Origin of the sequence: Azohydromonas australica DSM 1124 (genome assembly GCF_000430725.1) — a bacterium.
In the GTDB taxonomy this organism is placed as follows: Bacteria; Pseudomonadota; Gammaproteobacteria; order Burkholderiales; family Burkholderiaceae_C; genus Azohydromonas; species Azohydromonas australica.
This window is the reverse complement of sequence record NZ_AUMO01000023.1, coordinates 196,448-254,118: the sequence shown is the minus strand read 5'-3', so window position 1 is coordinate 254,118 and position 57,671 is coordinate 196,448. Positions and strand designations below refer to the sequence as shown.

At 71.0% G+C, this 57,671-nt stretch carries 41 protein-coding genes and 1 pseudogene (2 of these 42 running past the window's edge); 21 read left to right on the top strand and 21 right to left on the bottom strand.

Features of this window, described 5'->3' with window-relative positions:
- From H537_RS40820 to H537_RS0102780, 4 genes are all read right to left on the bottom strand, one after another.
- Positions 1-703 carry the 5' portion of a nucleoside hydrolase gene (locus tag H537_RS40820; RefSeq protein WP_043458040.1) on the bottom strand. 266 nt of this gene lie to the left of the window's left edge, so the window shows 703 of its 969 coding nt (coding positions 1-703); its start codon is at positions 701-703; its stop codon lies beyond the left edge, outside the window.
- Between the two features lie 23 nt (positions 704-726).
- On the bottom strand, positions 727-1,737 hold the full coding sequence (locus H537_RS0102790) for an LLM class flavin-dependent oxidoreductase (protein WP_028996674.1): 1,011 nt from the start codon (positions 1,735-1,737) through the stop codon (positions 727-729).
- Positions 1,738-1,853: 116 nt separating this feature from the next.
- Positions 1,854-4,646, bottom strand: coding sequence for a PAS domain S-box protein (locus H537_RS48815; RefSeq protein WP_051241637.1), 2,793 nt, complete (start codon positions 4,644-4,646; stop codon positions 1,854-1,856).
- A gap of 58 nt (positions 4,647-4,704) precedes the next feature.
- Positions 4,705-5,559: a class I SAM-dependent methyltransferase gene (locus H537_RS0102780; protein ID WP_051241636.1), complete on the bottom strand. Its 855-nt coding sequence runs from the start codon at positions 5,557-5,559 to the stop codon at positions 4,705-4,707.
- A gap of 106 nt (positions 5,560-5,665) precedes the next feature.
- On the opposite strand from H537_RS0102780, the gene H537_RS0102775 reads away from it, so the two are divergent.
- Positions 5,666-7,693: a BTAD domain-containing putative transcriptional regulator gene (locus H537_RS0102775; protein WP_043458039.1), complete on the top strand. Its 2,028-nt coding sequence runs from the start codon at positions 5,666-5,668 to the stop codon at positions 7,691-7,693.
- Positions 7,694-8,420: 727 nt separating this feature from the next.
- On the opposite strand, the gene H537_RS0102770 is transcribed toward H537_RS0102775, so the two are convergent.
- From H537_RS0102770 to H537_RS0102755, 3 genes are all read right to left on the bottom strand, one after another.
- Positions 8,421-9,110: a substrate-binding domain-containing protein gene (locus H537_RS0102770; protein ID WP_028996671.1), complete on the bottom strand. Its 690-nt coding sequence runs from the start codon at positions 9,108-9,110 to the stop codon at positions 8,421-8,423.
- A 2,533-nt stretch (positions 9,111-11,643) separates the two neighbouring features.
- Positions 11,644-12,651, bottom strand: a complete 1,008-nt coding sequence (locus H537_RS40810) for a ParB/RepB/Spo0J family partition protein (RefSeq protein ID WP_051241634.1) — start codon at positions 12,649-12,651, stop codon at positions 11,644-11,646.
- Between the two features lie 19 nt (positions 12,652-12,670).
- On the bottom strand, positions 12,671-13,849 hold the full coding sequence (locus tag H537_RS0102755; protein WP_043458038.1) for an AAA family ATPase: 1,179 nt from the start codon (positions 13,847-13,849) through the stop codon (positions 12,671-12,673).
- 865 nt (positions 13,850-14,714) lie between these two features.
- On the opposite strand from H537_RS0102755, the gene H537_RS48810 reads away from it, so the two are divergent.
- Positions 14,715-16,157 carry a replication initiation protein gene (locus H537_RS48810; protein WP_156901355.1) on the top strand — a complete coding sequence of 481 codons (1,443 nt, stop codon included), beginning with the start codon at positions 14,715-14,717 and terminating at the stop codon, positions 16,155-16,157.
- 10 nt (positions 16,158-16,167) lie between these two features.
- Here H537_RS48810 and H537_RS40800 read toward each other — a convergent pair whose 3' ends face one another.
- Positions 16,168-16,830: a TetR/AcrR family transcriptional regulator gene (locus tag H537_RS40800; RefSeq protein WP_043458037.1), complete on the bottom strand. Its 663-nt coding sequence runs from the start codon at positions 16,828-16,830 to the stop codon at positions 16,168-16,170.
- Between the two features lie 174 nt (positions 16,831-17,004).
- Here H537_RS40800 and H537_RS0102740 point away from each other — a divergent pair, with 174 nt between their 5' ends.
- The 4 genes from H537_RS0102740 to H537_RS0102725 all read left to right on the top strand — a co-directional run bounded on the left by H537_RS0102740 (position 17,005) and on the right by H537_RS0102725 (position 22,376).
- Positions 17,005-18,804, top strand: a complete 1,800-nt coding sequence (locus tag H537_RS0102740; RefSeq protein ID WP_028996668.1) for a feruloyl-CoA synthase — start codon at positions 17,005-17,007, stop codon at positions 18,802-18,804.
- 84 nt (positions 18,805-18,888) lie between these two features.
- Positions 18,889-20,139 (top strand): thiolase family protein, encoded by a 1,251-nt coding sequence (locus tag H537_RS0102735; RefSeq protein WP_028996667.1) that lies wholly within the window; start codon positions 18,889-18,891, stop codon positions 20,137-20,139.
- An 11-nt stretch (positions 20,140-20,150) separates the two neighbouring features.
- Positions 20,151-20,567 carry an acyl-CoA thioesterase gene (locus H537_RS0102730; protein ID WP_028996666.1) on the top strand — a complete coding sequence of 139 codons (417 nt, stop codon included), beginning with the start codon at positions 20,151-20,153 and terminating at the stop codon, positions 20,565-20,567.
- A gap of 60 nt (positions 20,568-20,627) precedes the next feature.
- On the top strand, positions 20,628-22,376 hold the full coding sequence (locus H537_RS0102725) for an acyl-CoA dehydrogenase family protein (RefSeq protein ID WP_028996665.1): 1,749 nt from the start codon (positions 20,628-20,630) through the stop codon (positions 22,374-22,376).
- 32 nt (positions 22,377-22,408) lie between these two features.
- Here the strand turns inward: H537_RS0102725 and H537_RS0102720 are convergent, their stop codons facing one another.
- Complete coding sequence (locus H537_RS0102720; protein ID WP_028996664.1) at positions 22,409-23,035, bottom strand: FMN-binding negative transcriptional regulator; 627 nt, start codon at positions 23,033-23,035, stop codon at positions 22,409-22,411.
- A 117-nt stretch (positions 23,036-23,152) separates the two neighbouring features.
- On the opposite strand from H537_RS0102720, the gene pdxR reads away from it, so the two are divergent.
- Complete coding sequence (gene pdxR / locus H537_RS0102715) at positions 23,153-24,637, top strand: MocR-like pyridoxine biosynthesis transcription factor PdxR (protein WP_028996663.1); 1,485 nt, start codon at positions 23,153-23,155, stop codon at positions 24,635-24,637.
- A gap of 32 nt (positions 24,638-24,669) precedes the next feature.
- Here the strand turns inward: pdxR and H537_RS0102710 are convergent, their stop codons facing one another.
- Complete coding sequence (locus tag H537_RS0102710; RefSeq protein ID WP_028996662.1) at positions 24,670-25,068, bottom strand: YkvA family protein; 399 nt, start codon at positions 25,066-25,068, stop codon at positions 24,670-24,672.
- 255 nt (positions 25,069-25,323) lie between these two features.
- On the opposite strand from H537_RS0102710, the gene H537_RS0102705 reads away from it, so the two are divergent.
- The gene (locus tag H537_RS0102705; protein ID WP_043458036.1) at positions 25,324-27,309 is read left to right on the top strand and encodes an Ig-like domain-containing protein; all 1,986 of its coding nucleotides are present in this window, start codon (positions 25,324-25,326) and stop codon (positions 27,307-27,309) included.
- A gap of 17 nt (positions 27,310-27,326) precedes the next feature.
- Here the strand turns inward: H537_RS0102705 and H537_RS0102700 are convergent.
- Positions 27,327-27,578: pseudogene (locus tag H537_RS0102700) on the bottom strand (GntP family permease); the annotation flags it as partial.
- A gap of 338 nt (positions 27,579-27,916) precedes the next feature.
- Here H537_RS0102700 and H537_RS54860 point away from each other — a divergent pair.
- Both H537_RS54860 and H537_RS0102685 read left to right on the top strand, forming a co-directional pair.
- Positions 27,917-33,022, top strand: coding sequence for a N,N-dimethylformamidase beta subunit family domain-containing protein (locus tag H537_RS54860; RefSeq protein WP_051241633.1), 5,106 nt, complete (start codon positions 27,917-27,919; stop codon positions 33,020-33,022).
- A gap of 208 nt (positions 33,023-33,230) precedes the next feature.
- Positions 33,231-34,955 carry an AMP-binding protein gene (locus H537_RS0102685; RefSeq protein WP_043458035.1) on the top strand — a complete coding sequence of 575 codons (1,725 nt, stop codon included), beginning with the start codon at positions 33,231-33,233 and terminating at the stop codon, positions 34,953-34,955.
- A 1-nt stretch (position 34,956) separates the two neighbouring features.
- On the opposite strand, the gene H537_RS40785 is transcribed toward H537_RS0102685, so the two are convergent.
- From H537_RS40785 to H537_RS0102670, 3 genes are all read right to left on the bottom strand, one after another.
- The gene (locus H537_RS40785) at positions 34,957-36,708 is read right to left on the bottom strand and encodes a PHA/PHB synthase family protein (RefSeq protein WP_084150332.1); all 1,752 of its coding nucleotides are present in this window, start codon (positions 36,706-36,708) and stop codon (positions 34,957-34,959) included.
- Between the two features lie 215 nt (positions 36,709-36,923).
- Positions 36,924-38,282, bottom strand: coding sequence for an FAD-dependent oxidoreductase (locus tag H537_RS40780; protein ID WP_043458096.1), 1,359 nt, complete (start codon positions 38,280-38,282; stop codon positions 36,924-36,926).
- A gap of 29 nt (positions 38,283-38,311) precedes the next feature.
- Entirely contained in the window at positions 38,312-38,599 is a 288-nt protein-coding gene (locus H537_RS0102670) for a c-type cytochrome (RefSeq protein WP_028996658.1), read from the bottom strand.
- Between the two features lie 332 nt (positions 38,600-38,931).
- Between H537_RS0102670 and H537_RS0102665 the strand changes: the two genes are divergently transcribed.
- The 5 genes from H537_RS0102665 to H537_RS0102645 all read left to right on the top strand — a co-directional run bounded on the left by H537_RS0102665 (position 38,932) and on the right by H537_RS0102645 (position 44,850).
- The gene (locus H537_RS0102665; protein ID WP_028996657.1) at positions 38,932-39,729 is read left to right on the top strand and encodes an enoyl-CoA hydratase-related protein; all 798 of its coding nucleotides are present in this window, start codon (positions 38,932-38,934) and stop codon (positions 39,727-39,729) included.
- Between the two features lie 22 nt (positions 39,730-39,751).
- Complete coding sequence (gene paaI / locus H537_RS0102660) at positions 39,752-40,186, top strand: hydroxyphenylacetyl-CoA thioesterase PaaI (protein WP_028996656.1); 435 nt, start codon at positions 39,752-39,754, stop codon at positions 40,184-40,186.
- A 29-nt stretch (positions 40,187-40,215) separates the two neighbouring features.
- The gene (paaK, locus tag H537_RS0102655; RefSeq protein ID WP_028996655.1) at positions 40,216-41,532 is read left to right on the top strand and encodes a phenylacetate--CoA ligase PaaK; all 1,317 of its coding nucleotides are present in this window, start codon (positions 40,216-40,218) and stop codon (positions 41,530-41,532) included.
- Positions 41,533-41,614: 82 nt separating this feature from the next.
- A complete protein-coding gene (locus H537_RS0102650) occupies positions 41,615-42,238 on the top strand; it encodes a TetR/AcrR family transcriptional regulator (protein ID WP_028996654.1) in 624 nt (207 codons plus the stop codon).
- A gap of 140 nt (positions 42,239-42,378) precedes the next feature.
- Positions 42,379-44,850 carry an Ig-like domain-containing protein gene (locus H537_RS0102645; protein ID WP_084150330.1) on the top strand — a complete coding sequence of 824 codons (2,472 nt, stop codon included), beginning with the start codon at positions 42,379-42,381 and terminating at the stop codon, positions 44,848-44,850.
- A gap of 434 nt (positions 44,851-45,284) precedes the next feature.
- On the opposite strand, the gene H537_RS0102640 is transcribed toward H537_RS0102645, so the two are convergent.
- A complete protein-coding gene (locus H537_RS0102640; protein ID WP_238446584.1) occupies positions 45,285-46,496 on the bottom strand; it encodes a nucleotide disphospho-sugar-binding domain-containing protein in 1,212 nt (403 codons plus the stop codon).
- An 80-nt stretch (positions 46,497-46,576) separates the two neighbouring features.
- Positions 46,577-47,179, bottom strand: a complete 603-nt coding sequence (locus tag H537_RS0102635; protein WP_028996651.1) for a phenylacetic acid degradation protein PaaY — start codon at positions 47,177-47,179, stop codon at positions 46,577-46,579.
- Positions 47,180-47,422: 243 nt separating this feature from the next.
- Here H537_RS0102635 and pcaF point away from each other — a divergent pair, with 243 nt between their 5' ends.
- Positions 47,423-48,637, top strand: coding sequence for a 3-oxoadipyl-CoA thiolase (gene pcaF, locus H537_RS0102630; protein ID WP_028996650.1), 1,215 nt, complete (start codon positions 47,423-47,425; stop codon positions 48,635-48,637).
- Between the two features lie 35 nt (positions 48,638-48,672).
- A complete protein-coding gene (locus tag H537_RS0102625; protein ID WP_028996649.1) occupies positions 48,673-49,110 on the top strand; it encodes an acyl-CoA thioesterase in 438 nt (145 codons plus the stop codon).
- A gap of 60 nt (positions 49,111-49,170) precedes the next feature.
- On the opposite strand, the gene H537_RS0102620 is transcribed toward H537_RS0102625, so the two are convergent.
- On the bottom strand, positions 49,171-50,352 hold the full coding sequence (locus H537_RS0102620) for a hypothetical protein (RefSeq protein WP_156901353.1): 1,182 nt from the start codon (positions 50,350-50,352) through the stop codon (positions 49,171-49,173).
- 308 nt (positions 50,353-50,660) lie between these two features.
- The gene (locus H537_RS52280; protein ID WP_156901351.1) at positions 50,661-50,930 is read right to left on the bottom strand and encodes a hypothetical protein; all 270 of its coding nucleotides are present in this window, start codon (positions 50,928-50,930) and stop codon (positions 50,661-50,663) included.
- 221 nt (positions 50,931-51,151) lie between these two features.
- Here H537_RS52280 and H537_RS40775 point away from each other — a divergent pair, with 221 nt between their 5' ends.
- The 4 genes from H537_RS40775 to H537_RS0102595 all read left to right on the top strand — a co-directional run bounded on the left by H537_RS40775 (position 51,152) and on the right by H537_RS0102595 (position 55,920).
- Positions 51,152-51,391 (top strand): hypothetical protein, encoded by a 240-nt coding sequence (locus tag H537_RS40775; RefSeq protein WP_043458032.1) that lies wholly within the window; start codon positions 51,152-51,154, stop codon positions 51,389-51,391.
- A 15-nt stretch (positions 51,392-51,406) separates the two neighbouring features.
- Entirely contained in the window at positions 51,407-52,681 is a 1,275-nt protein-coding gene (locus tag H537_RS40770; RefSeq protein ID WP_051241628.1) for a DUF2325 domain-containing protein, read from the top strand.
- Between the two features lie 168 nt (positions 52,682-52,849).
- Positions 52,850-54,733 (top strand): gamma-glutamyltransferase, encoded by a 1,884-nt coding sequence (gene ggt, locus H537_RS40765; protein WP_051241626.1) that lies wholly within the window; start codon positions 52,850-52,852, stop codon positions 54,731-54,733.
- Positions 54,734-54,912: 179 nt separating this feature from the next.
- Positions 54,913-55,920 carry a lysylphosphatidylglycerol synthase domain-containing protein gene (locus H537_RS0102595; protein ID WP_028996647.1) on the top strand — a complete coding sequence of 336 codons (1,008 nt, stop codon included), beginning with the start codon at positions 54,913-54,915 and terminating at the stop codon, positions 55,918-55,920.
- 54 nt (positions 55,921-55,974) lie between these two features.
- Here H537_RS0102595 and H537_RS0102590 read toward each other — a convergent pair whose 3' ends face one another.
- From H537_RS0102590 to H537_RS0102580, 3 genes are all read right to left on the bottom strand, one after another.
- Positions 55,975-56,601: a PEP-CTERM sorting domain-containing protein gene (locus H537_RS0102590; protein WP_028996646.1), complete on the bottom strand. Its 627-nt coding sequence runs from the start codon at positions 56,599-56,601 to the stop codon at positions 55,975-55,977.
- 130 nt (positions 56,602-56,731) lie between these two features.
- Positions 56,732-57,046 (bottom strand): EscU/YscU/HrcU family type III secretion system export apparatus switch protein, encoded by a 315-nt coding sequence (locus H537_RS0102585; protein ID WP_051241625.1) that lies wholly within the window; start codon positions 57,044-57,046, stop codon positions 56,732-56,734.
- A gap of 1 nt (position 57,047) precedes the next feature.
- Positions 57,048-57,671, bottom strand: partial view of a hypothetical protein gene (locus H537_RS0102580; protein WP_028996644.1) — the 3' portion only. It continues 198 nt past the right edge of the window; the window shows 624 of its 822 coding nt (coding positions 199-822); the start codon falls outside the window, past its right edge; it ends in the stop codon at positions 57,048-57,050.

Below are 57,671 nucleotides of genomic sequence, written 5' to 3'. Positions count from 1 at the left end.
GGTAGAAGGCCTGGTACACGCGCGAGATCTCCCAGATCAAGGCGCCCAGCTCGCCGGACTCCTGCGCCAGCGTGCGCAGGTACGGCGTGCCCATCACCGTCTGGTGCGTGACGTCGAGGCCGACGACGGTCACGGGCCAGCGGGCGGCAAACACCTCGTCCGCCGCCACCGGATCGCAGTAGATGTTGGCTTCGGCGAACGGCGACACGTTGCCGCCGTGGCCGTGGTGGCCGAAGGCACCGCCCATCACCACCACCTCGCGGGCCAGCGACGCGATGTCCGGCGCACTGCGCAGCGCCAGCGCCAGGTTGGTCAGCGGGCCCACGGCCAGCAGGCTCACCTCGCCCGGATGGCGCCGCAGCGTGTCCACGATGAACTCGTGCGCGCTTTGCCCGGAGACGTCGCGCCCGATCTGCGCCGGCAGCTCGATGTCGCCCAGTGCGTTGTGCCCGTGCACCTGCACAGGCGGCGCGTGCACCGTGCCGTCCAGCGCCGCACCCGCGCCCCGGTGCACTCCGGCCGCCAGCCCCAGGCGCTCGGCCAGGAACAGCGCGTTGCGGGTGGTGGTGTCGATGTGGCCGTTGCCGAAGACGGTGCACACGCCCAGCAGCTCCACCTCGGCGCAACGCGCCAGCAGCATCAGCGCCATGGCGTCGTCCACGCCGGGATCGGTGTCGAAGATGACTTTCTTCAGGGTGTCCATGCCCGGGAGCGTAAACGGCGCCGTCAGGCGTTCACCCCGGGTGCGGCACCCTGCCCCAGCCCGGCCACGATCTCGTAGGAACGCAGGCGCGCCGCGTGGTCGTGGATCTGCGAGGTGATCATCAGCTCGTCCGCACCCGTGCGCTCGATGAATGCCTCCAGCGCACGGCGCACCGTCTGCGGCGAGCCGATGGCCGAGCAGACCAGCGAGCGTTCCACGAACACGCGCTCGGCCATGGGCAGGCGGTCCATGAAACCCTCCACCGGCGGCGGCAGCTTGCCCGGGCGCCCGGCGTACAGGCTGGCGAACGCCTGCTGCGCCGAACTCGCCAGAAGCTGCCCTTGCGCGTCGCTGTCGGCGGCGAAGACGTTGAAGCCCAGCATCAGGTGCGGCCGCTGCAGGTGCACGGAGGGGCGGAACTCACGCCGGTACAGGTCCACGGCGGCGTCCAGCATCGCGGGCGCGAAGTGCGAGGCGAAGGCATAAGGCAGGCCCAGGTGCGCGGCGAGCTGCGCGCCGAACAGGCTGGAGCCCAGCACCCACACCGGCACGCGCAGCCCCTCGCCCGGAATGGCGCGCACCTTCTGTCCCGGGCGCGGCGGGCCGAAATAGGCCAGCAGCTCGGCCACGTCCTGCGGGAAGCGGTCCGCGGCTTCCGGCCCGCGCTCCTGGCGCAGCGCGCGAGCGGTGGCCGGGTCCGAGCCCGGGGCCCGGCCCAGGCCCAGCTCGATGCGGCCCGGATACAGCGTCTCCAGGGTGCCGAACTGCTCGGCGATCACCAGCGGCGAATGGTTGGGCAGCATCACGCCGCCGGCGCCGACGCGGATGCGGCTGGTGGCACCCGCCACGTGGCCGATGAGCACCGCCGTGGCGGCGCTGGCGATGCCGGGCATGCCGTGGTGCTCGGCCAGCCAGTAGCGGTTGAAGCCCCAGCGCTCGCAGTGCCGCGCCAGGTCCACGGTGTGGCGGAAGGACTGGGCGGCATCGCCACCCTCCACGATGGGACAGAGATCGAGAACGGAAAGGGGAAGCATGGCGCCATGGTGCCGGTCGCAGTGGCGGCGCGCCGCGGACCACCGCATGCCGCCCTGCAGGGAGCGGGGCGTTGCGCCGTCCCCCTCCCCCCGCAGCCGGGACGCAGGGCCCTCGCCTAGCGCCGGAGTTCCAGCGCGCGGGCCAGGTCCTCCTCCCGCACGGGCTTGGTCAGGTGCCCGTCAATGCCCGCGGCCCGGGTACGGGCCTGGTCGCGCTCAGCACCCCAGCCGGTCACGGCCACCAGCACCGTCTTGGCCAGCGCGGGAATGGCGCGCAGGCGCGCCGCCACCTCATAGCCGTTGAGGCCCGGCATGCCGATGTCCAGGAACACCAGCTCCGGCAAGTGCGCCTGCGCCGCCGCGATGGCCTGCAGCCCGTCGTGCACCACGTGCACCTCGTGGCCGTCCATGCGCAGCAGCAGCCCCAGCGTCTCCGCGGCATCCACGTTGTCGTCCACCACCAGCACGCGGCGGCAGGCCGTGCCGTCCGTGCCGCCGCCCCGCGACCCGCCCTCACCGGCCGGCTCGGCAGCAGGCGGCCTGCCGATTGGCAGATCGACCACGAAGGTGCTGCCCCGGCCGGGTCCGGCACTCTCGGCGCTGATGTGCCCGCCATGCATCTCCACCAGCCGCCGTGCCAGCGACAGTCCGATGCCCAGGCCGCCCTGTGAGCGCTCCAGCGTGCTGCCGATCTGCGTGAACAGGTCGAACACCTGCTCCAGCATGTCCGCCGGGATGCCCACGCCGTTGTCGCTGACCGACAGGCTCAGCCGCTCGCCCGGTCGGCGCTCGGCGCGCAGCGCGATGCGCCCGCCCTCGGCCGTGTACTTGGCGGCGTTGTTGAGCAGGTTGCTCAGCACCTGGGCCAGCCGCGTGGCGTCCGCATGCAGCAGCACCGGCTCCTGCGGCAGTTCCACACTCAGCGCATGGCGGGCCGACTCGATCAGCGGCCGGCTGGTTTCCAGCGCCAGCTCCACCACCGCGTTGAGCGAGACCGTGGCCTTCTTCAGCGCCACCTTTCCCCGGCTCACGCGCGAGACGTCCAGCAGGTCGTCCACCAGGCGCACCATGTGCATGAGCTGGCGCTCCATGAGCTCGCGCGCCCGCACCCCCACGGGACTGGCCGGCTCGGCGTGGCGCAGGATCGCCAGGCCGTTGGAGATGGGCGCCAGCGGGTTGCGCAGCTCGTGCGCCAGCGTGGCCAGGAACTCGTCCTTGCGCGTGTCCGCCTCGCGCAGCGCCTGCTCCACGCGCTTGCGCTGGGTGACGTCGCTGAACAGCAGCGCCACCTTGTGCTCCCGCGGCTCGCCCACGCGGAAGGCGAAGACGTCGAACCAGCGCCCCATCGACGCCGCCTGCTCCTCGAAGCGCAGCGGCTCGCCGGTGCGGGCCACGCGCGCGTAGGTTTCCACCCAGGACGGTTCGAGGTCCGGCACCAGCTCGCGCGCCATGCGGCCGAGCGCGCCCACCATGCCGGTGTGGCGCTCGAAGGCCGGGTTGATCTCCAGGAAGCGGTAGTCGTGGGCCCGGCCGGCGGCGTCGAAGGCCATCTGCAGGATGCAGAAGCCCTCGTCGATGGACTCGAACAGCGTGCGGTAGCGCGCCTCGCTCGCGCGCAGGCTCTCCTCGGCCAGCTTGCGGTCATGGATGTCCACCGAGGAGCCGTACCACTGCGTCACGCGCCCGGTGGCCGGGTCGTGATGGGGCTCTGCGCGCACCAGGAACCAGCGGTAGTCGCCCGAAGCCGCGCGGATGCGGTGCTCGACGTTGAACGCGGTGCCCGTGGCACGGGCCTGGTTGAAGCGCTCCATCGTGACTTGCCGGTCGTCCGGGTGCAGGACGCTGACGGCCACCTCGGCAGCCGTGCCCGGGTAGCCCGCCATGCCCGTGTAGGTGTACCAGTGGCGGTTGAAGAACTCGGTGCGCCCCTCGGCATCGGTGATCCAGACGATCTGCGGCACCGCGTCGGCCATCAGGCGAAAGCGCTTCTCGCTCAGCAGCAGCGCCGTTTCCGCAGCCTTGCGCTGCGTGATCTCCAGGAACAGCACCGAGAACTGGCCGTTGCCGATGGCGTGCGCCCGCGCCTCGTACCAGCGGTCGTTGAGCACGGGCACGTGCAGCTCGAACTCGGCGCTCTCGCCCGTGTCCACGACCCGGGCGTAGGTCTCGATCACCTCGTCCTGCACGCCCGGGACGGCCTCGCGCACCGTGCGGCCCAGCGCCTGGTTCACCGGGATGCCGGTCAGCCGCTCGAAGGCCGGGTTCGCCTCCACGAAGCGGAAATCGACCATGCGGCCCGCGTCGTCACGCACGGCCTCGCCGATGAAGAAGCCCTCGCCCATGCGCTCGAACAAGCCGCGCCAGCGCGCCTCGCTCTCGCGCAGCGCCTGCTCGGCGCGGCCGCGCTCGATGAGCTCGCGCGTGCGCTCGGCCACTTCGTTCATCAGCTCGACCTCGTGCGGCGTCCACTGCCGCTCGGGGCGCTGGTTGAGGTAGACGATGGTGCGCAGCCGGCCGGCCTTGAACAGCGGCACCACCAGGATCGCCCGCGTGTCCACCTCGTGCGAGGTCCGGATCGTCGCCGCGTCGCTGGTGAGCGGGTGATGGCGCACGTTGGCGATGATCACCGGCTCGCCCGCGCGCAGCCGGTCGATCACCGGCTGGCCGAAGGCGCTGGCCGGGAAACGGCCCATGAGCGGCGGCACGCTGCCGTCGGTCCAGCACACGTCGTAGTCGATGAGGTCCAGCTGCTCGTCGACGTGGCCGTAGCCCACCCGGTTGACCCGGAAGTGGCGGCCGAGCATCGCGCTGACCTCCTGGAGGATGGCGCGCGTGTCGCCGCAGCCGCGCAGCACGTCGGTGAGCGTCAGCAGGAAACGTTGGCGCTGGGCGGCGTCGGATTCGGTCATCGGGCGGGACGGGGTTTCGCTGGGGCCGAGTGTCCCAGCTTGCCGCATGCCCGCCCGCTCAGCGCCGCGTGACCACGATCTCCAGGTACTCGCTGGGCACCGCCAGCGTTCCGTCCTGCGCGCGGTTGAAGCTGCCCGTGAGGTCGAGCAGGTCGTTGAGCAGCGCCGTCTGCCCCGCGTCGTCCAGGGCGGCGAAGGCCTTGAGCACCGGGCCGTAGTAGGTGCGGAAGACCTGCAGCATGTGCCCGGGCGAGCGGTAGCGGAACACGAAGTGGCGCGACGCCGCCTCGATCCGGACCGCGTCTGTGCGGAACAGCTCGTCGATGCGCTCGCGCGTGCCCCACAGCGCAGGCGACGTGACCCCGGCCGGCGGCGGCACGTGGCGGCCCACGGTCTTGAACAGCTGGCCGATGAAGCCTTGCGGCGTCCAGTTGGCCATGCCGATGCGCCCGCCCGAGCGGCACACCCGCAGCATCTCGGCGGCCACGCGGGGCGCGTCGGGGGCGAACATCGCGCCGAAGGTCGAGACGATCGCGTCGAAGCTGCCGTCGTCGAAGGGCAGCGCCTCGGCGTCGGCCTCGCGGAACTCGATGTCCAGCCGCTCGGCCGCGGCGCGCTCGCGGCCGCGCTCCAGCAGCGCCGGCACGTAGTCGGTGGACGTCACCTCGCACCAGCGCCGCGCCGCGGCCAGCGAGGCGTTGCCGTTGCCGGCGGCGACGTCGAGCACGCGCTCGCCCGAGTGCAGGTCCAGCGCTTCGCACAGGGTCTCGCCCACGATCTGCAGCGTGGTGCCGACCACGGCGTAGTCGCCGGAGGACCAGGCGGCGCGCTGGCGCATCTTGACGGCGGACAGGTCCACGGCCGGTGCGGCGATGGCGGACGAGGGCTGGACAGAGGCAGACAATGCGTTCATGGCGGGGACTCCGGTGGCTTGAGGCGGTGGGCGGCGGACTTGCCGCTGCCCCCGGAAGCCACTGTCCGGCCCGGCCGTGGAAGGTCGCGTGGGAACGGGCGTGGAAATGAGCGTGGAATTCGACCCCGCAGCGGTCCCGCCGCTGCGCCTGCGGCTGCTCGGCGCACTGGAGATCCGCCGCGACGGCGCGGCGGTGCCGCTGCCGCCGTCCCGCAAGGTACGCGCCCTGGTGGCCTACCTGGCCATGGCCCGCCGCCCCGTGGCCCGCACGCAGCTGTGCGAGCTGCTGTGGGACATCCCGAACGACCCGCGCAGCGAGCTGCGCTGGTGCCTGAGCAAGGCGCGCCCGGTGCTGGACCAACCCGGCCGTCCACGGGTGCTGGCCGATGCCGAGGCGGTGCGGCTGGACCTCGACGGCGCGCGGGTCGATGCGCTGGAAGTCGATGCCGCCGTGCAAGGCGGCATCGCGACCCTGGCGCCGGAGCGGCTGCGTGCCCTGGCCGCCCTGTTCGAGGGCGAATTCCTGCAGGACCTCGACATCGGGCGCAGCGCGCCCTGGAGCGCCTGGCTGCTGGGCCAGCGCCGGCGCTTCCACGCCGTGCGCGCAGCGATCCTGGAACACCTGGCGCGCGCGCTCGATCCCGCCGGCGACGAGGTCCTCGCCTGCCTGGAGCAGTGGCTGCGGCTGGCGCCCTTCGACCGCCGCGCGCACGAGAGCCTGTTCGACGCGCTGGCCCGGCGCGGACGCCTGCGCGAGGGCGAGGAGCACCTGGCCGCCACCGCGCGGATGTTCGAGGCCGAGGGCCAGGACTGGAGCGCGCTGGGCCGCGCCTGGCGCGCCGCCAAGGAGCGCCAGGCCACGCTGCCCGCCCGGGTGGCGGAGCCGGTGCCCACGGTGGCGGCGCTGGAGGTGCTGGAGCCGGTGAAGCCGCTGGAGGCCGCCGCGCCGCGGCGCGCCTCCATCGCGGTCATGCCGTTCATGGACCAGTCGCGCGCCACCGCCACGCGCGGCGGCCTGGCCGACGGCCTGGTGTATGACGTCATCACGCGCCTGGCCAAGCTGCGCAGCATGTTCGTCATCGCGCAGGGCACCGTGTTCGCGCTGGACCAGCGGCACGTTGGCGCCGAGGAGGCCGGGCGCACGCTGGACGTGGACTACATGGTCAGCGGCTCGCTGCGGCGTGAAGGGCCGCGCGTCGCGGTGAGCGTGCAGCTGGTGGAGACGCGCACCGCGCGCATCGTGTGGGCAGAGTCCTTCGGCAGCCGCTGCGACGAGGCGCTGGGCGTGCTGGACGACATCGGCAACCGCATCGTGTCCTCGGTCGCCAGCCAGGTCGAGGTGGCCGAGCGCAACCGGGCCATCCTCAAGCCGCCCAGCTCGCTCGACGCCTGGGAGGCGCATCACCGGGGCCTGTGGCACATGTACCGCTTCGACCGCGCGCACAACGAGCAGGCGCATCACTTCTTCGAGACCGCCACGCGGCTGGACCCGGGCTTCGCGCGGCCCTGGGCCGGCTTGTCGTTCACGCATTTCCAGAACGCGTTCCTGGGCTGGGGCGAGCGCGGGCACGAGATCGAGATGGCCTACCGCACGGCGTCGCAGGCCGTCATGGCCGACGACCAGGATCCCGCCGCGCACTGGGCGCTCGGCCGGGCGCTGTGGCTGCGCGGAGCGCTGGGCGAATCGCTCGTGGAGCTGGAAGCGTCCACCGAGCTGAGCCCCAACTTCGCGCTGGGCCACTACACACGCGCCTTCGTGCAGGCGCAATCGGGCGACGCGCAGGACGCGATCCGCGCCTCGGACCTCTCGCGGGAGTTGAGCCCCTTCGACCCGCTGCTGTTCGGCATGCTGGCCACGCGCGCCGTCGCGCTGATGCGCCTGGGCCGCCACGACGAGGCGGCGAACTGGTCGATGAAGGCGGCGGCGCGGCCCAACGCGCACGTGCACATCCAGGCCATCGCCACGCACTGCCTGGCGCTGGCAGGCCGGCTGGACGAGGCCCGCGCAACGGCGGCCGCCATTGGCCGGCAATGGCCGGGCTACGGCTGCGAGGACCTGCTGCGCGCCTTCCGCTTCGATGCGCCTGCCGCCGCGGCGCTGCGCCAGGCCGCCGGCCACATCGGCTTGAAATGAGGCTTGCCTGAAACCTTCTTAGTTCAGATAAGTGACTCTAATCTCAGATAGCAAATACAAAACTCAAGTCTCGATCCAAAAGGCAATCGAGCCAGAAGCTGAAGACTGACAGGCACTTGCACAAGCAATGTGCGCTCTCGTTCGCAGACTCGCCAGCGGCCCTCCCCTGTCCGGTGTGCCGCATGCACGAGCTGGATCCACATGGGCGGAACACGGACGCTCCGCTCGGCGCTGACAAGCCAGGTTCGGGAACGGGTTTGCCATTCCGGGCGCTTGGCGGCTCATGTACAGCGTGAGCACCTCGGTGACGGCTGCGCCGGCATTAGAGCTGGGCTGGCGCTGCTGCGGCCGGTGCTGGTGAAGCCAATCAAGCCGCTGAAGGCGGGAGATCGATAACCGGTTGAGGCAGGCCAATGCACTGCCGTGTCACCGCGAGACCTTGGTCAGGTAGCACATGGCGCGTGCGTCGAGGGTGACCCGCGGACGCAAGCAGGGCTGCCGAGCCACATTGCCGTCACTACCACGGGCCACGAGCTCACCGTTGATACGGAACTTCCACGGCATCGTGCTCGCGCAAGGTGGCCCTGCTCTTGGCGCCACCGTGTCCCATGCAGACCGGGCGGCCTGCCCTGCTGGTGAGACCGAACCGGGCGGCATCGCCGGCGGCGATTTGACCGGCAGGGCTCATGCACGCTGCCTCACCGCCGGCTTGCAATCACGCTCCGGCTCAAGCCGGTTCCATGCCATTGGCGCGCTTGGGCGCGTCGGCGGCCTGTGACACCAGGAAGTCCAGCAGGGGACGCACGCTCTCGGGCTGGGCGCAGGTGGCGGCGATGCCCGCGGAGAACGTCGTGATGATCTGGATCTCGTCGGGCAGCGGCCCCACGACGTCGATGCCCTTCAGGTGGATCAGCTCGCTGAGCTGCTGGAAGCCCAGCTCGACCTTGCCGTCGGCCACCAGCGACCCCACCGGCACGCCGGGAGGGGCCTGCACGATGCGGTCCTGGACCTGCGCCGCGATGCCCCAGCGCTCGAACAGCTTCACTAGTGCCACGCCGCTGGGGCCCGTGGAATAGCTCAGGCTGCCGGCCGCCAGGACCGCCTGCTTAACAGCTGCCTCCGAGCCCAGGTCGGGCCGCGGGGCGCCGGCGCGCACGGCCACGGCGACGCCGGAGCGGACGAGGTCGCTGCGGGTGCCGGCGACGACCTTGCCGGCCTGGATCAGCTGCTCGATGGCGTTGGAGGCCAGGATCACGAGGTCGAAGGCCTCGTCCGCCTGCACGCGCTTGGCGGCGTCGACGCCGCCGACGGACTCGACGGTGACCGCCTGCTGGGTCTGCTGCTGGAATTGGCCAATCAGGTCCGCCAGCAGTTGCTTGGTGGCCATGGAAGAGATGATGCGGATGGGGGATGCCACGCGGCGACTCCTCTGAAGGTTTGTGGGGCGGCCGCCAAGGGCCGGACGGGGGCCGCCATTATTTCGGCGCCGCGCGGCGCCTGCAGCAACGGCCCCCGTGCCGCGCCGGCAGCGAGGCGCGGCCGTTCCACGGGTCGGCACGGCCCGAGGTCCGGGCGAGGGGACTGCAGACACCACGGTATGCACAGCCCCATGGCGCGGGCCTTCGCCCGCCTGTCGAGGCCATGCAGCCATCAACCGCTCGACGACCAAGCCGATCCGGACGGGAGTTCGCAGCGAGCCCGCAAGCAGTCGTCAATGAGACAGGCCTTATCGCAGACCAGCCGCCGTGGTACGGGACCACGGGCCCTCATATCGCGGTTCGATGGTGACCGCGCTCCGCTGCCGCCTTCCATGGCGGGTTCTACTCCCTACCGCGGACCGGCAATTCGAAGCTTCGGCAGCCAAGCCGAGCCACTACCAAATTTCCTCACGTATCCCTTCAGCGCTTGATCGTGGCTGCATTGCCGAGGATCGGGCGTTGCTCGCCGGCACCATGGATGCGTGCGAGCCCGCCGCGACCGTGGTACGGGACCACATCTTGGGATGGCGTCCAGCGCCCATGCGCAAAGGGCATGTGTGCCAGCGGTATTGCGCAGTGGCATTGCACCTCGCGGTCCGGCCTTCCCTTCGCATGACAGCAATGCCAACCGCGGTTGGTCGGTGCACTGGCCAGTGGCCCGACGCGGCTTGCGGATCAGCCCGTGGCAAGCGCACGGCGCCCAGTCGGACCCACAAAGCCACAGACCTTCTCAGCGGGCCTGGCCTGAATCCTTCGAGCTGCCCCGTCGAGCTTGTCGCTGTCCCGATCGTCAGTGCCCACCACGCTCGTTGCGGCAAGCACAGGCAACAAGCTTCAGGGTTTCCGCCAGTTCGGCCAGTTGATGGCGCTCACTGTGGCGAGTCAGCGCCACGCAAGGCGCATGGCTTGCACATCAAGCGCAGCCTGCTTCCTGCCCCAACGAGGCTGTGGTCGAAGCAAGAAACCTCCATTGCAGGCGGCTGCTTGGCGCCGCGAGGCGATACAGCAGCAGCGTCGAGAGCATGGGCCCCGGACCTCGCGACGCTGGATGTCCGGGCAGTTGCTCGCCCACCTGCTTCACCGTTGCCGAGCCCACGGGTTGGCGGGCCTTCCATGCCGCAGCTCCGGAGGTACGGACAGCCTGGACAGACAGATCCACGGCGTCCGTCCTGCTCTCGCACCCATGGCATCCACCAATGCGCGAAGGACTCGGCCGCCCGTTAGCCGTGCCGCACCGTACTGCGCTTCCGGCGCGTGGTACGGGACCACACCCGTGTTCCGTCGGAGACAAGGCTGACCGGAAGTGCTTGTGGCGTGCCTTGGTCCCGTCCACTCCCGCGGCCTGCAATGTCGGTGTCCTGGCATTCGCCGGAACGTCACCTGGGCAGCTTGGGAAGACGCGGAAGGCCGCCCGGCTGCGTTGCTGGCCTTGCCGTCCGCTGTCATGCGCCGCGGTGTGGTACGAGACCACACCCCCATGCACCGTCCCGTCCAGGACGCTGGACACGAGATGCCATGGTGATCCAGCCGGCCGCACGCCAGACGTTTCGATGGTGGCTCTTGCCGGCCTGCGTTCTTGAAGACGCGCCCCGGCAGCGCCAAGGCTTCCACGCTGTCTTCATCGCGGTGATGTCCGCCCGCACGCGATGAGACCTGGGCACCATGCCGCCGTCACCGGACGTTGCCACGGCCCGGTGTGGTACCGGACCACACCCACGCCTCCCCTGAACAACCGCGATCCGGTCTTCATGCCCAATCCATCCTGGCCACGCCGTAGCTCCAAGGTGCACCTCGCCGACGGCAGCCGCTCGGCGCCTGGACCAGCGGCGGCACCGGGCTCGCTTCAGTCACTCACGTCCACGGGTACGCAAGCCCACCGCGGTCCAGGCGTGGTACGAGACCACACCCGCCCTGTCCGGCACGGCGGAAAACGGCGCCGTGCCGGCCCGGCTGAACGCTGCCGAGGGCTCTGCCGTCGAGTGCGCCCCGTCTGGCTCCTGGAGGGTGGTCGGCGGCATCACAGCGCCCGTCGAAGCCTCGCTTCAGCAGCCTTTCCGGTCAGATGACAGGTCTGGTCATTCCGGCGCCGTGGTACGGGACCACACCCCACGCGCTGTCCGCGCCGACTTCCAGCCGGAAGGAGCGTGCAACGTCCGCTGTACAGCGGTTCGCGGAGCTTTCGACTGGACACCGCTGGCGGCCTGCCGGCCCGGCGTCAGGCAGGTCGTGGAGCCCGAATCGAAGGACATTCCGCGAACCATCGACCCTGGAATGCCTGCGATGGTGCGCGGGACACGCGCCCCCCGGGCGGCGCCGTGGGATCGGGAAGGAGCCTCATCCGCTCGATCCCAGTGGAGTGCCAAGCGCGGTGCTTTCCGTAGCCGCGGGGTGGTGAGACGCCTCACCTGCGGCCGGCGTGGAAGGAACCACCGGCCGCCTCGGGCACCCGCAAGGCGGGCGCGTTTGCTGTGCTCAGAGCTTGAGCAGCTGCTTCACCAGGCTCTCCGCCTGGGCCAGGTCCACCGGCTGGCGGATCTCGATGGCCAGGGCGCCACCGGGCTTGCGGGTCAGCACTGCCACAGTCTTGCCTTCCTTCTTGAAGTGCCGCTTGTCCACGAAGCCACGCTCCGCGCCCTGGCCCAGCAGCTCGTCCAGCACGGCCTTCGGGGCCCGTGGTACGGTACCCCGGCCCGCGATGGCCTTGGCCCGCGCCAGCACGCCGTCCGGGTCCTTCTGCAGCGCGTCCGACAAGGGCCGGGCCCAATGCAGCTGGATGTCCGCCGGCGAGCTGAACGCGGCCACCACCGCGGCCGGCAGCTCGGCCAGCCGCAACGCCTTGGCCGCGTTGCTGTGGTCCATGCCCGCTTCCTCGGCCAGGCGCCGGATCGAGGTGAACAGCCGGGCCTGCAGCGCGCGCTGGATGCTCTGTCCCTGCTCCCACGGCGAGAGGTTGCGGCGCTCGCGGTTCTCGCGGTCCATGGTCAGCCACATCTGCTTGTCGGTGACGCTCTCGATCATCGCCAGCACCGGCACGCCCAGCTCCAGGCACGCGCGGTGGCGGCGGTGGCCGAACACCAGCTCGTATTCCACGCCGTCGCGCGGCTCGTCCAGCGGCCGCACCTTCACCGGCTGCACGTTCACGCCGGCGTGCTCGATCTCAGTCTTGAGCTTGGCGAAGTCTGCCGATTCGAACTCCGACTCGTGCCGGTTGGCCAGCCGGCTGCGGCCGATGCAGCGCGGGTCCAGCAGCTTCAGCGGTACGCTTCCTTCGTAGTCGCGCAACCGCGCCTTGACCTCCGCCAGCTCCTTGCCCAGCGGGCTGGAGCGGCCCAGCACGCCCATCATCTGGCCGACACCGGTGTAGGCCTTGCGCGGCGCCCCGGCCTCCTCGCTCACGGCCGCCAGCGGCGCCGGCGCTGCAGGCTGCGGCTCCGGCAGCAGGTTCACCAGCTTGGATTTCTCCGCGATCTTCTTGGTCATCACTGTCTCCCGCGCGTACTCAGGCCGCCATCTTGCGGCGCCACGTTGCCTGGATGAGCTGCTCCACCAGCTCCGTGACCTTTTCGTAGGCCTCGGCAGCGCGCTTGTAGGTGCGGGCATTGCCGTCGTAGCGGCCCACGTCGTAGATCGTGCCGAACTCCGCCGCGGCCGAGGCGGCGGCTGCCGTCTTCGGGATCTCCACCGGCATCACCTTGCCTTCGTAGGCTTGGCCGATCCAGTCGCGCACCACGGTGGCGGTGGAGTCGCTGCTGTCCACGCGCGTGAGCAGCACGCGGATGAAGTCGAACTCCTTGCCCACGCCGCGCTGCTCGACCAGCTGCCCCGCCAGGTCGGAGAACAGGCGCCAGAACTGCGAGGCCGAGGCAAAGTCCAGCGCGTTGGGCGGCAGCGGCATCAGCAGCCCGTTGGCCGCCATCAGCGCGTTGATCGTGACGTAGGACAGCGACGGCGGCGTGTCGATCACGATCACGTCGTACTCGTCGCGCACCTCGTCCAGGCCGATGTTGAGCACGTTCCAGAACTCGAAGTCGTCCTCGGTCTGTTGACGCGAGGGCAGCGAGAACTCCGCGCCGAACAGCAGCGGCGCTGCCGCCACCAGGTCCACCCCGCTCCAGTAGCTGGGCCGAATCGCGCTGCGCAGCGAACTCTCGGCGCCCACGCACAGCGGCAGGATCGTCTGCTCGTCCTCCACCTCGGTATCGGGCAGGATGCCGAACAGCGTGGTCAGCGAGCCCTGCGGATCGCAGTCCACTGCCAGCACCCGGTGCCCGCGCAGGCTCAGGCCCTGCGCCACGGACATCGCGGTGGTGGTCTTGCCCACGCCACCCTTGAAGTTCGCCAGCACGATGGCCACGGCTTCCGCCCCCGCCGGCCGCATGGCCGCGGCGCGGTAGGCGCGCGACCAGGCCTGCACGTCCGCCAGCGAGAATTCGCGCCGCCCGTTGCCCGTGACGCGGCCGCTGGGCAGGTCGCCCTTCTGAATGCGGTACGCGACCTGGTTGCGATCGAGCCCGCAGATCGCGCCCAGCTGCCCGCTGCTGTAGGTGGGAGCGCGCTTGCGCGAGGTGGGCGAGAGCATCGCGCTGCGCACCCGGCTCATCAACAGGCCGGAACGGTCAGCCTGGTCCATCACGTCAGACAGCGTCTGGGGGGCCAGCGTCGCCGTGTTGCTGTTCATTGGGATCCTCCTTGGGGAGGCCGGATCATAACGATGAGTCAGCAATAAAAAGTGCTATCAGCAATATTTCGCTGAATCACAACGCATGGCTCTGTGCACACCACGAGTCATGAAAACGCATCCTTCTGCTTGGCGATGAGTTCGTATGGGGTTTACAGCCTCTTTTCGAAAAGCCCACGCGGGTTTTCAAGAGGTTCAAGACCCTTCAAACCCTTCAATACCTTTACCGTCGGGATTTCCCTTTGGTGACAAGCACTTGGAGCCAGACAGGTGAGCTTTTGTGGGAACGGTGGTGAGCCCTTTTGGGAACGTCCGTGAGGATTCGTGGGAACGAAGGTGAGGAAGGCTGGGAACGCACGTGAGCGGATAAGGGAAGGGTGCTGCGTTCCGCAAACAGCGCAGGCGTTTCACAAATCCACTCACGCGTGCAGAGCAACATGGCTGGACCGGCCGATCCCAGGTCCGGCTCCTGGCCTGTACTACCTCCTATCCGACGCCAGCCGTGACCTGCCGGTCATCTCAGCCCGGACCACCGGCCTGTTCAGGCTCCGTCCAGCATGGGTGAGGAGATTTGGGAAGGCGGACGCGGCTGCCAGATCCCTGGCCGAAAACCGGAGTACCGGCTCACGTGAGCCGTTTTGGTAGTCCCTCGCATGTGCACACCACGCTTTCCAAGCCTTCGGCGGCATGGTCACGTGAGCTTTATTGGTAGCCCACACCCCGGAAACGGCACTCCGCAGCCTGCTCGGCCACGCTACATGCGTGAGCTGTTTTGGTAAGGACGGGACGAAGCTCTCCGAGCCTGCGCGCTGGATGTGTGAGCGCCGCTACCTGGTTCACTCACCTGATCGCCTACCATGGCGCCATGCCCAGCCAACCCCCGCTCTTCGATGATGACGAGGAGCCGCCTGCATCCGCCGAGATCGTGCGCAAGCACGTCAATGCCGTGGCGTTCATGCCGCGCGACCGCAAGATCACGCTGCTGGCACGACGCTCCTTCAACGTGCTGCTGCACGTGGCGCAGCGCCAGAGCGGCACCGACATCTACCGTGCGCCGCTGAGCGAGATCATCAACCTCTCGCGCTTCGACTCGAACAACTACGAGCTGCTGAAGAAGACCCTCAAGCAGCTCATGGGCACGGTGGTGGAGTGGCAAAGCCCGACCTCGGGCGAGTTCGACGTCTGGGAGGCCTCCACGCTGCTGGCCGGCTGCAAGCTCATCAAGAACAAGAAGAGCGGTGCGATCACCATCGAGTGGTCCTACTCGCCGCAGATCCGCGAGCAGCTCATGGGACCCGACCGCTACGCGCGCATCGCGCTGGACGTGGTGACGCAGCTGCGCAGCCATGCCGCCATGGCGCTGTACGAGATCTGCGTGCGCTACATCGACAACCCCAGCCACCTCACCGCGCGCCAGCACTGGCGTTGGTGGCGCCCGGTGCTCACCGGGCAGCAGGACGACCCGTCGCGCAAGCCGCCCGAGTACCGCTACTTCAAGCGCGACGTGCTGGCGCCGGCCATCGCCGAGATCAACGCGCTGTCGGACATCGAGGTGCGCGGCCCGGTGGAGCACAAGGGCGCCGACAACAAGACCATCGAGCAGATCCAGTTCGCCGTCCTGCGCAAGCCCAGCGCCACGCGTGCCGTGGCCAGCCGGCCCAGTGCCGCGCGCGAGCTGGAGCCGGTGGACCTGCCGCTGATCGGCCGCGCCATCGGCAGCGGCCTGAAGCAGGAGGATGCCGAGCGGCTGCTGCAGGAGTTCGGCCCCGAGGCGTTGTCTGCCGGGCTGGACAGCCTGAACAAGCGCGCTGCGCTGCCTGCCGGCGTGGCCGACCCGGTGCAGAACCCCGCGCGTTACCTGCGCGCCGTGCTGCCGGGCGTGCTCAAGAAGGCCGCCGCTCCTGCGCCGGCCCCCTCGCTGGCGCCTGCGCCCGCACCCCTGTCCGCCGTGCCGGCGCCGGCCGCCCGCGCCCGGCCGCCGGTGGTCTCCGCGGCGGCCGAGGCGCCGCGGCGCCAGGCGCGCTGGCTCGATGAGTGGCTGCGCCGCGCGCGCGAGGCGCTGCGGCAGGAGATCCTGGCCCTGGCCGAAGAGGAGCGCGCCCAGTGGGTGCAGCAGTTCCGCGAGCACTTGGCCGAGAAGCGGTCCGCGCTGCTCAAGCGCTTCGACACCAGCGGCTGGACGCACTCGCTGTTCGTGCAGGACTTCATCCGCTTCTACGGCAACGGCACGCGCGGCCCCGGCTGGGACAAGCCCAGTGCGGAGCAGTTGCTGGAGCTCGCGGCGGAGGTGGGGGACTCGACGGCCTGAGGCGCCAGCGTCAGCCCGTTGCCGTACCGGTTGCCGGCGCAACCGCATCCGGCATCACCAGCAGCCGCTCCAGCAGCGTGCAGCGCTCGTGCTGCTGTGCGGCGCTGCCCTGGCGGCGCAGCAGCGACTCCGCCAGCTGGTGGCCGTAGAGGATGAAGGCGCGCGAGCGCGCCTCGGCGATGTCGAAGCCCAGCGCCGAGAAGCACTGCGCGGTGTAGCCGATGCGCCGCGCGTCCACCTCGTCCACCGCGCGCTGCGCCATGGCGTCGCGCCGCGCCCAGTCGCGGATCGCCAGCTCGATGCGCGCCGCGCGCTCGGCCGCCGGGCCGCGGAAGGGCAGCGACAGCAGCTCGGCGATGCGCTCGCGCGGGGGGCCGCCGCGGCCTTCGAAGCGCTCGATCACCTGCTCCGTCGCGCCCGCGCGCCAGGCTTCCAGCACTCGCGCCAGCAGGTCGTCGCGGTCCTTGAAGTGCCAGTAGAAGCTGCCGCGCGTCACCTCCAGCGCCCGGGCCACCACGTCCACCCGCACCAGGTCCACGCCGCCGTCCACCAGCAGCTCCGTGGCGGCCTCGATCCAGTGCGCGGGCGTGAGCGCGTTGCGCGCGCCGTCTTCGGAGGCCGCCGGTGCGGCGCGTCGGCGAGGGCGGGCAGGGCGGGGCGAGGTGCTTTCCATGCAGCCATGTTAGCCATGCGGGTCACTCCGAATCCATGCAGTGCTGTATGGATTTGATGAAAACCCAGCCCGCGCAAACCCTCATGGTGTGAAGCGAGCCAATGCCTAGCATGCGTCCATACACCAACGTATGTGTCTGGACCAGCCCGGGTCACGGACACGCCAGGAGACGGCATGCCCCCCTTCTTCGACGATGCCCGCATGCTCGCGCCGCCGCGCACGGAGCGCGAGGACCGTGCTGACGGCAGCTTCGTGCTGCGATCGCCCGAGGTGCTGCGCCCGCACGTGCGCTGCGTGGGCGAGTGGCTGGAGCACTGGGCGCGCGAGACGCCGCAGGCGCCGGCGCTGGCCGAGCGCGACGCCGGCGGTGGCTGGCGGCTGCTGAGCTGGGGCGAGGTGCGACGCCAGGTGGGCCGCATCGCGCAGAGCTTGCTGGACCTGGACCTGCCGCCCGGCGCGCCCGTGACGGTGCTTTCCGACAACTCGGTGGACCACGCGCTGCTGGCGCTGGCCGCGATGCACGTGGGCCGCCCGGCCTGCTCGGTCTCCAGCGCCTACAGCCGCCTGGGGCCCGACTTCAGCAAGCTCCGCGGCATCCTGCACAAGCTGCGCCCGGGGCTGGTGTACGCCGCGGACGCCACCGTCCAGGGCGCCGCGCTGCGCGCCGCGGACCTGGGCTGCCCGGTGGTGCTGGGCCGCGGCGCGCAGGAGCTGCCCGGCGCGCTGGCCTTCGAGCAGCTGCTGCAGCAGGACGAAAGCGCGCAGGTGATGCGCGCCTTCGCCGCCATCCGCTCCGAGGACCATGCCAAGTACCTGCTGACCTCCGGCTCCACCGGGCATCCGAAGGTGGCGATCAACACCCACCGCATGCTGTGCGCCAACCAGCAGATGATCTCCCAGGCCTGGCGCTTCCTGGCGCACGAGAAGCCCGTGCTGCTGGACTGGCTGCCCTGGAGCCACACCTTCGGCGGCAACCACAACTTCAACCTCGTGCTCAGCCACGGCGGCACGCTCTACGTCGACGAGGGCCGCCCGATGCCCGGGCTGCTGCTGAACACGCTGCGCAACCTGCGCGAGGTCAAGGCCAACATCCACTTCAACGTGCCGCGCGGCCTGGACATGCTGCTGCCCTACCTGGAGAAGGACGAGGCGCTGGCGCGCCAGTTCTTCGAGGGCCTGCGCGTGCTGTTCTACGCCGGCGCGGCCCTGGCGCCGGCGAGCTGGGAGCGGCTCGAAGCGGTGGCGGCGACCGTGCGCACGGAGCCGCTGTTCCTCACCACCGCCTGGGGCTCCACCGAGACGGCGCCGGCCGTCACCTCTGCGCACTGGAAGCTCGAAGGCGCGGGCAACATCGGCGCCCCGCTGCCCGGCGCGGAACTGAAGTTCGTGCCCAGCGGCCAGAAGCTGGAGATGCGCGTGCGCGGCGCCGCTGTCTTCCCCGGCTACCGCGACGACCCCGAGCTCAGCGCCGCCGCCTTCGACGAGGAAGGTTTCTATTGCATCGGGGACGCGGGCCGGCTGGTGGACGAAGCCCATCCCGAGAAGGGCGTGCTGTTCGACGGCCGCGTCGCGGAGGACTTCAAGCTGGGCAGCGGCACCTGGGTCTCCGTGGGCACGCTGCGCGTGAAGCTGGTGTCCGCGCTGGCGCCGCTGGTGCAGGACGCGGTGATCACGGGCCACGACCGCGACAAGGTGGGCGCGCTGCTGTTCCTCACGCCCGCGGCCGAGGCGCTGCCGCGCGAGCAGTTGTGCGACGAGCTGCGATTGAAACTCGCGGCGCTGCACGACGCGGCCGGCGGCTCCGCGCAGTCGCCCGCGCGCGTGCTGCTGCTGGCCGAGGCGCCCAGCCTCGCCGCCGGCGAGATCACGGACAAGGGCTATATCAACCAGCGCGCCGTCATCGCGCGCCGCGCCGCCGAGGTCGAACGGCTCTACGCCGACGCGGCCGATCCGCGCGTGATCCGCCTCGACTGAAGCGCTGCCTCCCACCCGCCCGTTCGGGCCGGGCCCTTCCACGGGCCCGGGCGGACGCATGCACTCCTCAAGAAAGACACGCCCATGGCGACCCGCGGACTCTTCAACCGCTTCGACGACGTCTGGCTGCTCGATGGCCTGCGCACCCCGCAGGTGGACTACTGCGGCGCCTTCGCCGGCGTGAACCCGATCGACCTGGGCATCAAGGCCGCGCGGGCGGTGCTGCAGCGCACCGGGCTGGCGCCGGCGCAGGTGGACTCGGTGCTGGCAGGCAACGTCGCGCCCGGCGGCTTCGACCATTTCTACGTGCCGCGCCACATCGGCCTGTACGCCGGCGTGCCGCAGGCAGTGCCGGCGCTGATGGTGCAGCGCATCTGCGGCACCGGCTTCGAGCTGTTCCGCCAGGCTGGCGAGCAGATCGCCCTGGGCAGCGCGAGCCTGGCGCTGCTGGTGGGCACGGACTCGATGACGCGCCACCCCATCGCCGCCTTCGACCACCGCCAGGGCTTCACGCTGGGCGCGCCGGTGGGCTTCAAGGACACCCTGTGGGAGTCGCTCACCGACCCCGCCGCCGGCATCTCCATGATCCAGACGGCGGAGAACCTGGCGCGGCAGTACGGCATCACGCGCGAGGAGGTGGACGCCTTCGCCGCGCGCAGCTTCGAGCGCGCCGTGCGCGCGCAGGAGGCGGGCTGGTTCGAGGGCGAGACCGTGCCCGTGGCCAACGAGGTCTTCGAGCTGGAAGGCCACCGGCCGCGCGGCATTCGCCTGTCCGGCAAGGCGCCCGTGGCGGACCGCGACACGCACCCGCGGCTGTCGCCGCCCGAGGTGCTGGCGAAGCTGCGCAGCGTGTATCCCGGCGGCGTTCAGACCGGCGGCAACAGCTCGGTGCTGACCGACGCCGCCGCGGCGGCGCTGGTGGCCGGCGGCGCCGTGATGCGCGACTGGGGCCGCGCGCCCCTGGCACGCGTGGCGGCGGCGGCCGTCGTGGGCGTGCCGCCGGAGATCATGGGCATCGGCCCCGCACCGGCCATCCGGCTGCTGCTGGAGCGCGCCGGGCTGGCGCTGGACGACATCGCCCGTTTCGAGATCAACGAGGCGCAGGGCGCGCAGGCGCTGGCGGTGCAGCGCGAGCTGGAGCTGGACCCGCAGCGGCTGAACGTGCATGGCGGCGCCATCGCGCTGGGCCACCCGCTGGCGGCCACCGGCGTGCGGCTGACCGTCACCGTCGCGCGCCAGCTGCGCGAGGCCGGCGCACGCTGGGGCATCAGCGCGGCCTGCGTGGGCGGCGGGCAGGGCATCGCGCTACTGCTGGAGAACCCGGACGGGCATTGAAGAATACCGGCATGAACAAGCCCCACATCCATCCCGTCACGGTGCACTTCGGCGACTGCGACCCGGCCGGCATCGTCTTCTTCCCCAACTTCTCGCGCTGGATGGACCAGGCCTCGCTGGCCTTCTTCCGCGCGCGCGGCGTGCCGCCGTGGCGCGAGCTGGAGAAGGAGCGCGGCATCGTCGGCACACCGCTGCTGGAGATCCACACCCGCTTCCTGCGCCCGGCCACCTACGGCGACGAGCTGCAGGTGGTGACCACCATCGAGAGCTGGGGCCACAAGACCTTCACGCACCGGCACCGCGTGCTGCGCGGCGACGAGCTGCTGTGCGAGGGCACCGAGGTGCGCGCCTTCGTCGTGCGCGACGCGCACAACGGGCGCATCCGCGCAATCCAGGTGCCCGAGGACATCAAGGCGCTGTGCATTTGATGCACCGCGGGCGCGTGAAGCAGACCACCTTTGGCGCGGCGCGCATCGAGGACTGAACACATGGCACACCGCTACGCCCCGCCACTGGGCGAGATGCGTTTCGTGATCGAGCAGGTGCTGCAGGCACCGGCCTCCTGGGCCCGCTGCCCGCGTTTCGCCGACACCGATGCCGCCATGGCGGCCCAGGTGCTGGAGGAGGCCGGCCGCTTCGCGTCCGAGGCCCTGGACCCGACCAACGCCCGCGGCGACCTGGAAGGTTGCACGCTCGACGCAGGCCAGGTGCGCACGCCCGGCGGCTTTCGCGAGGCCTATAGAACCTTCGTGGACGGCGGCTGGCCGGCGCTGGCCTGCGACCCCGAGTGGGGCGGGCAGGGCCTGCCGCTGCTGCTGGAGGCGGCGCTGTACGAGATGCTGCTGTCCTGCAACCAGGCCTGGTCCATGTACCCGGGGCTGCTGCACGGCGCCTGCGCCACGCTGGCGGCGCATGGCAGCGACGCGCTCAAGGCCACGGTCCTGCCCAAGCTCGCCAGCGGCGAATGGCTCGCCGCGATGGCGCTGACCGAGCCGCAGGCCGGCAGCGACCTGGGGCAGGTGCGCACGCGGGCGCAACCGCAGCCCGACGGCTCGCTGCGCGTGACGGGCAGCAAGATCTTCATCTCCGGCGCCGACCACGACCTCACGGACAACATCGTGCACCTGGTGCTGTGCCGGCTGCCCGATGCGCCGCCGGGCTCCCGGGGACTGTCGCTGGCGCTGGTGCCCAAGTTCCTGCACGACGGCACGCGCAACGGCGTTCACATCGACGCGCTGGAGCACAAGATGGGCTGCCACGGCAGCGCCACCTGCGCGCTGCACTACGAGGACGCCACCGGCTGGCTCGTCGGCGCGCCCCACCGTGGCCTGCAGGCCATGTTCGTGATGATGAACGCGGCGCGGCTGCACGTCGGGCTGCAGGGCCTGGGCCACCTGGAGCGGGCCACGCAGTCGGCCCTGGCCTACGCCGCCGAGCGCCGCCAGCTGCGCGCGCCCACGGTGCCCGTGGAGCGCAAGCCGGGCGAGGCCGACCCCATCGCCTGGCACCCGGCGATGCGCCGCACGCTGTGGACGCTGCGCGCGCTCACCGAGGGCCTGCGCGTGGTGGCCCTGCGCACGGCGCAACTCATCGACGAGGCGCAGCACCACGAGGACGCCAGCCATCGCGCGCGGGCTGAGGCGCAGGCGGCGCTGCTCACGCCGATCGTGAAGGCCTTCGGCACGCACCAGGGCTTCCAGGGCGTGAGCGCGGCGTTGCAGGTCTTCGGCGGCTACGGCTACGTGCACGAGTACGGCATCGAGCAGCAGTTGCGCGACCTGCGCATCGCGCTGATCTACGAGGGCACCAACGAGATCCAGGCCATCGACCTGCTGCAGCGCAAGGTGCTGGGCGACGGCGGCGCTGCGCTGCGCCTGCTGCTGGAGGAGGTCGAGGCCGAGGCCGCGCGTTGCGAGGCGGGCCTGCCGCGCCTGGCCACGGCCCTGCAGCGCGAATGCGCGCAGTTGCGGCAGGCCACCGCCGCGCTGCGGGACGGCCACGCGCAGGACCCGGAATGGCCGCTGCGCGTGGCCGACGACTACCTGATGGGGACGGGCTACCTGCTGCTGGCCTGGGCCTGGGCGGCGATGGCGCGCGCTGCGGCCGAGGGCGGCGACGCGCTCCGGGCCCGGGACAAGCGCGCGCTGGCCGACTTCGGCCTGCAGTGGCTGCTGCCGCAGGCGCAGCGGCACTGGCAGCAGGTCATGGCGCGCGATGCGGCGCTGCCCTGGGTGTGAGCCGATACCGGTCCACGGCCCCGTGGACCGCGTCACTCGACGGCCTGCCGCATCGCCAGCGCCAGGTCTTCGTGCCCTCGTTCCTGCAGCGCGTGGACGGCGCCCTCGAAGTCGCGGACCTCGCGGTTCTGGCTGAGCTTGCGCTTGCCCTCCAGGCGCGTCAGCTCGATCTCGATGCCGACGACCTTCCGCAGCTCCTGCGCCAGGAAGTCCGCGGGCGCGTCGCCCATCTTCCAGGGGCAGGCCTCGCCCGCTTCATGCCGGCGCGTCAGCCGGGCCAGCACGCCGCGAACGAAGGTCTCGTCGTCGTGCACGTGAAGGCGGCCATGGGCGTGCACGGCCTCGTAGTTCCACGTCGGCACGTAGCGGTGCGTCTCCGCCTTGCCCGGATACCAGCTGGGCGAGATGTAGCCCTGCGCGCCCCGGAAGACCACCAGCACCGGCGCGCCCTCGCCGACTTCCCGCCACAGCGGGTTGGCGCGAGCCACGTGGGCCAGCAGCGAGCCGCAGGCGCCTCGGCGCTCGTCCAGCAGGAAGGGGAGGTGGTTGGCGTCCAGACCGCCGGCGGTGTGGCTCACCAACAGCCCGAGCGGGTGCTCGCGAACGAGGCGGTGCAGTTCCTCAGGTCGTGATTCGGCGAAGGGCGAAGGCAGGTACATGGCAGGTCCGGCAGGCAAGGCATCGGCGGCGCCGACGATCGGGTCCTGACTGTGCCGGCAGCCTGGCTTGGTGAAAATATCCAGTTCTGAAGCATTTCACTGGACCAGTTGGCGCTCATGAAGAAAGACGAAGCCGGACACCGCGGCCGTGGGCGCGCGCTGTACGAGGAGATCCGGGCCCGGATGGCCGACGGCACTTACGGCCCCGGGACTGCCTTGCCGTCCACCCGGGCCTGTGCCGCCGAGCGCGGGCTGTCGCGCACCACGGTGTCGGCGGTGTACGAGCAGCTGGCGGCCGAGGGCTTCATCGACACGCGGCCCGGTGCTCCCAGCCGGGTCGCGGCCGCCGCGGCAGCGCCAAGCCCTGCCGTGGCGATGCCCGGCGCGGGCGGGCCGCCGCCGGACCAGGCACCGCCTGGGGCTCGGCTGTCGAGCGTGGGCGAGCGGATGTCGGCGCTCGATCTGCGCCCGGACGCCGCCGCGGTGCCCGGTGCGATCGACTTCCTCTACGGCCCGCTGGCCGGGCGGGACTTCCCGACCCTGCCGTGGCTCAAGGCGCTGCGGCGCGTCGAGCGGCAGCGCCCCGCCCGGCTGGCCTACGACGACCCGCGCGGCGCCGCGGAGCTGCGCCAGGCACTGCAGGCCCACCTCAGCCGCACGCGCGGCCTGTCCTGTGACGTGGAGCAGCTGGTGATCGTCAACGGCTCGCAGCAGGCGCTGGACCTGTGCGCGCGGCTGCTGCTGGACGCCGGCGACACGGTGGTGGTCGAGAACCCCGGCTACCGCATGGCGCACCACGTCTTCGAGGCCACGGGCGCCCGCCTGTGCGGCATCGGCATCGACCACCACGGCTTGCGCACCGAGCTGCTGGCGGGCGTGCCGCGTGCGCAGCTGGCCTACGTGACGCCCACGCACCAGTTCCCGCTGGGCGCGTTCATGACCCTGGGCCGCCGCCGCGAGCTGCTGGACTGGGCGGCGAGCAGCGGCGCCTGGATCATCGAGGACGACTACGACAGCGAGTACCGCTACGCGGTGCGCCCCGAGGCGACGCTGCAGTCGCTGGACGGGCAGGGTCGCGTGATCCACGTCGGCACCTTCTCGAAGACGTTGTCGGCGCAGCTGAGGCTGGGCTACATGGTGCTGCCGCGGCACCTCGTCGCCACCTTCGCGGCGGCCAAGCGTTTGGCGGACCGGCACGTGGCCACGGGCACCCAGCGGGCCCTGGCGCTGCTGCTGGAAGACGGCAGCTACGACCGGCACGTGCGCCGGATCCGCCGGCTGCAGCAGGCGCGGCGCAGCGCGCTGCTGGAGGCGCTCGATCGGCACCTGGGCCCGCGGGTGGCGGTGCAGGGCGCGGCCAGCGGGCTGCACCTGGTGGCCTGGATACCCGGCCTGCCCCGCGAGCGCGAGGCCGAGCTGGCCGAGGCGGCAGGGCGCCAGCAGGTGCAGGTCTATCCCATCAGCCGCTTCTACCTGCCGCATGCCGGCACGTGCACCGCCGCCCGGCCCGCCGGGCTGGTCATGGGCTATGCCTTGCTGGAGCCGGCGCAGATCGACCAGGGCGTGCGGCGCCTGGCCGCGGCGCTCGACACGCTGGGCTGAGCCGGCGGTCTTTGGGTCTGTTCCTTCGCCGCTCAGGCGGACAGCCGCCGGGCAATCCACCAGGCGAACGCGAGGCCCAGCGCCAGCCACAGCACGACGATCGCCACCGCCCCGGCACGGCTGCGCGGTTTGGAACGCGCCTCCTTCATCCACGCCTCGGCCTGGGCCCGGCACTCGGCCAGCACGTCCGGCGGCAGCAGCCGCACGGTGAGCCAGATCAGCACCGGCAGCAGGATCACGTCGTCCAGGTAGCCCAGCACCGGGATGAAGTCCGGGATCAGGTCGATCGGGCTGAGGGCATAGGCCACGACAAAGATGCCCAGCGCCTTGGCATGCCACGGCGTGCGGGGATGCTTCCTGGCGAACCACAGCGTCATCGCATCGCGCTTGATGCGCCGGGCCCAGGCACGGCCGGCTTCGAGCAAACCCATCGGTGGATATCGCGGCCGGTGGGCCCGGGCGCGCGGTGAAGTGGAAAGCGCGACTCTAGACCGGCCCGTGCCGGGCGCCGGTCCAGCGCGGTCGGGAAGCGCCCGCGGCGACTGCGCGTGGCGTGGCGACAAGGGCCGGCGCCAAGGACAGGTGTGTGCGCGGAGCAACTTTCAAACCCTGTCTGGCGACGTATTCATCGTTCCCGGGCGCGGCGCATCGGCGCAGCATCGGTCCTCTGCCAGGGGGAGGCCGAGATGAAGCACTTGCTCGTGGCCCACATCGTCCCGCGCCTGCGCGGCTTGGCGGCGGCCCTGCTGGGCGCGCAGCTGGTGCTGTTGGCAGGAGCCGCGCCGCCGGCGCACGCTGACCCGGAGGCGGCGACGCTGCGCTATCCCGACCTCAGCGTGATCATCCCGCCGGGCCGCATGTCGGTCGTCGGCTCGGGCGCCGAGCGGGTGTTCCAGTACACGCACAACACCTTCAACGCCGGCCCCGGCCCGCTGGTGATCCAACCCGCGTACAACGCCTCGTCCGGGGCCTACCTGGGCATGCAGTACGTCTACGCCTTCGAGGCCGGCCGGTGGACGCTGCAGCGGCGCGTCCCCGTCGCCGGGGGCTTCGTGTTTCACGCGGCCCACGGGCACTTCCACTTTCCCTTCGCCCGCTTCGGTCTCTACGCCGTGGGCAGCGACGGCCGCCCGGGACGGCCCGTGGCCGTCAGCGCCAAGAACGGCTTCTGCATCCACGACTCCTTTCTTTACGCCCCCGACCTGCCCAACGCCGGCGACCTCGGCAACCTGGGCTCGTGCGCCGACCCGACCTCGCTGCAGGGCCTGAACATCGGCGCCGTGGACGAGTACGACCGCAGCGATCCGGGCCAGTCCATCTCCCTGGCCGGCGTGCCCGACGGCACCTACTGGCTGCGCGCCGTGGTGGACCCGGACGACTTCCTGGCCGAGAGCGACGAGAGCAACAACGAAACCGACGTGCTGGTGCGCATCAGCGGCGACAGCGTCACGGAGCTCAGGCGGGTCGTGCCCAGGCTGCCGCCGCCCCCGGCCGTTACGCTGCTCTCGCCCGCGAGCCTGAGCCAGGTCACCGGCACGGTGAGCCTGCGGGCCGGCAGCGTCGCCGGCAGCAGCGTGCAGTTCCTGCTCGACGGCAAGCCGTTGGGCCGGCGCGTGGCCGCGCCCTTCACCCTGGCCTGGAACACCAGCACCGTGCCCGACGGCGCTCACTGGCTGGCGGTACAGACCACCGATCCGGTGTCCGGGCGCACCGGCACCTCGGCCGTGGCCCGGGTGAAGGTGGCCAACGGCGGCACCGTGGCGCCGCAGGTGCGGCTCACCAGCCCGGAGGTTGGCGCCACCGTGTCCGCGGTCACGGCGCTGGGCGCCACGGTAGCGTCGTCGTCGCGCATCACCGGCGTGCAGTTCCTCATGGACGGCGCGCCAGTAGGGGAGCGGCTGACTGCGCCGCCCTACGTGCTGTACTGGGACAGCCGCAAGGTGTCCGACGGCGCGCACGAGATCAGCGCGCGGGCCACCGACGTCCACGGGCTCAGCGGCACCTCGCCCGCCGTGCGCGTGACGGTGGACAACTCGCATCCGCCGGCCGCGCTGCGCATCGACGCGCTGGTGTTCCGCGACGGCAGCGGCGCGCTGGCGACGCCGGCCTTCTCGACCACGGACAAGTCGGACCTGCTGGTGGCCTTCGTCGCCTACGACGGGCCGGCCGACGCCAGGCAGGGCGCCCGCGTGAGCGGCGCCGGCCTGGAGTGGAAGCTGGTGATGCGCGCCAACACCCAGCGCGGAACCTCCGAGATCTGGGCGGCCAAGGCGAGCTGGGTGCTGAGCCGGGTCAGCGTCACGGCGCGGCCCGAGGCCAGCGGGCATCACGGCTCGCTGGTGGTGATGGCGTTCAGCAACGCGGCGGGGACGGGGATCACCGGCCGCTCCGGCGCGCCCGAGGGCGCACCGGAGGTGTACCTGCCGGGCATCTCGGCCGGCAACTGGGTGTTTGCCGTCGGCAACGACTGGGACCGCGCCGTGGGCCGCGTGCCCGTGGCTGGGCAGGTGCTGGTGCACCAGCGGGTGGACGCTGCGGTGGGCGACACGTTCTGGGTGCAGGCCACCGCCAGGCCCTCCGCGGCCAACGCCCTGGTCACCATCCGCGACACGGCGCCCACGACGGACCAGTGGAACTACGCGGCGGTGGAGATCGTGGCGAGGCGGCCGTAGCGCCCCGCCTGCCGCCGTCAGCAGATGCCGGTGATCATGAGGATGTCGCCGTAGGCCTGCTCGTGGGTCAGGCCGGTGACGGCCAGCAGCGGGATGACGGCGCCGTTGTGCGGCAGCGCGTCCAGGCTGCCGCTGGCCATCGAGGCCACGCGGTGCAGCAGCTCCAGCGGGATGTCGGCGGCGCGGGCGGCCTGGATGAAGCTGTCCACCATCGCGGCCAGCGCGATGCTCCTGCCGCCCGAGGCCGAGCCGGTGATGCCGGCCAGCGCGATGGAGCCGGGGATCAGCTGCTCAGCCGCGATCCGCAAGCGGCTCGACGCTTGGCCGCAGCAGGCCCGCGTCCCGGTTCGCAGGCCCGGGCGCGCACGCGCCTGTTGCCGTCGGTTGCGTTGCTGACCACCCCCTGGATGTGAGGGCCGGCGCGCCCTTGAGGGCGCGCGATCGCGCTGCCCGGGCGACGCCGGATCGGCATCCCGCCTGCCCAACCGTGAGGAGAAGTGGGGACGCCGCGCAAGGCGTGAAGAAGGAGGTCGGCATGGCTCATGGCGGCGGCGCAGCGCGCGCATGCGGTAGGCAACTCGTCTTTGTCCTGTTGCTACTCGCCTGGATGGTGTTTCTCGCCACGTGGATGCGGCCGGCACAGGCCGCCAACCCGGCGCAGGGGCCGGGCGGCCCGATCCTGGTGCTGACCTCGGGCAACGCGAATTTCGGCAATTACTACGCCGAGATCCTGCGCAACGAGGGCTTCAATGCCTTCACCGTGGCGGACGTCGCTTCCATCAGTGCCGCCACGCTGTCGGCCTACGACGTGGTGATCCTGGCGAAGGCGGCGCTCACCGATGCGCAGGTCAACCGGCTGACGAGCTGGGTCCAGGGCGGCGGCAACCTCATCGCCATGGCGCCCGTGCCCAAGCTGGCGCCGCTGCTGGGCCTGTCCGGCACCGGCAACACGGTGTCCGAGGGCTACCTGCTGGTCAACACCGGCCATGCCGTGGGCAACGGCATCGTCAACCAGACCATGCAGTACCACGGTGCCGCACGTCGTTACACCCTCAACGGCGCCACGGCGCTGGCCACGCTCTACAGCAGCGCCACCAAGGCCACCGCCAACCCGGCCGTGACGCTGCACAGCGTGGGTTCGGGCCGGACCGCGGCCTTTGCCTACGACCTGGCCACCTCGGTGGTCTACATGCGCCAGGGCAACCCCGCGTGGGCCACGCAGGAGCGCGACGGCCTGGCGCCCATCCGCTCGGACGACAAGTTCTACGGCAACGCCGCCGCGGACCCCAAGCCCGACTGGGTGGACCTGAGCAAGGTGGCCATTCCGCAGGCCGACGAGCAGCAGCGGCTGCTGGCCAACCTGATCACGCACATGAACCTGGCGCGCAAGCCGCTGCCGCGCTTCTGGTACTTCCCGCACGGCCACAAGGCGGTGGTCATCATGACCGGCGACGACCACGCCAATGGCGGCACGCCCGGGCGCTTCGACCGCCTGCGCGCCCAGAGCCCCGCGGGCTGCTCGGTGGCGGACTGGCAGTGCGTGCGCGGCACCTCCTACATCTTCACCGACACGGCGCTCAGCCCCGAAGCGGCCGCGCAGTACACCGCCGAGGGCTTCGAGGTGAGCCTGCACGCGAGCACCCGCTGCGACGACTACACCGCGCTGTCGCTGGACAGCGTCTACACCGAGCAGCTCGCCGCCTTCCGCGCCAAGTACGCCGGGCTGCCCGCGCCGGCCACGCAGCGGCACCACTGCATCGTCTGGAGCGACTGGAGCAGCGGTGCGGAGGTGCAGGCCAAGCACGGCATGCGGCTGGACACGAGCTACTACTACTGGCCCGCGGGCTGGGTGAGGAACGTGGCGGGCATCTTCACCGGCTCGGCCATGCCCCAGCGCTTCATGCGCCTGGACGGTGCGTTCGTCGACGTGTACCAGGCCGCCACGCAGATGACCGACGAATCGGGCCAGGCTTATCCCGCCACGGTGGACACGTTGCTGGACCGCGCCCTCGGTGCCGAGGGCTACTACGGCGCCTACACCGTCAACGCCCACACCGACCAGGCCATCACGGTGGAATCCGAGACGGTGGTGGCCTCGGCCCTGGCGCGCGGGGTGCCGGTGGTGTCCGCGCGGCAGATGCTCACCTGGCTCGATGCGCGCAACGCCTCCGCCTTCAGCGGCCTGAGCTGGAACGGCAGCGCGCTGGCGTTCACCGTGTCCAGCGACCCCAATGCCCGCGGGCTGCAGGGCATGGTGCCGGTGCGATCGGCCAGCGGCGTGCTCAACGTGCTGCAGCGCGGCACCGCCACCGTGCCTTTCACGGTGAAAGCCATCAAGGGCGTGGAGTACGCCTTCTTCCCCGCTGCCGCCGGCAGCTACGTCGCCCGCTACGGCGCGGACGCCACCGGCCCGACCGTGACGGCGACCACGCCGGCCGCGGGCGCCACGGGCGTGAACACGGCCGCCAGCGTCACGGCCACCTTCGGCGAGGCGCTGGACCCGGCCACCGTCACGGCCAGCACCTTCCTGCTGCGCGACCCCGCCGGCACGGCGGTGCCCGCGACGGTGCGCTGGGACGCCGCCACCCGCACCGCGACGCTGCGCCCCTCCGTCGCGCTGCAGCCGTCCACCCGCTACACCGCCCGGCTGCGCGGCGCCGCCCTGGATCCGCGCATCGAGGACGCCGCGGGCAATCCGCTGGCCGCCACCATGGCGTGGTCCTTCACCACCGGCGCGGGTCCCGGCGCGGACTGCCCCTGCAGCGGCTGGAGCCCCGCCGCGACGCCGGCCATGCCCTCGGTCAACGACCCGGGTGCGGTGGAAGTGGGCGTGAAGTTCCGTGTGGACATCGCCGGCTACATCACCGGCATCCGCTTCTACAAGGGCGCGGGCAACACCGGCACCCACCTCGGCAGCCTCTGGAACGGCAGCGGGACGCGGCTGGCCTCGGCCGAGTTCATCAACGAAACGGCCAGCGGCTGGCAGCAGGTGAGCTTCGCCACGCCGGTGCCGGTGGCGGCCAATACGGTGTACGTGGCCTCGTACTTCGCACCCAACGGCCGCTACGCTGCCGACAACAACTTCTTCGCCGGCGCCGGCGTGAACCAGGGCGTGGTGCACCTGCTGCAGGACGGCGTGAGCGGCGGCAACGGGGTGTATGCCTACGGCAGCACGTCCACCTTCCCGGCGCAGAGCTACCTCGCCACCAACTACTGGGTGGACATCGTCTTCACCCCGAACACCGCGACCGCCGGCACGACGGCGCCCGGGGCGATCGGGGTGGCCGCCGCCCCCGTACCCGCCCCGGCGCCGGCCGTGGCGAGGGCCGTCACGATCGACCCGAAGCTGTTCCAGTCCGTGGCCGCTGGCGCCGGCGAGCGCCTGGAGGCCGCCGCCGCCGTGGCCGCCGCGGCGGACAGCTGCACCGCGCCGGCCAACGCCATCGTCGCGGAGAACTGCAAGGCCGGCAGCCCGGCGTCGGAATGGCAGGTCAGCGGTGCCGGCGACGCCAGCCTCCAGGGCTTCGCCACGGAGATGAGCGTCAACCGCGGCGGCACCATCAACTTCAAGGTCGATACCAACGCCAGCAACTACCGCTTCGACATCTACCGGCTGGGCTGGTACGGCGGGCTCGGCGCGCGCAAGGTCGCCAGCGTGAACCCCACGGCCACGCTGCCGCAGAGCCAGCCCGCGTGCCTGACGCAGGCCTCCACCGGGCTCGTCGACTGCGGCAACTGGGCCGTCTCGGGCGCCTGGACGGTGCCCGCCGGTGCCGTCTCGGGCATCTACGTCGCGCGCCTGGTGCGCCCGGACACGGGCGGCGCCAGCCACATCGTGTTCGTGGTGCGCGACGACGCCGGCACGCACGACATGCTGTTCCAGACCTCCGACACCACCTGGCAGGCCTACAACAGCTACGGCGGCAGCAGCCTCTACAGCGGCGGCATCGGCACCGGCGCGGGCCGGGCCTACAAGGTCAGCTACAACCGCCCGTTCAACACCCGCGCCGTGGCCGGCGGCCAGGACTGGCTGTTCCATGCCGAATACCCGATGGTGCGCTGGCTGGAGGCCAACGGCTACGACCTCGGCTACATCAGCGGCATCGACACCGACCGCGCCGGCGCGCAGCTGCTGCGCGCCAAGGCGTTCCTGTCGGTGGGTCACGACGAGTACTGGTCCGGCACGCAGCGCGCCAACGTGGAGGCCGCGCGTGACGCCGGCGTGAGCCTGGCCTTCTTCAGCGGCAACGAGGTGTTCTGGAAGACGCGCTGGGAGAACAGCATCGACGGCTCCGGCACGCCCTACCGCACGCTGGTGTCCTACAAGGAGACGCACGCCAACGCCAAGATCGACCCGAGCCCGGTGTGGACCGGCACCTGGCGCGACCCGCGCTTCTCGCCGCCGGCCGACGGTGGACGCCCGGAGAACGCGCTCACGGGCACGATCTTCATGAACAACGACACCGGCAGCTCCTACGCCATCAAGGTGCCGGCGGCCGACGGCAAGATGCGCTTCTGGCGCAACACCGGCATCGCCACCCTGGCTGCCGGCACGACGGCCACGCTGCCCACCGGCGTGCTGGGCTACGAGTGGGACGCGGACCTGGACAACGGTGCGCGCCCGCCGGGGCTGATCCGGCTGTCGCAGACCACGCTGACTACCGGCGGCGCGCTGCTGGATTACGGCTCCACCTTCGGCACGGGCACCGTCACGCACCGCCTCACGCTCTACCGGCACGCGAGCCGCGCGTGGGTGTTCGGCGCGGGCACGATCCAGTGGTCCTGGGGCCTGGACCCCACCCACGACAACGCTGGCACGCCGGCGGACCGCCGCATGCGCCAGGCCACGGTGAACCTGTTCGCCGACATGGGCGTGCAGCCCGCGACGCTGCAGTCGCCGCTGGTGGCGGCCACGGCCTCCACCGACGCGGCGCGTCCCACGTCCGCCATCACGGCCCCGGCGGCCGGCGCCAGCGTCCCGGCGGGGCAGGCGGTGACGATCCGCGGCACCGCAAGCGACAGCGGCGGTGTGGTGGGCGGGGTGGAGGTGTCCACCGACAACGGCGCCACCTGGCACCCGGCCAACGGGCGCGGCAGCTGGACCTACGCCTGGACGCCCAAGGCCACCGGCACCTTCACCATCCGCAGCCGCGCGGTGGACGACAGCGGCAACCTGCAGGGCACGCCGGCGAGCCGCAGCATCACGGTGACGCCCATGGTCTGCCCCTGCACGGCCTTCTCCGCGGCGGACACGCCCACCACGCCCAGCGACCCGGACGCCGCCACGGTGAACGTGGGCGTGAAGTTCCGGGTGGACCAGAACGGCTTCGTCACCGCCGTCCGCTTCTACAAGGGCAGCGGCAACACCGGCACGCATGTGGGCGCGCTGTGGCGCGCCGACGGCACGCTGCTGGCGACCGCCACCTTCGTCAACGAGACGGCCACCGGCTGGCAGCAGGCGAACTTCAGCTCGCCCGTGCCCGTGACGGCCGGCACCGTCTACGTGGCCTCGTACCGCGCGCCCAATGGCCATTACGCGGGCGACAACGGCTTCTTCAGCAGTGCGGGCGTGGACAGCGGGCCGATCCACCTGCTGCGCGACGGGGAGAGCGGCGGCAACGGCGTGTACGCCTACGGCGGCGACTCGGTGCTGTTCCCGGCGTCAAGTTTCCAGGGCACGAACTACTGGGTCGATGTGGTGTTCAGGCCGTGAGGACGCGGCGTGACGAAGGTCAATCGGTGAGTGGCAATAGCCGCCACGCACTTTGACCGCTTTGGCTATCGCGCCCCGGCACCCGCGTTCCTAGAGTCACGCGGGCGCAGCATCCGCCCGCAGCGGCGGCGGATGCTGCATCGCCGTGCCGACGCCCGCCCCGCAGGCCGGCACGGCGCAGAGCATCAGACAAGCAGGAGACATCGACATGGACAACACCCGCGCCACGGCGGCGCGCCAGGCCTTCCTGGCTGCCCGCGACCAGCTGCTGGCCCTTCGTACCGACCAGGTGGCCGCCGCGCGCGACTTCCGCTGGCCTGTGCTGGAGCAGTTCAACTGGGCCCTCGACCACTTCGACGCCATGGCGCGCGACAACGACGCGCCGGCGCTGTGGATCGTGGACGAGCACGGCGGCGAGCTCAAGCGCTCGTTCCGCCAGATGTCGGAGCGCTCGGCGCAGGTGGCCAACTTCCTGCGCCGGCACGGGGTCAAGCGCGGCGACCGCGTGCTGCTGATGCTGGGCAACGAGGTGGCGCTGTGGGAGCTGATGCTGGGCGCCTTCAAGCTCGGCGCGGTCGTGATCCCGGCCACGGCGCTGCTCACCCCCGACGACCTGCGCGACCGGCTGGAGCGCGGCAACGTGCGCCACGTGGTGGCCGGCAGCGCGCTGAGCGCCAAGTTCGAAGGGCTGGCGGACGGCTGCACGCGTTTGTGCGTCGGCGCCGCGCAGCCGGGCTGGCTCGATTTCGCGCTGTCGCAGGAGGAGAGCGCCCACTTCGAGCCGGACGGCCCCACGGCCGCCAATGACCCGCTGCTGCTCTACTTCACCTCCGGCACGACCTCCAAGCCCAAGCTGGTGCTGCACACGCACCAGAGCTACCCGGTGGGGCACCTCTCCACCATGTACTGGATCGGGCTGCAGCCGGGGGACGTGCACCTCAACATTTCCTCGCCCGGCTGGGCCAAGCACGCCTGGAGCTGCTTCTTCGCGCCCTGGAACGCGGGTGCCTGCGTCTTCATCCACAACGTGGCGCGCTTCAGCGCGTCGGCGCTGCTGGGCGTGCTGGAGCGCCACGGCGTGACCACGCTGTGCGCGCCGCCCACGGTGTGGCGCATGGTGATCCAGGAGGACATGGCGGCCTGGCGCGGGCGGCTCAAGCTGCGCGAGGTTATCGGCGCGGGCGAGCCGCTGAACCCGGAGATCATCGAGCAGGTGCGCGAGGCCTGGGGCCTGTCGCTGCGCGACGGCTACGGCCAGACCGAGACCACGGCGCAGGTCGGCAACGCGCCGGGGCAGCCGCTCAAGCCCGGCTCGATGGGCCGGCCGCTGCCGGGCTACCAGGTGGCGCTGCTGGACATGGACGGCAACGAGAGCACCGAGGGCGAGGTGTGCCTGAAGCTGACTCCGCGCCCGCTGGGCCTGATGGCGGGCTACGAGGACAGCGCGGAAAAGACCGCCGAGGTGATGCGCGACGGCTACTACCGCACCGGCGACGTCGCCATGCGCGACGCCGAGGGCTATCTGACCTTCGTTGGGCGCGCCGACGACGTGTTCAAGGCCTCGGACTACCGCATCAGCCCCTTCGAGCTGGAGAGCGTGCTGATGGAGCACCCGGCCGTGACCGAGGTGGCCGTGGTGCCCAGCCCGGACCCGGTGCGGCTGGCGGTGCCCAAGGCCTTCATCACGCTGGCGCAGGGCCGCGAGGCCGACGCGGCGCTGGCGCTGGACGTGCTGGGCTGGGCGCGGCGCCAGCTCGCGCCCTACAAGCGCGTGCGCCGCATCGAGTTCCTCACCGAGCTGCCCAAGACCATCTCCGGCAAGCTGCGCCGCGTGGAGCTGCGCCGGCTGGAGGCCGAGCGCCGCAACCAGGGCGTGCGCGAGGCCGGCGAGTTCTTCGAGGAGGACTTCCCCGGCCTGAAGTCCGAGGGCTGATTCAGGTCGCCTTGGCCTTCACGTAGCGCCCCGGCGCCGGCTCGATGGGCTTGTGCTTCTTGCTGCCCAGCGTCTTGCGCGCCGGCACCTCGTCGTCGCCGCCCTGCTGCGCCAGCCACTCGCTCCACGGGGTCCACCAGCTGCCCGGATACTGCTGGGCCTGCTTGAACCAGTGCTCGGGGTCCGGGTCCAGCGCCGGCTGCAGCTCGGTCTCGGGCGAGGCCGCGGCACCGTCGGCGTCGGCCGGCGGCAGCTCCCAGTAGCTGCGCTTCTTCTTGGCCGGCGGGTTGATCACGCCGGCGATGTGGCCGCTGGCGCCGAGCACGAAGGTGCGCGGCCCGCCCAGGAGCTGCGTGCTGGCATAGGCGCTCTTCCACGGCACGATGTGGTCCTCGCGCGAGGCGTACAGGAACGCCGGCACCGTGACCTGGCGCAGGTCCACCGGCACGCCGCACTGCACCGTGCCGCCGGGCTCGCGGATCTTGTTCTTCAAGTAGCCCTGGCCCATGAAGAAGCAGGCCATGGGGCCGGACAAGTTGGAGTCGTCGGCGTTCCAGTACAGCAGGTCGAAGGGCGGCGGCGCCTTGCCCTGCAGGTAGCCGTTGACCACATACGGCCAGATCAGGTCGTTGGCGCGCAGCGCCGCGAACATCTGCGCCAGCTCGCGCCCGTGCAGCACGCCGCCCTTGCCGATGCTGGCCTCGCGCAGCGCCATCGACTGCGGCGTGATCAGCAAGCCCAGCTCGCCGGTGTCGCTGAAGTCCAGCAGCGTGGTCAGCAGTGTCATGCTGGCCACCTTGTCGAGCGTGCCCTGCGCCGCCATCACCGCCAGCGTGCACGCCAGCAGCGAGCCGCCGATGCAGAAGCCCAGGGTGTTGACCTGCTCGCTGCCGGCGATCTCGCGCGCCACGTCGATGGCCGTCATCACGCCCTGGCGCTCATAGTCGTCCCAGGTGAGATGGCCCAGCGAGGCGTCGATGTTGCGCCACGACACGAGGAACACCGTGTGGCCCTGCGACACCGCGTAGGCCACCAGCGAGTTCTCGGGCTGCAGGTCCAGGATGTAGAACTTGTTGATGCACGGCGGCACGATCAGCAGCGGCGTGCGCTTGACGTTCTCCGTGCTCGGCGCGTACTGCAGCAGCTGGAACAGCTCGTTCTCGAACACCACGCTGCCCGGGCTCAGCGCCACGTTCTTGCCGACCTCGAAGGCCGTCTCGTCGGTCATGGAGACGCGGCCCTTGGCAAAGTCCTCCATGAACAGCCGCGCGCCGTCGATCAGGCTGCGCCCGCCGGTGTCCACCGCCGTCTGCAGCGCCTCGGGGTTGGTGAGCAGGCAGTTGGCCGGGCTCAGCGCATCGACCACCTGGCGCAGCAGGAAGCCCCACTGCGACTTGCTGCGCTCGTCCATGGGCGCGGACTCCAGCGCCTGGCGCAGCGCCTGCGTCTGCGCGAGGTAGCTCTTGGAGAGCATGTCGAAGCCCGGGTGCTTGGTCCAGGCCTCGGCGGAGAAGCGCTTGTCCGCCGCCACGTTGACCGCGCCGGGGAAGCCCGGAATGGCCGCGGCCATCGACATCGGCCAGAAGGACGTCATCTGCTTGAGCGTTTCCTGCTGCCAGGACGTGAAGGCCGTGGCGGCCTGCATCCAGGGCGCGAAGGCCTGGTCCGAGGCGAAGGGACCCAGCGCCGCCTGCTGGGTTTTCAGCAAATTGGCAAACCATTGGCCGTTGTCGGGCGTGGGAGCGTTGCTCATGTGCCGTCTCCATCCTTGCTTGTCATCGAGGGCGCGCAGCCGGCGGCCGCGAACCTCGCCCCATCTTCCCGCGGCAGCGGCCGCAGGCACTGCAAGAACCGGTTGGTGCACATGGCGTGCCGGCAGGAGCTCACATTCTGCCTGCAGGGTTTCCCAGGCCTGCCCGCGGCCGGCCGGCCCGGCAAAAGCCGCCGGGACGGCGCCGCCGCGGCGCCTCAGGCGAAGCTGTCGCTCATCAGCGTCCCGTACCAGGTGCGCATCATCGAGAACTGCCTGGTGCTGGGCACCTGGGCCTCGGTGGCCCCTGTGGCGCCGGTGACCTGGTCCAGGGCCACGTAGCGCCAGGCGCCGGTGGCCGGGTCCTGCCGGTACTGGTACACGGCGGTCAGCCACGACGCCAGCTGGTTGCTCACGGGCGAGAAGCAGGCGGAGTTGGCCGTGGGGGCCGGCACGGGCGGCTGCGCGCTGAAGGCCCGCACGATGGCGTCGGCACAGATCTTGGCGCCCTGGTTGCCCACGTGACCGGCCTTGGGCAGCGTGGTCTTGGAGGCGTCGCCGATGACGTGGATGCCGGCGCGGCCCGGCACGGTGCTCTCGAAGCTGCGTCCGTCCACCGGCGCGAAGCCGGTCGCGTCAGCCAGGCCCAGGGTGTGGACGATGGCACCGGCGCGGTGTGGCGGAATGACGTTGAGCACCTGCGCGCTGAAGGTCTCGCTGCCCGTGACGGTCTCGGCGCCCGCGGCATCGCGCACCACGATGTCCACCGTCACGGTGCCGCCGGCCTGGCCCGCGGTGGCTGCCACCGAGCGCACGACGTGGTTGGGCCGGTAGCTGAGGTTTGATCCGTAGAGCTGCTGGAAGGCGCGGCTGAAGTTTTCCTTCTCGGCCATGATGTCCGGATTGGCGTCCAGCACGACGAGCTGGGCTCCGGGCTTGTTGCGGCGCAGGTAGTCGGCCACCACGCAGGCGCGCTCGTAGGGGCCGGGCGGGCAGCGGTACGGGGCCTTGGGAATGCTCATCACGAAGGTGCCCGTGGCCGGCATGCGCGCGAGCGCGTCGCGCAGCTGCGTGGTCTGTGCCCCGGCCTGCCAGGCGTGCAGGATGGGAGCGGCCACGGCCGGGTCGGCGGTGGAGGGCACGGGATCGAACTGGATGCCCGGCGCCAGCACCACGCGCTCGCACCAGCGCGTCACGGTCTTCTGACCGTTGCGCACCGTGACCTTCCAGGCCCCGAGCTCCCCGCCGGGCTCCACCGCCGTGACGCTGCCCTGCAGCAGCGTGATGCCGTACTTGCGGCTCAGCGACGTGTAGCCCTGGCTCAGGATCGACGGCGGGTACTGCCCCGTCACCACCAGGTTGCTCATGATGTTGGAGGTGTACTGCGCCGCGGGCTCGACCAGCGTCACGTCGATGCCGCGATCGCTCCAGAGGCGCAGGTACTTGGCGGCGGTGGCGCCGGCCATGCCGGCACCCACCACGATCACCCGCCGCGGCGTGGCCGCCCGGCAGGCCAGCGGCCACAGGCCTGCCAGCGAGGCGGCGCCCAGCGTCCCGATCAGCTTGCGTCTGTTCATCATCGTTTTTCGTTCACGGGTCGGGCAGGTCAGGGCTTGGGCAGCCTGGAGAAGTAGTCGGCGATCAGGGCCAGCTGCTCGCTGCTGTAGCCGTGCGCGTGCGCATTCATGATGTGCGAGCGTGCCGACTTGACTCGCATCTCGTTGAGCTTGTGCAGCAGCTCGCTCTTGCGCTCGCCGGCCAGCTCGTCGAAACCGCCGCGTCCGTTCGTGCCGTGGCACTGGAAGCAGTTGGACGCCAGCAGCCGTCCCTCGTTGGGCACCTGGGCCCAGGCGGGCTGCAGCCACAAGGCCGCAGCCAGCATCGTTGCGCTCATCAACGCTTTCATCGTCTCCCTCGAATCGCCGCTGTCACTGCGCGCAAGGCCTTGCGCCGCACGCGCGGGCAGCGCGTCCCGCGCGTCGGGCCGCTTTGTACGGAGTGGGCATTAACAGCCGCTTATCAGTCGGCAACGGCGCCAGGCGGGCGTGAGCTGCGGCACGGTTTCGGCGCCGCGGCATCCCGCCGCGCAGGCCCCGCAACCAGGGTTTATCCGGGCCTTTCTTGACTTGGCTCAGAGTGGCGCTGCACCTATCATCTACCGAACGGTCGGTAAATGATTGCCAACAATGAGGACACCCGACCGAACTTGAATGCAGGAGTAGCAAGGTGCCCGAGTCCCTGATCCTGAAGTCCCAGAGCGGCGCCGTGCGCACGCTGATGCTGAACCGGCCGGCCGCGCTCAACAGCTTCAACGGCGAGATGCATTCGCTGCTGCGGGCTGAGCTGGAGAACGCCGCCGCGGACCGCGGCGTGCGCTGCGTGCTGCTCACTGGCGCCGGGCGGGCCTTCTGCGCCGGGCAGGACCTGTCGGACCCGCTGGTGAGCCCCGATCCCGCCCAGCCGCCCAAGGACCTGAGCGTGGCCATCGAGCGCTACTACGGCCCGCTGGTGCGGCGGCTGCGCAGCATGCCGGTGCCGGTGGTGGTGGCCGTCAACGGCGCGGCTGCCGGCGCGGGCGCCAACCTGGCGCTGTGCGGCGACGTCGTGCTGGCGGCGCGCTCGGCCAATTTCATCCAGGCCTTCTCCAAGATCGGGCTGGTGCCCGACAGCGGCGGCACCTGGCTGCTGCCGCGGCTCGTGGGCCGCGCCCGCGCGCTGGGGCTGGCGCTGCTGGGCGACAAGCTGCCGGCGGAGGAGGCCGAGCGCATCGGGCTGATCTGGCGCTGCGTGGACGACGCGGCGCTGATGGAGCAGGCACAGGCGGTGGCCGAGCGGCTGGCGGGCATGCCGACCAAGGCGCTGGTGGCCACGCGGCAGGCCATGGACGAGGCGCAGCAGCTGGACCTCTCGCATGCGCTCACGGCCGAGGCGAAGCTGCAGCGCGAGCTGGGCTTCGCGCACGACTACCAGGAAGGCGTGGCCGCCTTCGGCGCCAAGCGCGCTCCCGTCTTCACCGATCGCTGAAGCCTTGCCGGAGGTCTGATCCATGACTGCGACGCCGCAGGAAGTCGCCGAGCGCGTGCGCGCCGGCATGTTCGCCGAGGACCACGCCGCGCAGGCGCTGGGGATGGACGTTACGGCCATCGGCCCGGGCAGCGCCACGCTGACCATGACGGTGCGCGAGCACATGCTCAACGGCCACGCCATCTGCCACGGCGGGCTCATCGCCACGCTGGCCGACACGGCCTTTGCCTACGGCTGCAACTCCTATGACGAGCTGACCGTGGCGTCGGGCTTCAGCATCGATTTCGTCGCCCCGGGCCGCCTGGGCGACGTGCTGACCGCGCGCTGCATCGAGGTGTCGCGTGCCGGGCGCACCGGCGTCTACGACGTGACGGTGGAGAACCAGCGCGGCGAGCGCATCGCGGTGTTCCGCGGCCGCTCCTACACCGCCAAGGGCCGGCCCGCGGTCAAGGCCTGAGAACCTGCCATCACGAGAGGAGACAAGCCATGCCCGTGAAGCAACCCGCCCCCGGTGACCTGGAGCCCATCGAGCTGGCCAGCCGCGACGAGATCCAGGCGCTGCAGCTGCAGCGCCTGCGCCGCACGCTGGAGCACGCGTACGAGAACGTGCCGCACTACCGCCGCGCCTTCGACGACAAGGGCGTGCATCCCACGGACCTGAAGACGCTGGCGGACATCGCGAAGTTTCCCTTCACCACCAAGAAGGACCTGCGCGACAACTACCCCTTCGGCATGTTCGCCGTGCCGCGCGAGCAGGTGGTGCGCGTGCACGCCTCTTCGGGCACGACGGGCAAGCCGACCGTGGTCGGGTACACGCGCAACGACATCGACCACTGGGCCGGCCTGGTGGCGCGCTCCATCCGCGCCGCGGGCGGGCGCGCCGGGGACATCGTGCACGTGGCCTACGGCTACGGGCTGTTCACCGGGGGGCTGGGCGCGCACTACGGCGCGGAGCGGCTGGGCTGCACCGTGATCCCGATGTCGGGCGGGCAGACCGAGAAGCAGGTGCAGCTCATCCGCGACTTCCAGCCCGACATCATCATGGTCACGCCCAGCTACATGCAGGTGATCATCGAGGAGTTCACGCGCCAGGGGCTGGATGCGCGCGAGTGCTCGCTGAAGGTGGGCATCTTCGGCGCGGAGCCGTGGACGGAGGCGATGCGCCGGGAGATCGAGGGCAAGGCCGGCATCGACGCGGTGGACATCTACGGGCTGTCGGAGGTGATGGGCCCGGGTGTCGCCAGCGAGTGCGTGGAGTCCAAGGACGGTCCGGTGATCTGGGAGGACCACTTCTACCCCGAGATCATCGATCCCGACACCGGCGAGGTGCTGCCCGACGGCGAGGAGGGCGAGCTGGTGTTCACCTCGCTGAGCAAGGAGGCGCTGCCCATCATCCGCTACCGCACGCGCGACCTCACGCGGCTGCTGGCGCCGACCTCGCGCTCGTTCCGGCGCATGGGCAAGATCGTGGGTCGCAGCGACGACATGCTGATCATCCGCGGCGTGAACGTGTTCCCGACGCAGATCGAGGAGATCGTGCTGCAGCACGAGAAGCTCTCGGGGCAGTACCAGGTGCAGGTGATGCGCGAGGGGCTGCTGGACGAGGTGCTGGTGCGCTGCGAGCTGCAGCCCGCCCTCGGGCCGCAGTCGCCCGCCGTCGTGGAAGAGATCGCCGGCTGGGTGAGGCAGCGCATCAAGACGCTGGTGGGCATCAGCACGCGGGTGGAAGTGATGCTGCCGGGCTCCATCGAGCGCACCCTCACCGGCAAGGCGCGGCGCGTCATCGACCGGCGGGAGCGCTAGGCGCGGGCCGGGGGCCGGGCCGGCTGCTGCAAGATGGCGGGTTTCACGTCTTATGCAGCAGCTCACAGAGGAACGAAGACCCATGGCCCGCATCCGCACCTCCGGCTTTGAAGAGCAGCGCGAAGCCATCCTGGCCCAGGCCGCCCGGCTCTTCGCGCAGCGCGGCTATCCCGCGACCTCGATGAACCAGGTCGCCGAGGCCTGCGGGCTGTCCAAGCCCACGCTCTACCACTACTACAAGGACAAGTACGCCCTGCTCGTGAGCATTGCCGAGGGGCATGTGGCCAAGCTGGAAGGCCTGGTCAGCGACGTGGCCGCCACCGGGCTGCCGGCCGAGCAGCGCCTGCGCGAGCTCATCCGGCGCTTCGTCGAGGAGTACGCCCACGCCAAGGACGCGCACCGCGTGCTGACCGAGGACGTGCGCTTCCTCGTCGAGGAGGATCGCGAGCGCGTGCTGGAGAAGGAACGCCGCCTGGTGGACGGCTTCGCACAGGTCCTGGGCGAGATGCGGCCGGAGATGGGCACCGCGGGCCTGGGCAAGCCGTTGACCATGCTCCTGTTCGGCATGATCAACTGGATGTTCACGTGGCTGCGGCCGGACGGCGCGCTGGACCACGAGGCGATGGCCCCCATCGTCGCCGACCTGTTCCTGGGCGGCGTGCCGGCGGTGCGGCCGCCCGTGACAAGTCTCCCGGATCGCCCCTGACAACTTGACTCCCCCGCACGGGCGAAGGCTCCGGTGCGCGGGGCGGGGCGGGTTCCTAGCATGGGTTCAAGACGAGGCCGGCCTGGAAGGGCGGGTCATCACAAAGGGCCGCAACGGCCCGTGGACCTGGGGGACCAAGCATGAAACTGAAACTGGCCATCACGGCAACCTTCATCTCGGCATCACTGGCCGGATGCGGTGGCGGTGGCGGAGGAGGTGGTGGCGGAGGCAGTGCGGCGCAAGGCGGCTCGGCGGCCTCCTGCACGCCCACCATGGCCAATCCGGCGGCGTGCAACCCGACCATGAGCATGGCGCTGGTGAACGGCGCAGGCGCTGCCGTCACCGATGTGTCCCCTGACAGCCCGGGCACGTTGCAGGCCCTGGTCAAGGCCTGGGACGGCACGCCCGTGGCGGGCGTGAGCGTCACTTTCAAGACCAGCGATGACGTCATGCTCTCGCCCACCTCCGGCATCGTGAAGACCGATGCCAACGGCCTGGCCCGCATCAGTCTGCCCGCCGGCACGCGTGCCGGCAGCTTCACGGCCCAGGCGATGGCCACGGTGGGGCTCTCGACCTTGCAAGCCACCGTGCCCTACGGCACGGTCTTTTCCTCGCTGAGCCTGGCCATCACGGACAGCGCCGGCGCGGCAACCACCCAGGTGACGCCCGAGAGCGCGGGCACGGTGCAGGCCACGGTCAGGACGCCCGGTGGCAAGCCGGTGCCCAACGTGGTGGTGAGCTTCAAGACCACTGACGGCACCGCGGCATTCAAGCCCGCCTCCGGCACGGCCCTGACGGATGCGAGCGGCGTGGCGCGCATCGGGCTGCCGGTAGGCGCCCAGCCCGGCGGCTTCACCGTGGAAGCTACGGCAGCGGTCACGGGGCCGGTGCTCAAGTCCAGCGCCTCCTATGCGGCCGTGTTTCCCGCGCTGACGCTCAGCGGCCCTGTCATCCTGCCTTCCACCATCTCGTCGCGCGGCATGGCGCTGATCGGCGTGACGGTGATGAATGGCAGCACGCCTTACCGGCCGCCCCTGACCGTGACGCTGAGCTCGGAGTGCGCCAAGGCCGGCTTGGCCAAGCTCGACGCTTCGGCTGTGAGCTACAACGGGGTTGCGCTCGCAAGCTACACGGACCTGGGCTGCGGCCGCATGATCGACCCGATCACGGCGTCCGTGAGCCTGGGCGGCACCCAGGTCACGCAGACCAGCGCCATGACGGTGATGCCCGCGTCGGCCGGCTCCATCACCTTCGTCGACGCCGATGCCACCAACCTCGCGCTGGCCGGTACGGGCGGGTTCGGGCGGCTGGAGTTTTCAAACCTGAACTTCAAGGTCTACGACCTCAAGGGCCTGCCGGTTCCGAACGCGCTGGTGGACTTCAGCTTCGCCAATGACGGCCCCAGCCCGGCGGACGGTGGCCCGCTCCTGCGCACACGGTCGGCGTATACCAACGCGAACGGCATCGTGACGGCGCAGGTCGGCAGCGGCACCATTCCCACCTCGGTGCGCGTACAGGCCACCGTGCACGGCAGCGCGGTCAGCACCTTGTCCAATATCGTGTCGATCTCCTCGGGAGCACCGGACGAGAAGCACTTCACCCTGGGCCCGGACATCGGCAACTGCGAGGGCTACAACATCAACCAGAAGTGCTCCACCGTCACGGTGTCGCTGGCCGACCATTTCGGCAACCCGGTGCCCGACGGCACGACGGTGAACTTCAGCGCCGAGGGTGGCGTCATCGATGCCTCGTGCGTCACCGGCTCCTTGCCGGCCCCAGGCACCGCGCCCGCCGGACAGACGACCAACTCCCAGGTGGGGCCCGGCTCGGGCACCTGCAGCGTGACCTTGCGCTCCGCGCTTCCGCGTCCCGGCGACGGACGCGTCACCGTGATGGCCTACGTGCTGGGTGAAGAGAACTTCGACGACAAGAACGGGAACAACCGCTGTGACAACTGCGCAGACACGAACGGCGCGGAGTTCACGGCGGCTTTCGACCTGAAGCGCGACATCTTCCGGGACGACGACGAGAGCCGCAGCTGGACGCCAGGCGAGCCTTGCATCGGCCCCAACCTGGACGGCAACTGCAGTACCGCCGGCGATGGCAAGTACAACGGCGTGCTGCGGATGCCGGTGGACTCGGTCACGCCCCGAACGCAGTACCTCTCGCGCCAGTTCGTGCAGGTCTTCTCCGGCAGCACGGCCACCATAACGCTGCCGGCCTCGGTGACCTGCCCGCCCAACGGGACGGCAACCGTGTCGTTCAAGGTGACCGATGAGCACGGCAACCTCATGCCTGCCGCGACCCGGATCGGGTTGAGCGCGGTGTTCGAGCCCACCAGCGCTGCGTCCGCGGCCTCGGCGGCTTCCGGCAGCGCGGGCTCCGCGGGATCCGGCAGCGGTACGGTCACGCCTGCCGACTTCATGGTGGACAACGTGGTGCTGGGCATCAAGGACGTTGCGACGGTGCCCAACTACGCGGCGGTCGTGACCTGCCCGGCCAGCGCCAGCGGGGATGCGTTGCCGGGTACGCTGCTGGTGAAGGTCACCACGCCCAGCGGCAAGGTCACGGAGAAGTCAGTCCAGATCCTCCCGCCGGCACCTGCGCCTTGATGCGTCGATGACCGCGCACGACGACCTCATGCGGACCTGCACACCAGGCTCTATCGATTGACCCAGGGGACGCGCGGGGCTCGGGCCCGCGCTTGAACGGCCGGTACCGCCAGGTACCGGCCGCTTTCTTTGGAGCGGTCGGATGCGGGCGCACCCCGGATGCGGCATGACAAAGCGCCCATCCCACCCAGGCGGAAACGACCATCGCGTTTCGCAGATCCGCCCATGTGCAGCCGCAGCCCGCCGCCCTACCATGGCTCCATGGACGCTCGAAACGGCGCCCGCCGGAGCCGCAGCCGGTTGGTGCATCGGGGTCGGTGCGAGGTTGTCTCCTAGGCGACCCAGGGGGGTCCTTTAGCGGCCGGTGTGCAATGACGCCGGCCGCTTTTCTTTGTGCCGCCGGTTTCCGCGCCAGCCTGCCGCCGGCAAGGGTGTCAGCCCGGCGCCACGCCCAGCAGGGCTTCGATGGCGCGGCACAGCGGCTCGGGGCCGGTGGCGCTGTCGAAGCGCGCGGCCACCTGGCGGCAATGCGCGCGCACGGCCGGCGCGGCGAGCGCGCGCAGCGCGGCTTCCAGCTTGCGTGGGCCCAGCCGGGCGGCCGGGATCCAGCGGCCCGCGCCCAGTGCCTTCACGCGCGCGGCGTTGTCGAACTGGTCCCAGGCGAAGGGCGTCACGAGCTGCGGTACGCCGGCGCGCAGCGCCTCCGCGGTGGTGCCGATGCCGCCGTGGTGCACGAGGGCTGCCGCCCGCGGCAGCAGCCGGCCCAGCGGCACGTAGGCTTCCCACAGGATGGAAGGCGGCAGCGCCGCGGGCAACTGCTCGCGGTGCCGGGTGAGGAACACGGCCCGCCGTCCCAGCCGCTGCACGGCCTGCGCCGCCAGGGCGAACAGCGCCGCCGCATGGGCGTTGGCGGTGCCCGGCGTGACCACCAGCGGCGGCGGGCCGGCGTCCAGGAAGCGCGCGAGCGTGTCCGGGAGCGGGGCGTCCTGGTCGGCGTCGAAGAGCTGGAAATCGCCCATGAGCAGCGGCCGGGGCCAGTCCGGCTGCGGCGGCCCGAACCAGTCGGGGAACAGCGTGACCGAAACTTCGGGCACGTCCTGCATGTGCGGCAGCAGGCTCTGGCGGAGGGGCGCGAGGCCCAGCGCGGCGCGCGCCGCGTTCACCTCGGTGGCGCCATGCGGGTCCACCAGGGTGCGGTCGAGGAGCCTCCACAGCGCCCGGCGCGCGTTCCCGGGCACCCAGCGCGGCATCCGCAGCTCGCCCAGCTGCAGCGGGTCGTGCACGGTGCGCAGGTTGGAGGGCGCGAGGTACGCGCCCACGACCCGCGCCTGCCAACCCAACTCGCGCGCCATGGCGATGGCGGGCAGGGCGAAGGGATGGCCGATCACCACGCGCGGCGCATCGGGCTGGAACGCCATGAGGGCGCGGCAGGCGTCGAGCAGCGGCGCGCGGAAGTCGCCGAACAGCACCTTGAAACCCTTGCGCGGATGCCACAGCGCGGGGTTGCCGATCACGCGCTGGTAGTCCTCGTCGCGGCCCAGGCCGATGAACGGGATGCCGGCGCGGCCCACCAGCGCCCGGTGGAACACTGGCCCCATGAGCGTCACCGGCCGGCCCATGCGCTGCAGCGCCTTCGCCAGGCTCATGAACGGGTGCATGTCGCCGGTGGAGCCGACGGGGGCGAGGAGGTAGTGGGGCGCTGGCCGCATGCCGGCAGCGGGGATTGTCAATCGCGCTTGGCCGCCACCAGCGGCTTCACGTGCGGCGCCTTCAATGCCGGCCGATCCACGTCCAGCGCTGCCAGCGGCTGCACTTCCCGCATCGAGGCCAGGCTGCGCCGCGTCAGGTCCTGGTACACGCGCGTGCCCTCCTGCTTCCACGCGATCTCGCCTTCGCTGAGCGTGCGCACGGCCTTGGCCGGCACGCCGGCGACCAGCGTGCGCGGCGGCACCTTCACGCCGGCGGCGATGAAGGCGCAGGCCGCCACGATCGCCTGCTCGCCCACCTCGGCCTCGTCCATCACCACTGCGTTCATGCCCACCAGCGCGTCGCGGCGCACCACGCAGCTGTGCAGCACCGCGCCGTGGCCGATGTGGCCGTTCTCCTCCACCACGGTCTCCTGCTCGGGAAAGCCGTGGATCACGCAGGTGTCCTGCACGTTGGCGCCGGCCTTGAGCACGATGCGCCCGAAGTCGCCGCGCAGGCATGCGGCCGGTCCGACATAGCAGTCCGGGCCCACGATCACGTCGCCGATCAGCACGGCACTCGGATGCACGTAGGCGCTCGGATCCACCACCGGGATCACGCCTTCGAGGCTGTAGCAAGGCATGGGGTCGTCTCCTTTTGTGTAGGTGTCGTGCGGGTGGGGTGCCGGTCCGTCGCCCGCCGCTCGGGTTTTCAGGGACCGGGCTTGACTTGCGTCACGAAGTCGCCGGACCTTAATATCTACCGGCCGGTCGGTCAATTCAGCGGAACGCGCAGCGCCCTGCCGTGGCGCCCTCCTGGTCTGCCGCCAATTTCCACCCCTTACAAAACCCGGGCGCACGCTGCGCCCCCACAGGAGACAAGCCCCATGTCCAAGACTTCGAATGCCTGGATCGTCGATGGCGTGCGCACGCCGTTCGGCCGCTACGGCGGCGCGCTGGCGGGCGTGCGCCCCGACGACCTGGGCGCGGTGCCGATCCGCGCCCTGATGGAGCGCCACCCCGGCCTGGACTGGGCCGCCGTGGACGACGTGCTCTACGGCTGCGCCAACCAGGCCGGCGAGGACAACCGCAACGTCGCACGCATGGCGGCGCTGCTGGCCGGGCTGCCGGTGGAGGTGGCCGGCGTGACGCTCAACCGGCTGTGCGGCTCGGGGCTGGATGCCATCGGCCAGGGCGCGCGCAGCTTGCGCACGGGCGAGGCCGATCTCATCCTGGCCGGTGGTGTGGAGAGCATGACGCGCGCGCCCTTCGTCATGGGCAAGGCCGACAGCGCCTTCTCGCGCACGGCCAAGGTGGAGGACACCACCATCGGCTGGCGCTTCGTGAACCCGAAGATGAAGGCGGCGCACGGCATCGACTCCATGCCCGAGACGGCGGAGAACGTGGCGGTGGAGTTCGGCATCGCGCGCGCGGACCAGGACGCCTTTGCCTGGCGCTCGCAGCAGCGCTGCAAGGCAGCGCAGGAGGCGGGTTTTTTCGCCGGGGAGATCACGCCGGTGGTGATCCCGCACGCCAAGGGCGAGCCCGTGACGGTGAGCGCGGACGAGCATCCGCGGCCCGACACCACGCTGGAGCAGCTGAACCGGCTCAAGGGCGTGGTGCGCCCCGACGGCAGCGTGACCGCGGGCAACGCCTCGGGCGTCAACGACGGCGCCTGCGCGCTGCTGCTGGCTTCCGATGCGGCGCTGGAGCGCTACGGCCTGCAGCCGCGCGCGCGGGTCGTGGGCATGGCGGTGGCGGGCGTGCCGCCGCGCATCATGGGCATCGGGCCCGCGCCGGCGACGCAGAAGCTGCTGCAGCGCATCGGCTGGTCGCTGGCGGAGGTGGACGTGATCGAGCTCAACGAGGCCTTTGCCGCGCAGGGCCTGGCGGTGCTGCGCCAGCTGGGCCTGGCGGACGACGCGGCCCACGTCAACCCCAACGGCGGTGCCATCGCGCTGGGCCATCCGCTGGGTGCTTCGGGCGCGCGGCTGGCGCTCACGGCGCTGCGCCAGCTGGAGCGCACGGGCACGCGACGCGCCATCGCGACCATGTGCATCGGCGTGGGCCAGGGCATCGCGCTGGCCATCGAGCGCGCCTGAGACTGCATCCGTACCCGACCACAACAGGAGAGCCCATGGCCAAAGCCAGCCGCGACACGCGCGCCGACTACCGCGCCTTCAGCGACATCACGACGCGCTGGATGGACAACGACGTCTACGCGCACGTGAACAACGTCGTCTACTACAGCTGGTTCGACACGGTGGTCAACGGCCACCTCATCGAGCAGGGCGTGCTGGACTACGCCGCGGGCCAGACGGTGGGCCTGGTAGTGGAGACGGGCTGCCAGTACTTCGCCCCGATCAGCTTCCCCGACCGCGTGCGCGGGGGGCTGCGCGTGGCGCGCATCGGCAACTCCAGCGTGCGCTACGAGGTGGGACTGTTCCGCAACGGCGACGACGAGGCCGCGGCGCAGGGGCATTTCGTGCACGTGTACGTGGACCGCGCCACGCGCCGCCCGGTGCCGCTGCCCGACGCGCTGCGCGCCGTGCTGCAGGCGCTCATGGTGGAGTAAGGCACAAAAAAAGCGGGCCCTTGCGGGCCCGCTGAATGCGCGCGTTGGTCGGCTTTGTGGTTAGAGCTTGGGCACGCAGGACGTGAAGGTGCTCGGGCAGGTCGTGGACAGGCCGCCGGCAGCGTCCTTGGGGAAGCTGGCGGACTTCCACATCGACAGCACGTTGTTGTAGGGCATCAGCGGCTCGGTCAGCGTCTTGGACCAGAACATGTAGTTGGCGTGCAGCCGGTTCTTCGCGAAGGCGTAGAGGTCCGTCACGGCCGGCGGCGCGTAGGGGCCGTCCTGGTAGGTGGTGTAGTAGTTCTCGGCCTGCACCGAGGGACCCAGCGGCACCTTGCCCCAGGCGGTCTCGTAGTGCGGGTAGGCCGAGATCTCCAGCTCGCTGTCGTTGAGGAAGGTGTCGGGGCCGCCCAGCGCCACGCCGTTGTTGATGGCGCTGTTGACCAGCCCCGGCATGTAGGCGCGCGGGAAGTTGATGAACTGCAGCACCACCGTGTTGGGGAAGGCCTTGCGCGTGGCGGCGTCCACCGCGGCGAGGTTGGTGAAGAAGTCCGCCTTCTGCGTGCTGGTCATCGGCACCGTGGACTGGCCCAGCGAGGTCTCGTTGAAGATGATCCCTTCGAAGGCGTTGTTGCCGTTGTAGCGCTGGCCCAGCGCGGTGGTCAGCGCGATGAAGCGGTCACGCACGTTGGCGTTGTAGAGCGCGATGTTCTCGCCGGTGGTGGCCTCGGTGCCGGTGGTGTCCTTGGCATCGATGAAGATGCGGTAGGCGCCGCCGCTGTACTCGTCGGTGTGCATGTAGTCGGGCAGCGCACGCGAGCCGGCCTTGAAGGTCTTCGTGCCGATCATGATGAACAGCCGCTTGCCCACCGCCTGGGCCTTGGCCACGTCCTTGTCGATCTCGCTGAAGTCGTAGACGCCCTTGTCGGTTTCCAGGTCACGCCACACGTGGCGGGTCTGCACGCCGCGCACGTTGGGCATGGCGGAGATTTCCTTGAAGGTGCGCTGCACCAGGTCGTCGCTGGCGCCGGCGCCGAGTTGGACGTAGTGGCCGGGATTCCACTTCATGCGGGTGTCCGCGGTCAGCGCCATCGGCTGGGCGAGCGCGGTGGAAGCTGCCGTGCCGGACGAGGACGCCTGGGACAGCGTCGTTTCGCCACCGCCGCCGCAAGCCGCGAGCAGCACGAGGGTCGACACCAGGGACCCGGCCAGCGCCGGGCGCACATTGATTTGGATACTCACGATGCTTATTCCAGTAGTACTTCAGAACAGCCCCTTGTCGGGCCGGTACTGGAATCCACTACGCGCTGGCCGCCAATTTCATTGGTCAACCTGGAAACGTGTTGGTGTAATTCCCGCCTTCAGCGATTTACTGCTTCAGGTGCTTTATCAAGCGGTACAAGCTGTATTTCGACGGGCTGTAAAAGACTGTGAGTGATGTGTTTGTGAAAGCAGGTATATAAGGTAACTCGATGTTTTGTTACGATGTTGTGACGATATGTTGAGTCATTCAGGCTCTGCGAGCCGAAGCGCTTCAACCAGGAAGTTCATTAGATAGCAAGGACTTGCACGCACCCGCGTCGGTTCGCATGCGAGGCTTCCTTGTGCTGCATCAAGCCGGCTTCAGATACAAACCAGCGCTCATTGGCGCCGTGTGATGCCCCGACTTGTAACTGGCTCAGCGCTCTTCCAAATTTTTCACGCTGCCGATGTAACTGCCATGAGCCTTCCTGAAAAGCGCTTTGATTATTTGCTTCAAAAATCCTGTCGAGCGCGAATAGTGCGGAGGCGGGCATTTCTCGCATGGCGGCCTGCGTCATGAAAAAGAAATTCGACGGGCTTATCTTCCGGCCAGCTCCAGCTCCAGCTCCAGCTCCAGCTCCAGCTCCAGCTGCGCACCGCGCGCCGTTTCACGGCCCGTCCAGCACACAGGAGCGCGGTCGCGGTGCGGCGCTCCTGATCCAACTTGCCTATTGCTAATGAGAATGATTCGCAATAAAGTGGATGCATGGACACCACGGGTGATGGAAGGAGAACCGGCTTGGATCAACGCAACGCTGAGGACGACGCCGGCTGCCGGCCGCGGACGGTGGCGCAGGGCGCGCTGGGACGGGTCCTGGTGTGCGAGCACTGCCGCCAGGTGCACCTGCAGGTGGGCGCGCTCACGCTGCGCCTGACGCCCGAGGCCTTCGAGGAGCTGTCGGAAATGACCTTGTCGGCGCGCCGCGGATTGCAGGCGTGCCCGGATGCGCCCTCGGCCGCCTCGGCGGCCTGCCATTGAGTCGAGGAGCCACCCATGTGCAGCGAAGACCGCCCCGGCCTGGTGGCGTGCCGGCATGAGCAGGCCGCGGCCGCGCAGCTGCTCACCCGCAGCTCGCGCCGGCGCCGCTTCTGGGACCTGGCGCCCACGGCCTACTGCCCGATGGTGGGCGTGTGCGTACCGCTGCCCTTGCTGCGCCGCGTGGCGCAGAAGGTGATGGCCGGTGCGCTGCCGCAGGACGACTACGAGCTGCACTGCCTGGCCATCCAGGAGTGCAAGGTCCGCACGCCGCTGGCCGAGCGGCTGCAGCGCGAGCTCGACGAGCGCTTCGCGCCCGCCCTGGCCTCCGCGGCGCGCTGCAAGGACGGCGCGGCGCTGGCGCAGTGGTGGCAGCAGCGGCTGCTGGAGGGCGTCGGCGTGCCCGCCGCCTTCTGGGCCGTGCTCACGCATGGGCGCTGCGACGCCGTGCTGGAAGAGCGGGTGCTGCGCGACGTGCACATGCTGCAGCACCAGGCCGGCGCGGCCGAGCGCGTGGACCGCGCCCGCTTCGCCGAGCTGCAGCGCGAGCACGGGGTGCTGGTGCGCGAGCTGGCCGCGGCGCAGCAGCGCAGCACCCAGGCGCTGCAGCAGCGCGCGGCCACCATCGAGCTGCAGTCCGTCGAGCTGGTGCGGCTGCGCGCCGCGCTGATCACGCGCGACACGGCGCTGGAGAGCCTGCGCGCGGAAGTCGAGGAGCTGCGCCGCGGCGTGCCGGACCTGCCCGCGCGGCGCGCCCAAGCCCAGCAGATCGAGCGCCAGCGCCTGCGCATCGAGTCGCTGGAGCGGCGCCTGGCGCAGGCCCTGGCGGCGCCGGCGCGAGCGGCCGAGGACGGGCCGGCACTCGCCGCCGCGGATGCTCCCGTGGTCACGCCGCTGCCCCTGGCGCCCAAGCTGCCCGACAAGGCCGTGCTGTGCGTGGGCGGGCGCTCGGGCAGCGTGCCGGTGTACCGCCAGCTGGTGGAGCGTACGGGCGGCCAGTTCCTGCACCACGACGGCGGCGAGGAGGACGGCAGCGCGCAGCTGGAGTCCAGCCTGGCCGCGGCGGACCTGGTGATCTGCCAGACCGGCTGCATCAGCCATGGCGCCTACTGGCGCGTCAAGGACCATTGCAAGCGCACCGGCAAGCAGTGCGTGTTCGTGGACAAGCCCAGCGCCGCCGGGCTGCTGCGCGGACTGCAGGAGGCCGCCGCGCTGCTGGATCCGCCCGCGGCCACCGCCGCACGGGAGGCCGCGGCAACGGTTTCGGTCACAACCGCTTGTCCCGGGGCCTGATCCCGGCCCGGCGCAGCGCTTCGCCTAGCACGTTCCGGCGCGTTTGCCCGCCCGCATCCGGGCGGCGGTGGCCGGGTTGAAGTGGTGATCCCCCCTGGGCAGAGTGAGCCTGCCCGGCGCGCGCACGGCGCGTGCCGGCGCCTTCATCCCTTCACGAGGAGCTGCGCCATGCCAGTACGGGAACCTGACTTCTTGAATCCGTCCTGCCTGCGGCGGGCGGTGCTGCTGGCCCTGGGCAGCCTCGCCGCGGCCACGACGGCGCAGGCGGCCATCGGCCTGTCGCTGGGCGATCTGCCGGGGCTGCCGCTGGAGCGGCCGCAGGCCGTGGTGGCCGTGGCCAACCCCTATGGCGCGGAGGCCGGCGCGCAGGTGCTGGAAAAGGGCGGCAACGCCATCGACGCGGCCGTGGCCATCGCCTACGCGCTCAACGTCGTGGAGCCGCAGTCGGCGGGCATCGGCGGCGGCGGCTTCATGATGATTCACCACGCCGCCTCGGGCCGCACCTTCTACATCGACTCGCGCGAGAAGGCGCCCGCCGGCGCCACGCCGTCGATGTTCGTGGGCGTGGCCAACGCGTCGCTGCAGGGCGTGGCCGTGGGCGTGCCCGGCATGGTGCGCGGCACCGCGCTGGCGCTGGACCGCTTCGGCCGCATGCCGCTGCACAAGGTGCTGCAGCCGGCCATCAGCCTGGCCGACCGGGGCTTCAAGGCCACGCCGCGCTACGTCGAGGCCAGCTGCAACCCGCGCGCGCGCAACTCGCCGGAGTCGGAGGCCTTCTTCTGCCCCGGCGGCGTGGCGCCGGCGGTGGGCTCGCTGGTGCGCAACGAGGCGCTGGCCGACACGCTGCGCCTGATCGCCAGGAACGGTCCCGACTGCTTCTACCGCTATATCCCGTCCAAGGGCTGCGACATCGCCAAGGGCGTCGTCGAGGGACAGAAGTGGGGCCAGGGCGGCAGCATGACCCTGGCCGACCTTCAGGACTACCGCCCCGCGCTGCGCGACCCGGTGCAGGCGACGTACCGCGGCTACGTCATCAAGGCGATGTCGCCACCGTCCTCCGGCGGGCTGACGCTGCTGCAGATGCTCAAGATGCTGGAGCGCTTCCCCATCGGCGACGCGGCGGCGGGCTACGGCTTCGGCTCGGTGAAGACGGCCAACGTGATGGCCGAGGCCATGCGCATCGCCTTCGCCGACCGGTCGGTGTGGATGGGCGACGCCGACTTCGTCCCCGTGCCCTCCAAGGGCCTGCTGGCCCAGCCCTACACCGACACGCGCAGCCTGGCCATCGTGCCTGGGCAGCGGCAGGTCACCAACCCGGTGGCCGACGACCCGCGCCCCTACCAGTTCGCCGGCGTGGAGGTGGGTAAGCGGCTGGCGGTGGCCGAACCTGTGACCGGCCCGGGCGAGACCACCACGCACTTCGCCGTGGCCGACCGCTGGGGCAACTTCGTCTCCTACACCAACACCATCGAGTCCTCGCACGGCATCGGCGTGTTCGCAGGCTACAAGCGCCCGGACGGTTCCTTCCGCAACCACGGCTTCCTGCTCAACAACGAGCTCACCGACTTCAACATCGTCCCGTCCATCAACCCGTTCACGGGCGGCCCCGGCTACAACGACGTGCAGCCGGGCAAGCGTCCGCGCAGCAGCATGACGCCGACGATGATCTTCGACGCCAAGGGCCGCCCGGTGCTGGCCTACGGCTCGCCCGGCGGCTCGACCATCATCAACTCGGTGCTCAACGTCACGCTCAACCTCATCGACCACGGCATGGAGCTGCAGCAGGCCATCAACGCGCCGCGCCTGTCCGTCACCAGCACCAGCTCCTCGGTGACGGTGGAGGCGGCGCTGCCCCAGGCCACGGTGGACGGGCTCAAGGCGCTGGGCTACAGCGTGGGCGTGGCCGACATCGGCGCGGTGCAGGGCGTGGGCATCGACTACAAGACCGGCCGCTACTACGGCGGCGCCGATGCGCGCCGCGAGGGCACCGTCATCACGCTGCCGCGCAGCAAGCCGCTGCTGGGCTGGCTGGGCGACCTGCTCAAGCCCTGAGCCTTCCTCGGCGCCCGCCGCGCGCCCGAAGCACCGAAGCCCGCCGCCGGCGGGCTTTTTGCTGCCCGGCACGGCGGCAGCGGCAGCGCGGTGTCCGGCAGCCGCGTCGGAAAGCGCCTACAGCGAGGCGCGGCGGCGCCGTCTGGCGGGCGCCACCGGCGCTGGGGAAGATGGCCACCATGCTCAGCGACGCTCCCCCCGTGCCGACCAGCCCGTTGCGGGCCTCCTTGACCGCCGCCTGGCCCTACATCCGGCGCTGGGCGGTGCCCGTGCTGGGCGTGGTGATCCTGGGGCTGCTGCTGTCGCGCGCGCACCAGATCGACTGGGCCGGCGCCTGGGCCGCGCTCAAGCGCCAGCCGCTGCAGGCGCTGCTCGCGGCCTGGTTGCTGGCCACGCTCAGCCACGCCCTGTACGGTTGCTTCGACCTCATCGGCCGCGGCCACGTGCGCCACCGCGTGGCGCGCTGGCGCTCTTGGGCCATCGCCGTCTCCAGTTACGCGTTCAACCTGAACCTGGGCTCGCTGGTGGGCGGCGTGGCGCTGCGCGCGCGGCTGTACGCCCGCGCCGGGCTGGACGAGGCCTCGGTGGCGCAGGTGGTGGGCATCAGCCTGGCCACCAACTGGCTCGGCTACGGGCTGCTGGCCGGCGGCCTCTTCGCCTCGGGCGTGATCTCGCTGCCGCCGCAGGCCTGGCTGCCGGGGTGGACGCTGCGCGCCGTGGGCGTGCTCATGCTGCTGCTGGCCGTCGGCTACGTCGTGGCCTGCACGAAGTGGCACGGGCAGGAATGGCGTGTGCGCGGGCGGCGGCTGCAGCTGCCCAGCCCCGGCCGCGCGCTGGCGCAGCTCGCGTTCTCGACCGCGAACTGGGCGCTGATGGGCGCGGTGATGTACCTGCTGCTGGGCGAGCGGCTGCCCTACGGCACCACGCTGGCGGTACTGATGGCGGCTTCCATCGTGGGCGTGTTCACGCCCATCCCGGCGGGCCTGGGCGTGCTGGAGGCGGTGTACCTGACGCTGCTGTCGGGCCGGCTGGGGCAGGGCACCGTGATGGGCGCGGTGCTGGCCTACCGCGCGCTTTATTACCTGCTGCCGCTGCTGGGCGGCGTGGCGCTGTACCTGCTGCTGGAGCGCTACGCGGCCAGCCACCCCGAGGCGGCGGTTCCGGCCGCGGCGGACCGGCCGCGCTGAGCTTCCGCGCCCGCCTAAGGTGATGAGTGCTCCGGCGCTGCCGGAGCATCGGCGTCAGCCGCGCTGGGTGGCGCGGCGGCGCGTGGCGGCCACGCCGGCCAGGCCCAGGCCCAGCAGCGCGGCGCTGGAGGGCTCGGGCACCGGCACCGTGTCCAGCGACACCAGGTTCAGGCTCACGTTGTCCACGAAGGCCGTGCCGTCCGCCCCGACCGTGTTGCCACCGAAGCGCAGCACGCCGTCACCGTCGGCGTGGAAGGTCAGCGTGTGCTGTCCCCAGGCCTGGTACACGTTGGTGTGCAAGGACTGCAGCACCGTGCCGTCGAAGGAAACGTTGTAGTTCGCCGGCGAGTAGCCCGCGCGCCCGGCATCGAACCAGCTGAGCTGGTAGGTGCCGGCGGCCAGCGTCAGCGACTGCTCGATGTACATGAGGTTCTGCAGGCCGATGAGCAGGCTGCCGAAACCAGGGTTCCAGTTCCCCAGCTGGTTGGGTCCGCCCCAGGGACTGCTGGACGAGGAGATCAGCGGCGCGTTGCCGCTCCAGCCGGATACTGCGGTCGCGCTGCAATCGCCGCCCAGGTAGCAGTGGCTGAACCCGCCACCCACGCCGCCCACCGTGTCTTCGAAGCTGCCGTTCTGCAGCAGCGAGGCCTGCGCGCCACAGGCCACCAAGGCCGCGGTCATGCCTGCCCATACGCGCCCCCTCTTCGTTACTTGACCCATCTGAAACCCCCTGTATTGCTTATGGTCAAACCAGTCAAAGTCTAGGCGCAGAGCCCTTGCCGGTAACGGAGAGTTTTTTGCTGCGGCCGTCTCAGGGCGGGGGCCGGTTTTGCAGCCGCCAGATCCAGACCAGCAGCTCCGCCACGGCCGCGTACAGCTCGGGCGGGATCTCGCGGTCCAGCTCCACGTGCATCAGCGCCTGCGCCAGCTCGGCCGATTCCGTCACCGGGATGCCCGCCTGCCGCGCCAGCTCCACGATGCGCCGCGCCGTTTCGTTGTAGCCCTTGGCCACCACGTGGGGCGCGCCGATGCGCTGGTGCGTGTCGTAGGACATGGCCACTGCGGCGCGGCGGCGCGTGGGCTCCTCGGCGTGGAGCTCTTCCAGGGCGTTCTCGGGCGGTTTCATGTCAGGCCTCGGCCGGCGCCGGCAGGGCGCGCACGGCGGCGTGCAGGCCGCGGGCGCCCAGGGCCTGGCGCAGCTCGTCCACGTGCTCGTCCACCTCGCGCACCAGCCCCTCGCCGCAAAGGATGTTCACGTTCATCGCCGAGGTCTCGCCGTCTTCCGAAAAGGACGTGCTCAGCTCCACCACCGCGTCGAGCGTGCCTTGCTCCGTTTCGTGTCGCACGCGCGCGCGCACGACGCGGAAGCCTCCGCGTCCGTCCGGCTCGCGCTGCAGCTCCAGCTTCAGCGGGCGACGGTCCCAGCGCCGCACCTCGATGGCCGTCTGGCCGGTGAGCGAGGCGCACAGCATCGCGTTGAGCAGCGAGCCGGCCGACTGCTGCGCCGGCGATCGTGCCGGCGCGCCCGCGTCGGCCACGCTCGCCTGCCGCGGCATGTGCTCGCGGGCCGGCGCGTGGGATTCGGGCTCCTCGCCCAGCCACTGCTCGGCCGCGACGGCCTGCTTCAGGCTCAGCGCGGCGGCCAGCGCGTGGATCACGTTCTGCGCGGCCTGCTGGTGGTGCTGCTGTCCCGGCAGCAGCGCGTCCTGCGGACCGTCGGTGGGCAACAGCGCCACCGGCAGCCCGAAGGC

What these genes read in the sequence shown, in the direction of transcription:
- H537_RS0102585 (WP_051241625.1), bottom strand. Translation starts at nt 57,046, where the DNA reads ATGAAACCGCCCGAGAACGCCCTGGAAGAGCTCCACGCCGAGGAGCCC.
- H537_RS0102710 (WP_028996662.1), bottom strand. Translation starts at nt 25,068, where the DNA reads ATGGGTTTGCTCGAAGCCGGCCGTGCCTGGGCCCGGCGCATCAAGCGC.
- paaK (WP_028996655.1), top strand. Translation starts at nt 40,216, where the DNA reads ATGCCCGTGAAGCAACCCGCCCCCGGTGACCTGGAGCCCATCGAGCTG.
- H537_RS0102635 (WP_028996651.1), bottom strand. Translation starts at nt 47,179, where the DNA reads ATGCCTTGCTACAGCCTCGAAGGCGTGATCCCGGTGGTGGATCCGAGC.
- H537_RS0102725 (WP_028996665.1), top strand. Translation starts at nt 20,628, where the DNA reads ATGGCACACCGCTACGCCCCGCCACTGGGCGAGATGCGTTTCGTGATC.
- H537_RS0102625 (WP_028996649.1), top strand. Translation starts at nt 48,673, where the DNA reads ATGGCCAAAGCCAGCCGCGACACGCGCGCCGACTACCGCGCCTTCAGC.
- H537_RS40770 (WP_051241628.1), top strand. Translation starts at nt 51,407, where the DNA reads ATGTGCAGCGAAGACCGCCCCGGCCTGGTGGCGTGCCGGCATGAGCAG.
- H537_RS40800 (WP_043458037.1), bottom strand. Translation starts at nt 16,830, where the DNA reads ATGGAAAGCACCTCGCCCCGCCCTGCCCGCCCTCGCCGACGCGCCGCA.
- H537_RS0102650 (WP_028996654.1), top strand. Translation starts at nt 41,615, where the DNA reads ATGGCCCGCATCCGCACCTCCGGCTTTGAAGAGCAGCGCGAAGCCATC.
- H537_RS54860 (WP_051241633.1), top strand. Translation starts at nt 27,917, where the DNA reads ATGGTGTTTCTCGCCACGTGGATGCGGCCGGCACAGGCCGCCAACCCG.
- paaI (WP_028996656.1), top strand. Translation starts at nt 39,752, where the DNA reads ATGACTGCGACGCCGCAGGAAGTCGCCGAGCGCGTGCGCGCCGGCATG.
- H537_RS0102780 (WP_051241636.1), bottom strand. Translation starts at nt 5,559, where the DNA reads ATGAACGCATTGTCTGCCTCTGTCCAGCCCTCGTCCGCCATCGCCGCA.
- H537_RS0102670 (WP_028996658.1), bottom strand. Translation starts at nt 38,599, where the DNA reads ATGAGCGCAACGATGCTGGCTGCGGCCTTGTGGCTGCAGCCCGCCTGG.
- H537_RS0102755 (WP_043458038.1), bottom strand. Translation starts at nt 13,849, where the DNA reads ATGAACAGCAACACGGCGACGCTGGCCCCCCAGACGCTGTCTGACGTG.
- H537_RS0102730 (WP_028996666.1), top strand. Translation starts at nt 20,151, where the DNA reads ATGAACAAGCCCCACATCCATCCCGTCACGGTGCACTTCGGCGACTGC.
- H537_RS52280 (WP_156901351.1), bottom strand. Translation starts at nt 50,930, where the DNA reads ATGACGCAGGCCGCCATGCGAGAAATGCCCGCCTCCGCACTATTCGCG.
- H537_RS40785 (WP_084150332.1), bottom strand. Translation starts at nt 36,708, where the DNA reads ATGAGCAACGCTCCCACGCCCGACAACGGCCAATGGTTTGCCAATTTG.
- H537_RS0102720 (WP_028996664.1), bottom strand. Translation starts at nt 23,035, where the DNA reads ATGTACCTGCCTTCGCCCTTCGCCGAATCACGACCTGAGGAACTGCAC.
- H537_RS40780 (WP_043458096.1), bottom strand. Translation starts at nt 38,282, where the DNA reads ATGAACAGACGCAAGCTGATCGGGACGCTGGGCGCCGCCTCGCTGGCA.
- H537_RS0102740 (WP_028996668.1), top strand. Translation starts at nt 17,005, where the DNA reads ATGCCCCCCTTCTTCGACGATGCCCGCATGCTCGCGCCGCCGCGCACG.
- H537_RS0102595 (WP_028996647.1), top strand. Translation starts at nt 54,913, where the DNA reads ATGCTCAGCGACGCTCCCCCCGTGCCGACCAGCCCGTTGCGGGCCTCC.
- pcaF (WP_028996650.1), top strand. Translation starts at nt 47,423, where the DNA reads ATGTCCAAGACTTCGAATGCCTGGATCGTCGATGGCGTGCGCACGCCG.
- H537_RS0102775 (WP_043458039.1), top strand. Translation starts at nt 5,666, where the DNA reads ATGAGCGTGGAATTCGACCCCGCAGCGGTCCCGCCGCTGCGCCTGCGG.
- ggt (WP_051241626.1), top strand. Translation starts at nt 52,850, where the DNA reads ATGCCAGTACGGGAACCTGACTTCTTGAATCCGTCCTGCCTGCGGCGG.
- H537_RS40810 (WP_051241634.1), bottom strand. Translation starts at nt 12,651, where the DNA reads ATGACCAAGAAGATCGCGGAGAAATCCAAGCTGGTGAACCTGCTGCCG.
- H537_RS0102790 (WP_028996674.1), bottom strand. Translation starts at nt 1,737, where the DNA reads ATGCTTCCCCTTTCCGTTCTCGATCTCTGTCCCATCGTGGAGGGTGGC.
- pdxR (WP_028996663.1), top strand. Translation starts at nt 23,153, where the DNA reads ATGAAGAAAGACGAAGCCGGACACCGCGGCCGTGGGCGCGCGCTGTAC.
- H537_RS0102735 (WP_028996667.1), top strand. Translation starts at nt 18,889, where the DNA reads ATGGCGACCCGCGGACTCTTCAACCGCTTCGACGACGTCTGGCTGCTC.
- H537_RS0102685 (WP_043458035.1), top strand. Translation starts at nt 33,231, where the DNA reads ATGGACAACACCCGCGCCACGGCGGCGCGCCAGGCCTTCCTGGCTGCC.
- H537_RS0102590 (WP_028996646.1), bottom strand. Translation starts at nt 56,601, where the DNA reads ATGACCGCGGCCTTGGTGGCCTGTGGCGCGCAGGCCTCGCTGCTGCAG.
- H537_RS48810 (WP_156901355.1), top strand. Translation starts at nt 14,715, where the DNA reads ATGCCCAGCCAACCCCCGCTCTTCGATGATGACGAGGAGCCGCCTGCA.
- H537_RS0102705 (WP_043458036.1), top strand. Translation starts at nt 25,324, where the DNA reads ATGAAGCACTTGCTCGTGGCCCACATCGTCCCGCGCCTGCGCGGCTTG.
- H537_RS48815 (WP_051241637.1), bottom strand. Translation starts at nt 4,646, where the DNA reads ATGACCGAATCCGACGCCGCCCAGCGCCAACGTTTCCTGCTGACGCTC.
- H537_RS0102640 (WP_238446584.1), bottom strand. Translation starts at nt 46,496, where the DNA reads ATGAGCCTGGCGAAGGCGCTGCAGCGCATGGGCCGGCCGGTGACGCTC.
- H537_RS0102645 (WP_084150330.1), top strand. Translation starts at nt 42,379, where the DNA reads ATGAAACTGAAACTGGCCATCACGGCAACCTTCATCTCGGCATCACTG.